At 37.8% G+C, this 44,265-nt stretch carries 43 protein-coding genes, 1 rRNA gene and 1 pseudogene; 33 read left to right on the top strand and 12 right to left on the bottom strand.

Features of this window, described 5'->3' with window-relative positions:
• A partial coding sequence (locus F9U64_RS00220; RefSeq protein ID WP_228275531.1) for an MDR family MFS transporter occupies positions 1-1,349 on the bottom strand: 1,349 nt, incomplete at its 3' end.
• 278 nt (positions 1,350-1,627) lie between these two features.
• Here F9U64_RS00220 and F9U64_RS00215 point away from each other — a divergent pair.
• On the top strand, positions 1,628-1,954 hold the full coding sequence (locus tag F9U64_RS00215) for a helix-turn-helix domain-containing protein (RefSeq protein WP_153400768.1): 327 nt from the start codon (positions 1,628-1,630) through the stop codon (positions 1,952-1,954).
• A 1,107-nt stretch (positions 1,955-3,061) separates the two neighbouring features.
• Entirely contained in the window at positions 3,062-3,211 is a 150-nt protein-coding gene (locus tag F9U64_RS00210; RefSeq protein ID WP_153400767.1) for a hypothetical protein, read from the top strand.
• Positions 3,212-3,410: 199 nt separating this feature from the next.
• Here the strand turns inward: F9U64_RS00210 and F9U64_RS00205 are convergent, their stop codons facing one another.
• Positions 3,411-4,052: a YigZ family protein gene (locus F9U64_RS00205; protein WP_153400766.1), complete on the bottom strand. Its 642-nt coding sequence runs from the start codon at positions 4,050-4,052 to the stop codon at positions 3,411-3,413.
• A 155-nt stretch (positions 4,053-4,207) separates the two neighbouring features.
• Here F9U64_RS00205 and F9U64_RS00200 point away from each other — a divergent pair, with 155 nt between their 5' ends.
• From F9U64_RS00200 to F9U64_RS00190, 3 genes are all read left to right on the top strand, one after another.
• Positions 4,208-5,338, top strand: a complete 1,131-nt coding sequence (locus F9U64_RS00200) for a sensor histidine kinase (protein ID WP_153400765.1) — start codon at positions 4,208-4,210, stop codon at positions 5,336-5,338.
• A 109-nt stretch (positions 5,339-5,447) separates the two neighbouring features.
• Positions 5,448-6,149, top strand: coding sequence for a response regulator transcription factor (locus tag F9U64_RS00195; RefSeq protein WP_153400764.1), 702 nt, complete (start codon positions 5,448-5,450; stop codon positions 6,147-6,149).
• A gap of 679 nt (positions 6,150-6,828) precedes the next feature.
• Positions 6,829-7,671, top strand: a complete 843-nt coding sequence (locus tag F9U64_RS00190; RefSeq protein ID WP_153400763.1) for a DegV family protein — start codon at positions 6,829-6,831, stop codon at positions 7,669-7,671.
• A gap of 133 nt (positions 7,672-7,804) precedes the next feature.
• Here F9U64_RS00190 and F9U64_RS23325 read toward each other — a convergent pair whose 3' ends face one another.
• Entirely contained in the window at positions 7,805-7,927 is a 123-nt protein-coding gene (locus F9U64_RS23325) for a hypothetical protein (RefSeq protein WP_266095236.1), read from the bottom strand.
• A 60-nt stretch (positions 7,928-7,987) separates the two neighbouring features.
• On the opposite strand from F9U64_RS23325, the gene F9U64_RS00185 reads away from it, so the two are divergent.
• The 12 genes from F9U64_RS00185 (at position 7,988) to F9U64_RS00130 (ending at position 18,682) form a co-directional block, all read left to right on the top strand.
• Complete coding sequence (locus tag F9U64_RS00185) at positions 7,988-9,076, top strand: ATP-dependent helicase ComFA (RefSeq protein ID WP_323125806.1); 1,089 nt, start codon at positions 7,988-7,990, stop codon at positions 9,074-9,076.
• Entirely contained in the window at positions 9,073-9,759 is a 687-nt protein-coding gene (locus F9U64_RS00180; protein WP_153400761.1) for a ComF family protein, read from the top strand. The genes F9U64_RS00185 and F9U64_RS00180 overlap by 4 nt, the downstream gene beginning before the upstream one ends.
• Before the next feature lie 75 nt (positions 9,760-9,834).
• Positions 9,835-10,254, top strand: coding sequence for a TIGR03826 family flagellar region protein (locus F9U64_RS00175; RefSeq protein ID WP_153400760.1), 420 nt, complete (start codon positions 9,835-9,837; stop codon positions 10,252-10,254).
• Between the two features lie 137 nt (positions 10,255-10,391).
• Positions 10,392-10,643, top strand: coding sequence for a flagellar biosynthesis anti-sigma factor FlgM (flgM, locus tag F9U64_RS00170; protein ID WP_153400759.1), 252 nt, complete (start codon positions 10,392-10,394; stop codon positions 10,641-10,643).
• Positions 10,644-10,664: 21 nt separating this feature from the next.
• Positions 10,665-11,159, top strand: coding sequence for a flagellar protein FlgN (locus tag F9U64_RS00165; protein ID WP_153400758.1), 495 nt, complete (start codon positions 10,665-10,667; stop codon positions 11,157-11,159).
• 24 nt (positions 11,160-11,183) lie between these two features.
• The gene (gene flgK / locus F9U64_RS00160; RefSeq protein WP_153400757.1) at positions 11,184-12,938 is read left to right on the top strand and encodes a flagellar hook-associated protein FlgK; all 1,755 of its coding nucleotides are present in this window, start codon (positions 11,184-11,186) and stop codon (positions 12,936-12,938) included.
• Positions 12,939-12,947: 9 nt separating this feature from the next.
• The gene (flgL, locus tag F9U64_RS00155) at positions 12,948-13,865 is read left to right on the top strand and encodes a flagellar hook-associated protein FlgL (RefSeq protein ID WP_153400756.1); all 918 of its coding nucleotides are present in this window, start codon (positions 12,948-12,950) and stop codon (positions 13,863-13,865) included.
• A gap of 214 nt (positions 13,866-14,079) precedes the next feature.
• Positions 14,080-14,670 (top strand): DUF6470 family protein, encoded by a 591-nt coding sequence (locus F9U64_RS00150; RefSeq protein ID WP_153400755.1) that lies wholly within the window; start codon positions 14,080-14,082, stop codon positions 14,668-14,670.
• Positions 14,671-14,682: 12 nt separating this feature from the next.
• Entirely contained in the window at positions 14,683-15,129 is a 447-nt protein-coding gene (fliW, locus tag F9U64_RS00145; protein ID WP_153400754.1) for a flagellar assembly protein FliW, read from the top strand.
• A 1-nt stretch (position 15,130) separates the two neighbouring features.
• On the top strand, positions 15,131-15,361 hold the full coding sequence (csrA, locus tag F9U64_RS00140) for a carbon storage regulator CsrA (RefSeq protein WP_153400753.1): 231 nt from the start codon (positions 15,131-15,133) through the stop codon (positions 15,359-15,361).
• A gap of 128 nt (positions 15,362-15,489) precedes the next feature.
• Positions 15,490-18,015 carry a flagellin N-terminal helical domain-containing protein gene (locus tag F9U64_RS23450; RefSeq protein ID WP_153400752.1) on the top strand — a complete coding sequence of 842 codons (2,526 nt, stop codon included), beginning with the start codon at positions 15,490-15,492 and terminating at the stop codon, positions 18,013-18,015.
• Positions 18,016-18,094: 79 nt separating this feature from the next.
• Positions 18,095-18,682, top strand: coding sequence for a hypothetical protein (locus F9U64_RS00130; protein WP_153400751.1), 588 nt, complete (start codon positions 18,095-18,097; stop codon positions 18,680-18,682).
• 342 nt (positions 18,683-19,024) lie between these two features.
• Here the strand turns inward: F9U64_RS00130 and F9U64_RS00125 are convergent.
• Positions 19,025-19,507: pseudogene (locus tag F9U64_RS00125) on the bottom strand (IS91 family transposase); the annotation flags it as partial.
• 782 nt (positions 19,508-20,289) lie between these two features.
• On the opposite strand from F9U64_RS00125, the gene F9U64_RS00115 reads away from it, so the two are divergent.
• Both F9U64_RS00115 and F9U64_RS00110 read left to right on the top strand, forming a co-directional pair.
• Positions 20,290-20,526 carry a hypothetical protein gene (locus tag F9U64_RS00115; protein WP_153400750.1) on the top strand — a complete coding sequence of 79 codons (237 nt, stop codon included), beginning with the start codon at positions 20,290-20,292 and terminating at the stop codon, positions 20,524-20,526.
• 49 nt (positions 20,527-20,575) lie between these two features.
• Entirely contained in the window at positions 20,576-20,944 is a 369-nt protein-coding gene (locus F9U64_RS00110; protein ID WP_153400749.1) for a DUF8042 domain-containing protein, read from the top strand.
• 124 nt (positions 20,945-21,068) lie between these two features.
• Here the strand turns inward: F9U64_RS00110 and F9U64_RS00105 are convergent, their stop codons facing one another.
• From F9U64_RS00105 to F9U64_RS00090, 4 genes are all read right to left on the bottom strand, one after another.
• Positions 21,069-23,000, bottom strand: coding sequence for an SH3 domain-containing protein (locus F9U64_RS00105; protein ID WP_153400748.1), 1,932 nt, complete (start codon positions 22,998-23,000; stop codon positions 21,069-21,071).
• Positions 23,000-23,584, bottom strand: a complete 585-nt coding sequence (locus F9U64_RS00100) for a hypothetical protein (protein ID WP_153400747.1) — start codon at positions 23,582-23,584, stop codon at positions 23,000-23,002. Before F9U64_RS00100 ends, F9U64_RS00105 begins: the two co-directional genes overlap by 1 nt.
• Positions 23,585-24,032: 448 nt before the next feature.
• Positions 24,033-24,341, bottom strand: a complete 309-nt coding sequence (locus F9U64_RS00095) for a hypothetical protein (RefSeq protein WP_153400746.1) — start codon at positions 24,339-24,341, stop codon at positions 24,033-24,035.
• Between the two features lie 14 nt (positions 24,342-24,355).
• Entirely contained in the window at positions 24,356-25,105 is a 750-nt protein-coding gene (locus tag F9U64_RS00090) for a DUF6904 family protein (protein ID WP_153400745.1), read from the bottom strand.
• Positions 25,106-25,321: 216 nt separating this feature from the next.
• Between F9U64_RS00090 and F9U64_RS00085 the strand changes: the two genes are divergently transcribed.
• The 8 genes from F9U64_RS00085 (at position 25,322) to F9U64_RS00055 (ending at position 33,035) form a co-directional block, all read left to right on the top strand.
• On the top strand, positions 25,322-25,699 hold the full coding sequence (locus F9U64_RS00085; RefSeq protein ID WP_228275530.1) for an ABC transporter permease family protein: 378 nt from the start codon (positions 25,322-25,324) through the stop codon (positions 25,697-25,699).
• Between the two features lie 283 nt (positions 25,700-25,982).
• Positions 25,983-27,473: a vWA domain-containing protein gene (locus tag F9U64_RS00080; RefSeq protein ID WP_153400743.1), complete on the top strand. Its 1,491-nt coding sequence runs from the start codon at positions 25,983-25,985 to the stop codon at positions 27,471-27,473.
• Positions 27,474-27,602: 129 nt separating this feature from the next.
• Positions 27,603-29,561, top strand: a complete 1,959-nt coding sequence (locus F9U64_RS00075; RefSeq protein WP_153400742.1) for a PrsW family glutamic-type intramembrane protease — start codon at positions 27,603-27,605, stop codon at positions 29,559-29,561.
• Between the two features lie 15 nt (positions 29,562-29,576).
• The gene (locus F9U64_RS00070; RefSeq protein WP_153400741.1) at positions 29,577-29,798 is read left to right on the top strand and encodes a hypothetical protein; all 222 of its coding nucleotides are present in this window, start codon (positions 29,577-29,579) and stop codon (positions 29,796-29,798) included.
• A gap of 1,079 nt (positions 29,799-30,877) precedes the next feature.
• A complete protein-coding gene (locus F9U64_RS00065; protein WP_153400740.1) occupies positions 30,878-31,045 on the top strand; it encodes a hypothetical protein in 168 nt (55 codons plus the stop codon).
• A 285-nt stretch (positions 31,046-31,330) separates the two neighbouring features.
• Positions 31,331-31,441 (top strand): putative holin-like toxin, encoded by a 111-nt coding sequence (locus tag F9U64_RS22715; RefSeq protein WP_228275529.1) that lies wholly within the window; start codon positions 31,331-31,333, stop codon positions 31,439-31,441.
• Between the two features lie 503 nt (positions 31,442-31,944).
• Positions 31,945-32,382, top strand: coding sequence for a hypothetical protein (locus tag F9U64_RS00060; protein WP_153400739.1), 438 nt, complete (start codon positions 31,945-31,947; stop codon positions 32,380-32,382).
• A 32-nt stretch (positions 32,383-32,414) separates the two neighbouring features.
• Positions 32,415-33,035 carry a hypothetical protein gene (locus F9U64_RS00055; RefSeq protein WP_153400738.1) on the top strand — a complete coding sequence of 207 codons (621 nt, stop codon included), beginning with the start codon at positions 32,415-32,417 and terminating at the stop codon, positions 33,033-33,035.
• A gap of 163 nt (positions 33,036-33,198) precedes the next feature.
• On the opposite strand, the gene glpK is transcribed toward F9U64_RS00055, so the two are convergent.
• Both glpK and F9U64_RS00045 read right to left on the bottom strand, forming a co-directional pair.
• Positions 33,199-34,689 (bottom strand): glycerol kinase GlpK, encoded by a 1,491-nt coding sequence (gene glpK, locus F9U64_RS00050; protein ID WP_153400737.1) that lies wholly within the window; start codon positions 34,687-34,689, stop codon positions 33,199-33,201.
• 23 nt (positions 34,690-34,712) lie between these two features.
• Entirely contained in the window at positions 34,713-35,549 is an 837-nt protein-coding gene (locus F9U64_RS00045; protein ID WP_153400736.1) for an MIP/aquaporin family protein, read from the bottom strand.
• Between the two features lie 619 nt (positions 35,550-36,168).
• Between F9U64_RS00045 and F9U64_RS00040 the strand changes: the two genes are divergently transcribed.
• The 5 genes from F9U64_RS00040 (at position 36,169) to F9U64_RS00020 (ending at position 40,566) form a co-directional block, all read left to right on the top strand.
• On the top strand, positions 36,169-36,501 hold the full coding sequence (locus F9U64_RS00040) for a PadR family transcriptional regulator (protein ID WP_153400735.1): 333 nt from the start codon (positions 36,169-36,171) through the stop codon (positions 36,499-36,501).
• Positions 36,498-37,124 (top strand): HAAS signaling domain-containing protein, encoded by a 627-nt coding sequence (locus tag F9U64_RS00035; protein WP_153400734.1) that lies wholly within the window; start codon positions 36,498-36,500, stop codon positions 37,122-37,124. The genes F9U64_RS00040 and F9U64_RS00035 overlap by 4 nt, the downstream gene beginning before the upstream one ends.
• A gap of 88 nt (positions 37,125-37,212) precedes the next feature.
• Positions 37,213-38,682, top strand: a complete 1,470-nt coding sequence (locus tag F9U64_RS00030; RefSeq protein WP_194287230.1) for a DUF4153 domain-containing protein — start codon at positions 37,213-37,215, stop codon at positions 38,680-38,682.
• Positions 38,683-38,694: 12 nt separating this feature from the next.
• Positions 38,695-39,396 (top strand): isoprenyl transferase, encoded by a 702-nt coding sequence (locus F9U64_RS00025; protein ID WP_153400732.1) that lies wholly within the window; start codon positions 38,695-38,697, stop codon positions 39,394-39,396.
• Between the two features lie 153 nt (positions 39,397-39,549).
• A complete protein-coding gene (locus tag F9U64_RS00020) occupies positions 39,550-40,566 on the top strand; it encodes an S-layer homology domain-containing protein (RefSeq protein WP_153400731.1) in 1,017 nt (338 codons plus the stop codon).
• A gap of 389 nt (positions 40,567-40,955) precedes the next feature.
• On the opposite strand, the gene F9U64_RS00015 is transcribed toward F9U64_RS00020, so the two are convergent.
• On the bottom strand, positions 40,956-41,684 hold the full coding sequence (locus F9U64_RS00015; protein WP_153400730.1) for an SDR family NAD(P)-dependent oxidoreductase: 729 nt from the start codon (positions 41,682-41,684) through the stop codon (positions 40,956-40,958).
• Between the two features lie 327 nt (positions 41,685-42,011).
• Positions 42,012-43,565 carry a plasmid pRiA4b ORF-3 family protein gene (locus F9U64_RS00010; protein ID WP_194287229.1) on the bottom strand — a complete coding sequence of 518 codons (1,554 nt, stop codon included), beginning with the start codon at positions 43,563-43,565 and terminating at the stop codon, positions 42,012-42,014.
• 623 nt (positions 43,566-44,188) lie between these two features.
• Here F9U64_RS00010 and F9U64_RS00005 point away from each other — a divergent pair.
• A 16S ribosomal RNA gene (locus F9U64_RS00005) occupies positions 44,189-44,265 on the top strand; the annotation flags it as partial.

The raw sequence follows: 44,265 nt of genomic DNA, 5'->3' as shown, positions 1-44,265 counted from the left end.
TCATCTGCAGGCATTGTCTGACGCATCGACTCATCAAGCAATATTTCCGTATTGCTGATATCTACATTGACTTCTTTACCCTGAAAATAGCTTTGCATCTGCTGATTCATTAATCCACCAAGAAAGGAAGCACCAACAGCACTGCCGATAATCCGCATAAACATATTTAACGAAGTTGCAGCACCGCGAACGCTCCAGTCTACATGATTCTGGATAGCGACAATGAAGGTTGTGCTTGTCAGTCCCATTCCGACACCAACAACAAATGAACTTATCGCTGCATAGACCGGCCCTTTACTTGGATCAAGGATAGAAAAAAGGAAAGTCCCGATTAATAAAGCAGTTCCACCTAATAAAGCAGTTGCCCGAAAGCCGATTTTCAAAACCAAATGACCGGCAACAGTAGCAAAGATGGGCCATCCAATCGACATCGTGCTTAAAGCAAATCCTGCGACAATAGCCGTTTGCTCCATAACACCTTGAACATATGTAGGAAGAAAGCTCGAGAGCCCTAATATAATCATTCCGGAAAGTAATGTAGCAAGATTGGCAACAATAATTAATCTGTCTTTCCATAAAAATAATGGCATCATTGGCGAAACAGCTTTCGTCTCCTGCCAGATAAAAAGAACCATACAGACGATAAATAAAAGCAGCAGTGACAATGATTCAAAGGAAAGCCATTCCCAGACTGTTCCTGCCTGGACAAATACACTGATTAATGCCGAAATTCCAATCAGAAATAAAGCAGAACCAGCATAATCAATTGATTTTTTCTCTTTACTTACTTCTTCATGGAAGAAGCGGTATACCCCGATAATTCCAAAAATTCCGAGCGGGATGTTCATCCAGAATATCCATGCCCAGTCAACAAACTGGACAATTACTCCACCGAGAAGTGGTCCGATTACTGACGAAATGCCCCATACACTGGCTAGGTAGCCTTGTACCTTGGCGCGCTCCTTCATCGTATACATGTCCCCGACAATGGTAGTGACAATTGGCTGGATCGCACCGGCACCGATTCCCTGAATCAGTCTGAAAACAACAAGTGCTGCCATCGATTCTGCTAATCCACAAAGAATGGAGCCGATAAGAAAGATCATTACACCGAACATAAAAACTGGTTTCCGGCCGAATAAATCAGCTAACTTACCATAGATCATTGTTGTAATGGCTTGCATTAACAGGAAACTGGAAAAAACCCAGCTGTATAATGTAAACCCGCCTAAATCCGCAACAATATTAGGCATGGCAGTAGCAACAATGGTTCCTTCGATAGCTGCCATGAACATGGAAAGAACGAGTGCAATTAATACAAGCGGCCGATTCGTTTGCTTATCTGACATATTTTTTCTCCCTTTAGTTACTAATAAAATATATTGTATCAAAATAATGGAAGAGAATCACATGATAATTTACTTACAGTGTATGCAGGACAAAAACGGACTATTTAATCATTCTGCATTGAGAACTTATATAGTAATAATTAACTATTTTTTCCTCTGAACCGCCCATTTGATCACGGTTTCTTCTTAATTTCGACAAAAAATACAACTTTATATAGAACGATTATTCCTGGATATGCTATAATAAAGGACGTAAATAGAAAAGTAGGTGAATAGTGATGATTGGTCAAAAGATACAGGAACTAAGAAAAAACAAAAGAATGTCACTTTCTGAAGTGGCAGAACAAGCTGGTGTAGCAAAATCATATTTAAGTTCAATTGAACGAGGAATCCAATCCAATCCTAGTATTCAATTTATGGAAAAAATAGGGAAAGTGTTAGGCGTAACAGTAAATGAACTATTATTAAGTCAGGATGACCAGGCTATTCGTGCCCAGCTTGATGAAGACTGGCTGAAATTAGCAGAAGAGGCGATGCGCTCTGGCATCAGTAAGAAAGAATTTCAGGAATTTGTTGAATTTAGCAAATGGAAAAAGAGCCATTAAAACATGCAGGTTTAATGGTGTCAGCTACTAGGTAGAGTGCCTGACTTTTTTCTTATACGTTAGGAAAGCATTCCTGCAACGACGCTTTGATCGACGAAGTAGAAATTCTGAAGTTCCACGTATAAGAAAAACTAATCCATTCGATAAAAGACGAGCGAATGCGATTTTTACTTATGTATGAGAAAGTATCATATCATTAAAGTGATGAAACCTCCAAGCAAGAACCCGACAACCACATCCAGAGGATAACGATGTCCCGCAAACACTCTCGAAACAAGACAAAGCAATGACGATTGTTACAACTTTTACTCAAGGACTAAGCCTAGTGCTTACCATGACAAAAGTGAATACTCCTTTGATTAACGCTTGATAACTAGGAAACGCTGGTGATTCGGCCTTCTCAACAAGTATTTGTATATCATCTTCCATAAATGGTCTTGGCCGATTGATCCATATTATTGATAATCGATTAACACTAAGTGCAGTATTAAATTGACTTCCCCAAATAGCCCTCTGATTCTCGTTTGCTTAATAAGAAACAGTAATGAAAAGAATATATCTATAAGATGAAAACGATAACATATCTTGATCAATAACAGGATTTTTACCGAACGTCCCATGAACAATACGAAAAACGGCTCAATAAACTTTCGGTAAATTCTTGAGTACAGTGCTAATCGTCTGTAATTCCCCGCCTCTAGATTCAATATAATTCGAGGAAAGCAGGTGGGGAATACACCCCCCAATTGACTAAAGTCTTATATAATAAAGTTTGTGAAAAGACATAATTTTTTTTTGCTTTTTTTTGTACAATATTGTAAGCTAGAAAATGATGTGAATAACCAAAACTTGACAATAATGCCTGAATATATAGAATCAGTCGGATTGGATAATGAGGGGTAGTATGAAGTGTCACAACTTAATCTAGCAGACCTCTCTTACATACTAATGCTGACTTTTTCTTTACCTCACATCAGCTGGTCAGATGGCATAAGTTTCATTCACCGGACTTACCAGCTTTTCTGCAATTCTATGAAACAGACATAAAAACACGAATGACGACGAAATACATATGATATAGAAGATGGATACAAAAGAGGTGAAGATTTGTCGGAGCAGGAGATATACCGCAATATTTTAGAAAAAATGTTAAATCAAACAGAAAGTAAACAAATTAATAATTCGGAAGATTTTATTAAAATTTTATCGAAAGAAATAAGGCAATCGAATCTATTACCTGCAAAAGATAATAGATAACTGTATTCCAACCTGTTATTTCCCGGGGAATAGTAAGTGTTCAAACAGGGGATGAGAGGAACGGCATTGCAACCGGGTAAAGGATGCTTCAGTTGCCATGCCGATACTGCTGCTCCCTGTTTTCGCGGCGGCAGAGCCTTCTCTGCCAGTCATTTTATCGCAGACGCTAAGTTCGCTAACACTGAACAAAGGATCCTTTCTAAGGATTAGGAACGTCGATCTCTACATATTTCGAATCACCTTGCATGATCTGTGCTGTCCCGCTGGTAATATCAATGATCCAGTTTTTAAATGGCTCTTCTTCCCCGCTGTTTACATATATTTGAAGTGTCACTTGATCTAAATAATCAATTTGATCCAGAAGATAGTCTGTCTGTCGTACTTCGTTTTCCAATTTGCCTAATAATGTGTAATCTATTGTTACGAGAAACTGGTTCATTTTCTTTCGTTCTACAACACCTGTCGTATTAATTGCTAATGACGTTGTACCTGCATATGCACGAATAAGCCCGCCAGCACCAAGTTTAATTCCGCCAAAATATCGTGTAACAACAACGGCAGTGTCTTTTAACTGTCTTTTTTTTAGGACTTCCAGAATAGGAACACCGGCTGTTCCGCTTGGTTCACCATCATCATTCGCTTTCTGGATCTGATCATTATCACCGATCATATAGGCAGAACAGTTATGTGTCGCATCAGCATGTTTCTTTTTTATTTCCTGGATAAATTGCTGGGCAGCTTCTTCTGTTTCCACCCGTTTCACATAACCAATAAATCGGGATTTCTGAATGATTTGTTCATCAGATCCTTCTAATTTAACAGTATAATATTGATCAAGCATTCTATTCCCCTCCTGGGTATTATTTGTATATTTCTTCAGATTAGGTGTAAAATCAATACATAGAAAATTTTAAAAAATAAAATGCGAAAAGGCCCCCACAAATAGTACTAAGCATTTCGAAATATGTCATTGAAACTAGGTGGTGAGAGGTAAAAATGTTGGAAACAAGTGACCGTGATTTAGATTATATTATACATGAAATGATAGATACAGTAAAAAACAGTAAAGATGAAGTTTTTCATATTGCAGAAGAATCCCGGAAAGAATATGAGCGAATCAGTAAAGAACTGGATGATTTAAAGGAAAAAGTCATTATTGTGATTGAAGAAGGCGATCAGCTCGAGAAAAAATCAAAACTGGCAAGAAATAAATTATCCATCGTCAGCAAGAATTTCTCTGTCTATTCAGAAGATTCGATCAGAGAAGCATATGATAACGCACACCAGATGCAATCAGATTTTATTGTAAAACGTGATAAGGAAAAAGCGCTAAGAGAAAGGCGCGATGATCTTGAAAGAAGATTAAAGTCGATTGAAGTAATGGTCGAACGTGCGGAAGGGTTAATGGGGAAAATCTCCATCGTCCTTAATTACTTAAGTGAAGATTTCATGCAGATATCCAATTTGCTTCAGGATGCACAAGAAAAGCAGGCATTTGGTTTGCAGATTATTGAGGCACAGGAAGAAGAAAGAAGAAAACTGTCACGCGAGATGCATGACGGACCTGCCCAAATGTTAGCGAATATCCTGCTGCGATCAGAAATTGTGGACAGAACGTACCGCAAAGGGGACACAGAAACTGCCTTAAAAGAAATGCAAAGTGTCCGGACACTGATCCGTTCCTCTCTTCAGGAGGTAAGACGGATTATCTACGACTTACGCCCAATGGCACTTGATGACTTGGGATTAGTACCAACAATAAAAAAATATATTGCGACACTGGAAGATCAACATCCGAATATTCATTTCCAATACCGGTCACATCAGGAAAGACTGCCGAGTCAATATGAGGTAGCATTATTCCGGTTAATTCAGGAGTCCATTCAAAATGCAATTAAGCATGCCGAAGCAGAGCGGATTGACGTCATCCTGGAGATTAGAAAAGAACAGGTAATGGCTGTTATCCGCGATAATGGGGTCGGCTTTGACTGTGAAAACAGAAAAGAGAAATCTTTCGGCATCATCGGAATGAATGAGCGACTGGATATGTTAGGTGGAGAATTAAAGATTGATACAAAAGTAGGGGAAGGTACGAAGATATTCATCCAAATCCCTCTGACAGCTTAAAATTCCACAATTCTAAGAGAATGTGTATAATAATAGAGATTAGCAAACTTTCAGACATAATTAACTTTACGGTATAGATGAAAGAAGAAATTTGAGGAGGACTTACTATATGACAACAAATATTATACTAATCGATGACCACAAATTATTCCGAGAGGGAGTTAAACGAATCCTTGAGTTAGAATCAGAGTTTAACGTTCTGGCTGAAGGTGACGATGGCTCAATGGCAATTGAACTAGTAAAAAAACACAAACCTGACGTAGTATTAATGGATATAAACATGCCAAGTGTCAATGGAGTGGAAGCAACTTCTGAATTGCTGAACACCTACCCTGGTGTCAAAGTTATCATTCTTTCGATTCATGATGATGAGAACTATGTCACACATGCTTTAAAATCAGGTGCCCAAGGTTATCTGTTAAAAGAAATGGATTCTGATGCACTGATTGAAGCAATTACAGTAGTCAGCGAAGGCGGTTCTTACCTTCATCCGAAAGTAACCCACAATCTTGTCAAAGAATATCGCCGTCTAATTTCCGAAGAGGATGCATTATACGGATCAGACAATACATTGTCCAAATTGAAGAAAATCGATCACCGCAAACCACTTCACCTTCTTACAAGAAGAGAGTGCCAGGTGCTTCAGCTGCTTGCAGAAGGAAAAAGCAACAAAGGTATTTCCGAATCATTATACATTAGTGAAAAAACAGTGAAGAACCATGTGAGCAGTATTCTGCAGAAAATGAAAGTAAAAGACCGTACCCAGGCAGTCGTTATCGCAATCAAAAAAGGCTGGGTCGAAATATTATAATAGTAAAAATAGCTCTAGCGTTAGAGCTATTTTTTTATTGGGGAGGATTTTTGCAGGCGAATTGAGCAGAAGGTGGAGGGGCATGATGGGAAAATGGTTCAACCTATCAAAAGTCAGTGTGAGTAGAGGAGTTTTGATAGGAAAACTGGTTTAACCTAACAAAAGTCGGCTGGAGTAGAAGAGTTATGATAGGAAAACCGCTTCAACCTATCAAAAGTCAGCGTGAGTAGAGGAGTTATGATAGGAAAACCGCTTCAACCTATCAAAAGTCGGGTGGAGTAGAAGAGTTATGATAGGAAGACAGCTTCAACCTATCAAAAGTCAAAAGAAGAAAAAGAGTTATGATAGGAAAAAATCAAAGTGAACGAAAATCGTTTGAACAGTAAAATGAAGAAGTCGAGATCAACTTCAAACGATTCCCCGCCCGATAGAAACCATAATATAATTCACCAATTGTAACTTTTTACTAGGCATATACCAGATTGTTAGGTAAAATAAAGTGAGACTTTGATCAGTGGGAGTTTTTTGTATCCCTCACTGATTATTAGCGTAACATATCAGGATGCTTAGCTTCTGTTTATCCTCCATTTAATATTTTCGTGAATCTTGAATTGGTGGTATTACAGACGATTGGCGCTGTGATAAAAGTCAAGAAATTTAACAGGAAGGAATCGATTAGATGAAGGTCGCAATTGTTACAGATAGTACTTCATACATACCTGAACAAATAAGAGATGAACATAATATTCATATGGTGCCATTAAGTGTCGTATTCGGTGATAGTACATACCGTGAAGAAATCGACATAACATCAGAAGAATTCTATCAAAAAGTAAAATCAGTTGATCAGCTGCCTAAAACATCCCAGCCATCGATTGGTGTCATTATAGAAACATTGGAACAGCTATCCAAAGAATATGATCAGGCCATTTTTATCACACTATCCAGCGGGATAAGTGGTACATACCAGACAACCGTTACAGCAAAAGAGATGCTGGGAAATATTGAATTGTTCCCATACGATTCCGAACTAAGCTGCATTCCACAGGGATTTTATGTTTTGGAAGCAGCCAAGTTAGCCAAAGAAGGCCAAGATGCTCAAACGATTATCAAACGTCTTAATGAAATCAAACAATCGATGAGAGCCTATTTTATGGTGGCAGATCTATCTCACTTACATCGCGGCGGCAGGCTGAATGGAGCGCAAGCTATTATCGGAAGCATGCTTCAAGTCAAACCAATCCTGCACTTTGAGGATACGAAGATCGTTCCGTTTGAAAAAATCCGAACAGAAAAGAAAGCAATGAAGCGCATCTATCAGCTTTTCGATGAGGATGCAAGTACAGGTAAAGCCATTCAGGCAACCATTATTCATGCCAACAGAGAAGCAGATGCCAACAAAATTAAACAGGAATTAGAAGCACAATATCCAAATGTCGAAGTAACCGTCAGCTATTTCGGTCCGGTTATCGGCACACACCTGGGCGAAGGCGCACTAGGCCTCGGCTGGTATATCGTATAATCAGCAGCGAGATCCCTTCTCGCTGCTCCTATAATAAAGGAGGAATCACTTCACAATGAACCCCAAATCCCTCAAAGGAAAACTTCTGCTTCGAAATGAAATCAACTTATCAGACGAATCAATCCAACAATTATTACAATCCAATCAACTCACAACAATCCCAGCCATCACCAAACATACCTTCCATTACCAATGCAATCGCTGTATGACAACCAAACGCGAACACTTTGCCATGATCCCATGCGCCCGCTGCCATACGACACATCCTTACTGCCGCAATTGCCTCCGAACAGGCAGAGTCCTTTTTTGTGAAAAATTGTACCTTTGGGCAGGACATGACGCAGCCTGGCCGGAACAACTGAATCCCTGTCACTGGGAGGGATCACTGACAAGACATCAGCTGCAAGCAGCCGAAGCGATTCAAAAGGCTGCCACGCTCACAGGACAAGAACTGCTAATCTGGGCTGTCTGCGGCGCCGGTAAAACAGAAATGCTGTTCCCTGGCATCACCACAGCAATTAAAGAAGGAAAAAGCATATGCCTTGCTACACCACGAGCAGATGTTGTCCGCGAGTTATATCCACGCTTCCAAGAGGCTTTTCCCAATACCGAAATCGAAGCACTTTATGGCGGCACAGAAGAGCGAACAGGAACAGGCCAGCTAGTGATTGCCACAACACACCAGCTGATCCGCTATCATCAGGCGTTTGACCTTATGATTATTGACGAGCTTGACGCCTTCCCATACCACACTGATAAAGACCTTCACAAATTATCTCAGCGAGCAAAAAAGTCACATGCAACCACCATCTATCTCACTGCAACTCCCCGGAAAAAAGAACAAAGGAGAATCGAAGCGAATCAGCTTCCTGTAATATTTGTGCCAATCCGATTTCATGGCCATCCACTGCCAGTGCCTAAGCTCCAGCTTGATATTAGTCTCCAAAAAAAGCTTAAGCAGTCCAAACTGCCAGAAAGTATTACGACATTTATACAAAGCAGAGCACCAAAGCGTCAATTCTTGCTTTTTGTTCCAACAGTGGAAATGCTGCCACAGATGGAGGAGATGCTAAAAGGATTTTCGCTGACATTTACGACAGTACATGCGGAAGATCCGGAGCGGAAGGAGAAAGTCAATGCCTACAGAAATCAGGAGTATGATTTGTTGATCACGACGACAATTCTGGAGCGTGGGGTAACCTTTCCTTCGATTGATGTGGTGATTCTGGATGCTGGGCATGAGGTGTTTGATGAAGCGGCGATTGTGCAGATTGCCGGGAGGGCTGGGAGAAGTCCGCAAGATCCAACAGGGGAAGTGCTGCTGATTCATCAGGGCAAGACAAATGCAATTGTCAATGCAGTCAGGCAAATAAAACAAATGAATGAGAAGGGGAGCAAATTATGAAAGAATGCTATGCCTGCCAGAAAGGAATTCAACTTGATATAACTTGGTCGAACTTTTTGCTGCCACCTGTGGAGAGATTTTTGTGTGAGGAATGTGAAGAGAAGCTGGAGTTGATTGGTGAGGGGATTTGTGAGAAGTGTGGCAGGAAAATGGAGGCGGGTGACTTGTGTTCTGATTGTGTGACTTGGGACAAAGATGTCACATATGGGAAAGTGTTATCGAAGAATCGTGCTGTCTTTACATACACTCCATTTATGCAGGAGTTGGTCGCAATGTGGAAGTTCCGAGGTGATTATCAGATGATCGAAGTTTTTCGACCATCTATCGAAAAAGTGTTCAGAAGACATTTTCCAAAAGGGAAGGCGAAAATTGTCCCGATTCCGTTAACAGAGGAAAGATTGTATGAGCGGGCATTTAATCAGGCGGAGGCAATTGCGCAATTATTGGAATTACCGATTGAAAATGCTTTAGCAAGAAAAGCGGCCAGTTCGGAAAAACAATCAAAAAAGACCAGGAAAGAGCGGATTCAATCAGAAAATCCCTTTATTTTGACAAAATCACTAAACAGTCCTGTCATTTTGGTCGATGATATATATACAACCGGAATGACAATCCATCATGCAGCAAAGTTATTAAAAGATGACGGTTGTTCACAAGTTGACAGTTTTACACTGATTCGATAGATAGAACTTAACGTAATAGAATGATAATGGTATAATTTCAACAAGGAAGATTGATGACTAAAGGAGACAGGCAATATGGCAGAAATCGCAAATTGTGAACGATGTGATAAGTTATTCGCAAAAGTCACGCGACCAATATGTGCAGAGTGTGTGAAAGAAGAAGAAAAGAAATATGAAATCGTCTATAAATTTTTGAAAGTCCGTGAAAACAGACAGGCAACGATTCCGGAAATCGTGGAAGGAACAGGTGTGGAACATGATCTGATTTTACATTTTGTAAAAGAGAAACGATTGCGCCAATCGCAATTCCCTAATCTGACGTATCCATGTGAACGCTGTGGGAAACAAATAAGTAAAGGGAAAATATGTGACTCTTGTGTTGGGGAATTTCAATCAGATCTACACCAGCTTGATCAGGAGAACCAAGTAAAACAGCGGAATTTAGAGGAAGAACAAAACAAAGCAAAAACTTACTTTACACGTATTAATAAATAAGCCTCCTTTCTTAAAGGCAGGCCTCATTTTTCTTCTCCTTCCATCCTCTAACCTGAAAAATATATTAAACATTTAAAAAGAACAGCCGATAATAATAATAAGAAACTATGTGCTCGGAAAGAAAGAGGTGAAAGGTCATGAAAATCAATGGACCCAATCAGTCGAAAATTAATGCCTATCACAATCAAAAATATACTCCAAAGCAAGAGGCAAAACAAACACAAAAAGCATCAGACCAATTAGAAATCAGCAGTAAAGCGAAAGAGATGCAATCTAAAGACAGCCGCCAAAGCTATGTAAATGAAATTAAACAACAAGTAGAAAAAGGCGAGTACAAACCAGACTTGCAGCAAACAGCCAAGAAGTTAATGAATTTCTGGAAAGCTTAAACTAAAGGGGCAGACTACCAAATGTCAGTTCAAACAATTATTCAATTTTTAGAAAAAATGACCGAATTACATGCAAGTTTACTGAATCTATCCAAACAGAAAACAGAAGTGCTCAAAGAAGGCAAAACAGATGCATTACGAGCACTTTTAAATAAAGAACAAAGACATGTGCAGGCAATTAATCAAATCGAACAAAAGCGAATTGATGCAGTTGCAAGCTGGGCGAAAGAAAAAGGGGTAGATCCGAACATAACGGTATCTTCGATCATAGAAGAACATGCTACTGGTGATGAGCAAAAAGCATTGGAAGCTGTTACATTAAAATTGGCAGAACTCTTAATGGAATTACGTCGTCAGGAAGACTTAAACCGTCAGCTTACGACACAGTCACTGCAATTTGTTCAGTTATCATTAGATATGGTGCAGCCATCACTAAAGAATTTCAACTATGGCAACCAATCAGGTCAGACACAGCAGCAGCGGCCGAAACGTTCGGTATTTGATTCGAAAGCATAAAGGGTTAGAGCAGGAGGAAAAGAAATGGGTTCAACTTTTAACGGGTTAGAGGTAGCCAAGCGTGCACTGCATGCACAGCAATCGGCTTTATATACAACAGGGCATAATATTGCCAATGCGAATACAGAAGGGTATACGAGACAGCGGGTAAACTTTGTTCAGTCATCACCATATCCGCCGGCAACTAGAAACCGTCCAGAGATTCCCGGGCAGGTTGGATCTGGGGTAGAAGCTGGATCGATTGAGCGTATTCGTGACAGTTTTATTGATAAGCAGTATCGTCAGGAGAATACGAAGGTCGGTTTTTATGAAGCAAGGGCAGATATGTTAGGAAAGCTTGAGACTATTTTAAATGAGCCGACAGACCAAGGTTTATCTCAAACAATGGATTTATTTTGGCAATCATTACAGGATTTAGCGGTTAACCCGGAAGATTCCGGTGCCCGTTCTGTAGTAAAAGAACGTGGAGTGGCAGTTGCAGAAGCTTTTCAATATATTGAAGGTTCATTACAGCAAGTGCGTAACAACTTAAAAGGTGAAATTGGAGTTGACAACACAGCAGTAAACTCACTAATTGATCAGATCAATCAATTAAACGGTCAAATCTCTAAAATCGAGCCGCATGGTTATGTGCCAAATGATCTGTATGATGAAAGAGACCGGTTGATTGATGAATTATCTGCCTATGTTGATATAAAAGTGGATTACAGAAAAAGCTCGGGACAGCCTAGTCCAATAGCACAGGGAATTGCGACAATTACGTTGAATGCAGACACTACTATTCAGAACTCTAAAGATGCTGAAGGTAATGAAGCACCGATTGTTTTAGTTAACGGCAGTGAAGATGTTGTTCTAGGTGAAGATGAGGCAGTCAATCATTTATTCTTTGACTTTAATGATTCTAATAATTTGCAAGGAGTATTTTTTGCACAGCCAGATTCCTCAAAATCGGTTGAAGATCAAGTGGAAGATTTGGTTGCTTCATTAGATGTTGAAGGTAATGAAGCCACATTCATTTATGGAGATGATTTTAATGTCCCAGGTAAATTACAGTCGTTGATTGATGGAGCTGGATACATGGAAGGTTTTGATTATGATAATCCGGACGCAGCAGGAACATCTGCAGGAAAAATAAATGAAATCTTAGATGAATTAGATGTAATGGTTGTTAACTTTGTTGAGGAGTTTAATGCTGTTCATAATGAAGGGTACAGTCTTGATGGTGATACAGGGGTAGATTTCTTTGAAGTTGATCCTGCAACTGGTGATGGAAGAACAGCGGCATCCATTAGTGTGAACCAGGATATTTTAGATGATCCTGATCTAATAGCTGCTGGTATCGGTGAAACAGACGAAGACGGAAATATTAGCGGATCGTCTGGAAATGGAGAGAACGCCATAAATCTAGCAAATGTATACACAAAGCTAGCAGAGGATTTTAATATTTACAGCGATGATACGGCTGATTTAGAAACTACTTATGGTATCTCGGAAGATGCGGAACTAGATGGAAAAACATCGATCAAAAGTTTCTTTGAATCAATAGTCGGCGAATTGGGTGTTATCTCACAAGAGTCACAAAGGATGCAAGGTAACTCAGAAATCTTAAAACAACAAGTATTGGAATCACGCCAGGCGATCAGTTCCGTATCACTGGATGAAGAAATGACAAACTTGATTCAATACCAACATGCGTATAATGCGGCAGCCCGAAATATGACAGTTGTCGATGAAATGCTTGATCGAATTATTAATAATATGGGCTTAGTAGGGAGGTAAGTAATCTAAATGCGTGTAACACAAAGTATGCTGACAAACAATATGCTGCGTAATTTAAGCAGCAGTTATAACAGTTTAGGAAAGTATATGGATCAATTATCAACAGGGAAGAAAATTAATCGACCATCAGATGATCCAGTAGTAGCAATGAAAGGGATGGACTACAGGACTCAGGTAAACCAATTAGAGCAGTATGAACGTAATATGGGCGAAGTACATAATTGGTTAGATAACACCGATTCGGCTTTAGATAAAACCCAAAAAGCATTAGTACGTCTCAGGGAATTAGCTGTACAAGGCGCAAATGGTACCTATGAAGAAGGCCAGCGCGGAAACATTGCTTCAGAGGTTAAACAGTTAAGAGAACATTTAACGGAAATTGCAAATACGAAAGTAAATAATAAATATATTTTCAGTGGAACAAAAACCACGGGTGCAGATGGTGAAAAGCCATTTAAAGTAGAAGGCGGCTATGAAGATTCCGGTGAATTTTCCTACAGTTTTGATGGAAATAATAATGATGTGAAAATAGAGGTTTCCAGTGGATCTGTTATCACTGTCAACACAAAAGCAGATCAAGTATTTAATGAGGACTTCTTCAAAGATTTAACTGAATTTGCTCAGAAGCTGGAAGATCCTGATGTGGAAGATGATGAAATATCAGCTTTTATTACAAAAATTGATACACATATTGACAACAATGTTAACGCAAGAGCAGACCTTGGTGCAAGACAAAACAGGGTTGAATTAATAGAAAACCGTGTACAAGAACAGACCGTTGCAGCAAAGGCAATGATGTCTGAAAATGAAGATGCTGATATAGAAGAAGTTATTATGAACCTGACCTCACAAGAGGCAGTCCATCGAGCTGCTTTAAGTGCAGGTGCTCGTATTATCCAGCCAACTTTATTAGACTTTTTAAGATAAAGTGAGACTTTGATCAGTGGGGTGTGTTGGGGTCCCACTGATCATTAGCGAAACTTATCAGGATGCTTAACGTCTGTTTATCCCCAACTTATTTTCTTCGTGCAACTTGAAACTTGACTTGGGGATATTACAGACGATTAGCGCAGTGATAAAACCAAAAGCCTTACCTTTATATAAAAAAGGTGAGGCTTTTTAACAAGAAGGAGGTTTTATTATGCAATTACCTCAAATTCGAATTCAATCACAAAATGCTATGATTGGACTCAGGACGAATAATGCTCAATTAACGATTGACGCGGCACCTGCCAAACAAACGATTAAACAGCCACAGGCAGATCTGAAAATATCGACAAAACCAGGAAAACTAACTATTGATCAATCGAAAGCATTAGCGGATGTCGGAATTATCTCAACAGAACAATCTGTCAGTAAGATGGCAAATGAAGCAATGCAAACAGCAGTCGAAGGGTCTAAGAAAAAACGGCGACAAGGTGATATGTTAATGAAGATTGAAAATGGGGGAAATCCTTTATCACAAGTGGCAAAACAAAATGGAGAAAGACCAATGAAGCAATTTAATATTGGCTGGATTCCATCAGGGGATGCGGTCAAGTTCCATTATGAGCAAGCAGAGGTAGACATTGAGGCAAGAGCGAATAAACCGCAAATAGATGTACAACCTACTGAAAATAAATTCGATTACCAGCGTGGCGGTGTTGACGTATATCTTGAACAGAAAAACTGGATTGAAATCAATTTTATGAATGTTAAGTTTGTCGGTAATAATTTTGAAATGGAAATATAAGAGGGGTAGTATATGCGAATCGAAACAAAATATTTTGGCGAAGTTGAAGTGAATGAGGCAGAGATTATAACATTTCCTCAAGGTATTCCTGGCTTTCAGGAGGAAAAAGAATTTATATTACAAAGCTTTGAAGAAGGCGGTCTATTTCAGATTCTCCAATCGACCGCTAATATAGATCCAGCCTTTGTTGTGGTTGATCCTTTTTTATTTGTCCAAGATTATGAATTTAAACTGGATGATGCTACCATGAAACAATTGCAAATAAAGCAAAAAGAAGATGTAAGAGTATTAGCAATCGTTACAGTAAAAGAACCACTAACAAAAAGTACTGCCAACTTACAAGCTCCAGTAGTGATGAACCATAGCAATAAATATGCCAAACAATTAATCTCACTAAAATCAAACTATAAAACGAGGGAAGCAATTTTCCAACAAACCTCTACCAAAGAGGAGGAATGACATGTTAGTCCTTACTAGAAAATTTAATGAAACAATTAAAATAGGTGATGAAATAGAAGTAACTGTTCTGGAAATTGAGGGTGAGCAAATTAAGCTTGGCATCTCTGCACCAAAGGATATTGATATTCACCGACAGGAAGTTTATCAAGCAATTCAACAGGAAAATAACGAAGCAGCAAACCTTTCGCAGAATTTATTCAATTTATTGAAAAAAGATTATAAAAATGACTAAACATAATGAACTATATGTCGATAATACTATTAGAAGCTGATGAGAGTGACTGACGGCCGCTTTCACTTTCGTTGGTGGATACCACAAGGATGTGGAAATAACATATATCTCAAGGAGGAAATATACTTATGATTATCAACAATAATATTCCAGCGTTGAATACTTATCGTCAGATGGGAATCAACCAACAAGCAAACTCAAACTCAATGGAGAAATTATCTTCAGGTCTACGTATTAACAAAGCTGGGGACGATGCTGCAGGTCTAGCGATTTCTGAGAAGATGCGTGCGCAAGTTCGTGGTTTAGACCAAGCAAATCGTAACTCACAAGATGGTATCTCTATGATCCAAACTGCTGAGGGTGCATTACAAGAAACTCAAAACATCCTACAACGTATGCGTGAGCTTGCTACACAATCAGCAAACGATACAAACGTAGATGTTGACCGTGAAGAAATTCAAAAGGAAATGAACCAGTTAACTTCTGAAATCAACCGTATCGGTAACACAACTGAATTCAATACCCAGAAGCTACTTAATGGTGGTGGAGAAGTAAAAGAAATTGAAATGAACACATTACAAGAAGGAGCAGCTGCTGGTGCATTTAAAGGTGGTACTGAGTTAACAGCTGTAGCTGCTGAAGCTCCAGTTTGGGATTCAGGTGCTTTAACGCAATTGACTAACGGGGATAGTGGTACTTTCTCATTTAATGGGGTTGAGGTTACTATAAATGCATCAGATATTGATGGTGCAAGTACTGCCCATACTATTGATGGTGATGGAGCGATAACATTAACAGTTGACACTTCCGCTGCTGGTGATGGAGATACTGCAGCTAAACAAGCAACGGCTTTAATTGCAGCAATGAATGATTACAAGAATAATCACAATGGTGGAGAGAATGAACTTAAAGGATTAACTATCGGTGGAGATAACAATGGTATCACTTTTAATGGAACTACATCAATGGGAGATTCGTTAAATAGTAATGGTGGTATTACTGTTTCCGGTGACGTTACTGTGGCACAAACTGGTGCAGCTTCTGTTGATACTGCAGGTATTACTGAGGTAACTGAAGGTTCATCTTCAATTCCTATTACTGCATCAACAGCTAGTACTGCAGCGGTTGCAGCTACATGGGATTCTGGTAACGTTGATCAAATAACAGATGGTGAGTCTGGTACTATCTCTTTCGCAGGAGTTACAATTTCTGTTACAGGTACAAATAATGGTTCTGAAGGTGTTACAGGTACAAATCAAGTTGGAACAAATTTAGTTATTGATTCAGCTTCCACAACTTCAGCAGATGACCAAGCTAAGTTAATTGTCGATGCATTTAACGCAGTAAAAGCGGAACAAGGTGATAGTGGTTCCCTTGCAAATTTTTCTTTCTCATCTGATTCCAGTGGTAATATTACAATTACTGGAACTAAAGAAGATGGAGCAAGTAACAATTCATTTGAATTGACTTCTACAGGGGATGTTCAATCAGGTTCTTCTGCAATTGATAAATCTACAACCACTGAGGGTGTAACTGAAGTTAGAGGCGAGTATAATCTTGAACTTTCAACAGCGTTTGAAAAAGCAGGAGCTACACTTAATATCGGTGGTAGCACATTTACTGCAGTTGATGGAAATGCAGATGCTTCAAAAGGTGAATTCAATATTGGTTCTAGTGAAGAAGAGCAGGCTATTAGTTTAGCTGCAGCGATTAATGCTGATTCATCATTAAATGATCGTTTTGATGCAACAACTGAAGGAGGAAAAATTACCCTTCGTGAAAAAGAAATGCAAGCAACAGGAGCTGCATTGACGAATGGTCTTGTTGTAGGACCTACTAACGATGCAACTCAAGGCAAATTCTCATTTAATGTAGATAGTTCTGTTGAAGTAGGTGGCAAATATTCTGTTGAAGGTGTAAATATTGAAGTAACTGATGATGCTGATCACAAAGGATTAGCTGACGGTACAGCGGTATTATTCTCATCAGATAAAACACAACAAGCTACTAATTTAGCAAATGCGATTGCAGCTAATGAAACACTAAGCCAAAAGTATGATGTTTCAGCTTCTGCAGATCGTATTACACTAGAACAAAAAGCTGGAAAAGAGACAATGGAAGACGCTGAAGCTACATCTAGTTCAAACAAAGAAGACAACTTCCAAGCAAGCTTCCAAGTTGGTGCTAACACTAATCAAAGCATGACAATTGAAATCAATGACATGCGTGCTCAAGCACTAAAAGTTAGTGGTGATGAAACTGGTACTGTAACTGCTAAGAATGGTGCTGAAGCTTCATATGTTAAAACATCTAACGTAACTGATGGAACAAATAATCAAAATGTTGAGTTTGCATTGGATGTATCTTCACATGACAAAGCATCTGCTGCAATCAGCGTAATTAATGATGCTATTGAAACAATTTCATCTCAACGTTCTAACCTTGGTGCATTCCAAAACCGTTTAGAGCATACAATTTCTAACTTAGGAAATGCATCTGAGAACTTATCAGCTGCAGAATCACGTATCCGTGACGTTGATATGGCGAAAGAAATGATGGAAATGACTCGTACAAACATCCTTTCTCAAGCATCTCAATCGATGCTAGCTCAGGCTAACCAAAAGCCACAAGCAGTATTACAATTACTTGGATAATATTTTTATTCAGATTAAGAGGGGCTCTAGCTTATGCTGGAGTCTCTTTTTAAATTAAATATAAGGAGTTAATTTAAAAATGACAACTGGTTCTTTTATTTTGGTATATCTAGATACTAATTTATTGCCAAAACATAGCACTATTGGGTCAAATGAGAAAGTAAATAGATTAACAGAGTGGCACTTAGATCAGAAAATAACACTTAGAACTACACAAGGAACCTTAGATGACATTTTTAAAAATATTAATGATAGAAATATAAATCCAGCAGAACAACGTTATAAAACTGTCTATAGTTATACTGAGCCTGTTGCAGAAATTATTTTTGAGTGTAATGAAGATTTTGACGAAACACACATAGATTTATTTAGAATTATGTTTCCAGATATAAATGTAAATTCTAATAATATTTTTGAGGTGTATAATAAATTAAAAAGTAATGATAGAAACGATTATAGAATTATTAATTCAGTTATTCATGATTCTCATGGCTATGCTTTTTTTCTAACTGATAATAAAAAAGACTTTATTAATAATGGTAAAAGAGAGAACATAAATAAATTTGTACATAATGAATATAGAAAACACTTAACAATTGATACATTGAATGATGAAAGCATGGATCTTATTAAAAAAGCTATAATTGAAGTTTCAAATATGATATAGGGGTAAGCTTTAAAGGGGCAACGCGGGGACGGTTCGTTAAGGGGACAATCGGAAGTTTTGCGGGAAAGAAGGCACGATAAGCGGATGTATTCTGCTCATCGTGCCTTCTTGTCATTTTATTTACCTACTCATGCAAAATTTTTGATTGCCCGAGAAGAATGAAGTCGCGGGGTTAGTGCTTCGCCCTTGGGGATTCAAACTTTCCAATTCTCTTAGATTCTCTGTTTTTTTATTCTTTCACTTTACATCCATGCTTTCTGGTTCAGTGAAAGGCAGTATGTTAGATACACTTTCCCCCTCCCCACTGAAGAGGCTTTTTTAAATATATGAAGTTCTATTTCATCAGGAGGAATCTTTTTCGTCGGGTTCAAGATGTGCTTTTTTACACCCAGGACACAGGGTGACATCTTTTCCTAACAATAAAGACAGAATTTCTGTATTACTAAGACCCTCAAATTGCGGTTTATAGACAGGATTTCTTGTTAGCCTTCGGCAAATAGTAAGCTTTGTTTTTCTATTTCGGTTAGCCAATAATCCGTAATACCTGATTTTCACAAACCCGGCTGGAAGAACATGCATTAAAAATCGGCGAATAAATTCACTGGTCTTCAAAGTTACTTGTTTCTTTTTATTGTTATCTTTATAATCTTTTACACCTATAGTGACTGTATCTGTATCTACAGATAGAATCCTCTAATTAGAGATGGCAATAGGATGGGTGTATCGACCAAGATATTTCATTACTGCTAAAGGACCCCCAAAGGTAGATTTCGTGTAGCTATACCAATCTAGGTTGTAACACTCGTCTATTAAATTCTGAAACTGCGTTGTATTCCCTTGAAGATTCCGGCTTCAAAATATAGTTCTATTTTTTGTTTATATCGCTCCATCATAATTACCTCCTACTATAGATTCAAACTATATGCATTCCTCTATAGAAGGAAGGTGGAGATCGATTTGCCGTATTATGGTGGTGCCTTTTTGTTCGATTCTGTGGTATAATTCTCATAGAAAAGTATGCTCTCTTTCTTGGTTTGTTTGGTTTGGCGATTAAACAATACCATAAAAGGGCATACTTTTCTTCTTTTATTATGAAATAAATGTGAATGTTTTTATCTCATTAGGTTTTTGTGTTTTATCTTTTCAGGTTTTTAGCCATCGCAAAGCGATTTCGTTCTTCGTTCATTTCATAGAAGTGGATAATGTTTGGGTGTCAAAATTTTGATTATGACTATTTAAATTAATTTGAAAGGATTCTTCTGTAGTACTATTTCGACTCATAATTAATTTATTGATTAAGAGATTGAACTACAAAGCATTTAAAATAAAAATGATTTGCATAATTTGCTAAAAACCCTATTATTTCTTTCCATCATCATTTATCTACCAAGTTCCCCCTTCAACAAAAATTAAGAAACTATATATAGACAAAAACCTATTAGAGTAGTTCTGGACTTTAATAGTAGATAAAACAATATGAGGAGTAATTGGATCTTATTAGAAAAAGGAATTTGAATAATTAATCCCACCTTATTTCAAATAATAGTTCATTTTCAATAATGTTGACCGATATATATAACATAAGCCTACATAGAACGGATGATTCCTTGAATAATAATGAAAAGAAGTTATTAGAAGAAAGAATGCAACAAATTGACAAAGAAATGAATTTATTAACACTAATAGAACAGAATCTAAGATTAATGAAAGAATTAGCAATCCAAGCAGAAGATCATAAGTTACCAGCATATAAGCGATCAATGATCAATCAGACTTTCCAGCAATTGCAGGAGGAAGTAAACCATTTATCCGGTCAACTGCACAGAACAGAAACACTGCATTAGTAATTCTTATTTTAAGATTACTTATTACAACAAAGAAAAGGTGATACAGATGGAAAAACAATTAGATGTAATGAAAAACGTATTAGGTTTATCGGAAACAGTTTTAGAAGGAGTACTGCACATTCAATCAGCGCTGAAGGAAAGACAAATGGAAGAAACAATGTACTTATTCGAAGATATCATCCATGCTTTTGCAACAATTGAAAATGCCATTAATGAATTGGATGATGAATATGTTAGCGAAGAAGTAACTAATCACATGAAAAAAGTGCAAAAAGGGTTGGAGGCTGCTGTCCAGCAATATGAAGTGGAAATCAGCGGTAGATTGCAAGAAGTGCTGCAATTCAACTTAGTGCCAGCAACAAAGAATTGGAAAATTGCCTTGGAAAATCAGTTTAATCCTTTGGTGCTTAACTAGGATGTAGGATGACGCTTCTTATGAACTAAGCAAAGAGAAAGAAATAAAAAAACAGCTTATTTGTTTGTATAAATAAGCTGCTTTTATATTGATCAAATATTGAAGGGATTTGTTAACGAATGGTTCAACTATTCCTCTCTGCTACAATGTTACTACTAATCCAACCAATTTCACCATGCTGATTTTCTACCTTATACCAAACCCTGTTTTCCTCATCTATGCTTTGCTGATCTAAGAATTTCAAAGAATCCTCCATAGTTGCCACAAATAAAACATTGCTACTTAAACCAGGAGCAGATCTCACATTGGCAAATTCAGTTGTGATATGATAGGAAATTGATTCTTTGTTCGTTGTTTCATCTGTTGAAGCTTGCGTCTGTTCTTGTCCAAATCCGATTTTATCTTTGGCGAATTGGTAAATTTCCTCAGAGTTAAAATACGCACCGGTTAATAAACCTATACTGATAACAACACCACTTAAAGCCTTTTTGTGAGCACCAATCCAAGTGAACGGAGCATTTCCCCATGGCCAAACCGCAGCTAGCCAGTATTTCTTTTTTAAGAATGTTGTAAAGGCATCTGGTTGATTTAACTCTTTATCATTGATTATTAGTGCTTTCCAATCTCGTTTTGATAATGGATTCTCTTGTTTAACAGAAGGATGTAGATGATCCATCAAGAATAGTCTAGCAGCATATAATCCTCTCATATCCTTAGTCAAGTTATTTGACGTGTTCTCACCTTCATAAAAATGCTGTTTTTCTATTCTATCGATTACTCTACCCATATGATCATGGAAAATGACTAGATCTCCGATTTGGTTTCGACGTACGGATTCTTTAATCATACGGATAATTAGCTTACTGGGACTTGAAAAACCAATCTTCTGCATATCTTGTTCACCAATTAATATAAACATCTCTTGAAATAGGTAATTGGAGGTTTGATAAAAACTGTCAAGATGTCCATTTCTATATTCTTCTAAAAGTGCTTCCTGGTATGCGGTATAATAAAATAAATGCGCGATAAACATACTTGATTGCTGATCATTTATTACCGTTCTTGCCATGACAGGGTTGTTTTTTACGATAGTAAAGAACTTTGCTGCCACTTGAATTGCTTGTCGATACTTTTTCAGCTTTAACAAGTTTTGAATACCATTGGTTGTTTTTACAATCCATTCTCTAGTCTTTTCTTTTTCAGTATTCGTAAGTGTAAGAGAATAAGCAGGTTTCATAAGCTGGAGTTCATCAAATTGAACATTCAAATTTTTAAATTGATGATGTACTTGTAGTAGTGTGCTTCCATATATCGCTATCATCGCAAATTTATATTGTATTTCTAGTTCGTTGATAAACGTATGTATTCTGGCATTAAACAGATCCCAGGATTTGAATACCTTTTGAATCGATTTATTTATTCGTTCTTCACTATTGTCTCCCATTAGTGCACCGACTCCTGCACCGGCAAATGGAACTCCGATCATCAAGCCAAGTAACGATGCTCCCCCTTTAATTAAAGATTTTCCAGCTTGATCACTTTTAACAGAGTCAACAACAATAGCATGCTGGCCAATACTATCCGTGTATTCTTTTAAACTTTCAGCTAGCTTCTGTATATCTAATGTTATACCGCGTCTCATTCCGTCAAAGAAAGAGGAAGGGTATTGATAACGATGAAAAAGCTCTCCATATTCCCCGTTTGCCATTGTGTTAATGAAATCATAATAATCTTGCTCTAATTCTTTAAATGCCAATACTCGTTTAATATCGGCAGCAATATAACTTGGATTGGTAATTCTAAAAAATGACTGATAGTATGCTTGAACATCTTGTGATGTATATTCTTCAGGGATAGAATCTTGCGCTTGTTGTAATTGATTATTTCTTGATTGAAAAATATTCCATATGTTTTGCATAGCTTCATTCGTTTTTACTTGGACAAACGCTAATATTTCATCGGATAGGCCCTGAGGCATTTTAGATCTGATATCATTCTCAATTTGTTCATATTCAAATGCTGCATCTTTGAAGTAATTTTCGATTTTTACTGCCATTAGAATAACCCCAGCATGTCGATTCCATCCATTCCATGGGCAAAACCACCTAGGTCAGCCATAGAGAATTGGGAAGTAACAGCCTCAACCTCACTAAATGAGTTTGCTAAATCAAAATTGGAGCTGGCAGTAGTTGTGTCAAAAAGGGAAGAATTAAAATGAATTTGCTCACCGCCAATAGAACTATTGGTAACCGAAAATAAATTTTGACCATCTGGTGCGGTGAAATTTATCCCGTCTCCCATAAAGTTGGGCTTTAATGTGCCAATATATTCCCCATTTTGGTAGACTGATTCTTGGTCAAAGATAGAAGGTCTTGTTGTTATATCACTTTCTAACCCAACGAAATCAAAGGTTGTGCCCCCTTCTATATTTTCACGGACATGTGCCGTCTCTCCATTAGCAAAATGAATTGTCTCTCCACCTGCAGCACTTGGAACAGTATTGGCGAAAACATTACCATTCATATCGACTATTTTAAAGCCTTGAAATAGATTTTCTTGTATTTCTAAAGTACCTTCTAATGGTGATATAGGAGGATTCTCCTCAGATAAAACATTAATAAAATCAGATTGATAGTACAAATAAATCACACCTTTCTGCAATACTAGTTCTAATTATCTATATTCATTATAATATTGTACGGGAGGTATTGTCATTGAAGTTTTTTGTCAAATAAAGTCGAAGCATTTGGGAATGCGGAGGTAATTATTATATTGGGAATGTGTAATTGTCTATAAAGTAAAAAATCGCTCGAGGTATAATAGATTTGAGACCCTGTATGAAAACAGATTGGTCTTGGAAGTTCCTCTAAAAATAGAGAATAATACTTCATAAAAAAGTTATATAAGGTTGGAAAATTAGAAATTTAAATTAAATCAAAAGGTTTTGACCACACTAATAACTATCCATTAGTAGAGATTTTAGGATGCCATTATTAAGTGTGGTATTACTAGATAAGAATTCAACATTTTTAGTAGTGCTCTTGTCAAAGATATATAATCAGGAGTATACAAAAAATATTATATAAATTTAAAATGGCAAATCCTCCAAATCAATAGGATGATCCGCTTCAATCTCCCTAGCATATCGATTTGCAGCTTTATGCTTTTTACTCCTTTGTTCAGTATTGCTTTCTATAATCCTACCAAATTTCACCTCATATAATTCCCTCACCCAAACTTTCACAGGTGCTTTCCACTGCTGGTTTGGAGCAGGGATATTTTTCAACAAACTTTTAGGAGTCATTCCTAATTCTTTTGCCATTTGTATATCCGCCTGATTCAGCCGACATTTCTTTTTCGCTTCCGCCCAGTTATCATTTTGCTTTCTTTTCCCCATAAATAAATCTCCTTCTACCAATCCATGAATTCAGGATACTCCGTTGCTGTTCTTAATTGTGAAACTGGGCAGTTATATTCTCGTGCCGCTTGTTCCAAAGCTTCTTTCAATTGTTGATAACCTTTACCTTTCTCTGCAATTCGTTTTGCCATAATCGAGATATTCTTCAAACGTTTCTCTGTATCCATTTCAATGAATGCTACATTCAATTCGTCCAAATACTGTGTGACATAATCATCTGTCCAAGTATAATCATTATTCATTAACTTGAAAATTCGATTGATTGATTTTATTGGTATTGTCTCTTCCATGCAATTTGCAACAGCTGCTTGAAACTGGCGGACAGTAGTAATCGAGGAATCCCAAATATTACGAAAATCACTATAGATTCGGTAACTGCCTTTTGCCTGTTTGCTTGCATACAAATTGACAAAGTCATTCAATGCCATCATCACAAAAAGCGCTTCTGGCCAAAGGATCGTGCAGGAAAGGTATATATTTTTATCACTCCCTACAATGGATAAGAATTTCATTTTATCCTCATCCATTCCGTTTTCAACAAACTCTACTTCCCGGTGGCCCATGATCGCATGGCGAAGATCATAGCAAAAGCCCAAGACTCTCAATCTAGCACCATCAAAACGATAATACTCTCCTTCTTCACCGACGATCGTATGCAGCGATTCATATAGCTTTTCAAAATCGTAGAAATCACCTGTTATCTTTATTCCGGCATGATTGGTTGTACTATTAGCATGGATCATATAAAGAGCTCCTTTATTAGTTCTATAACTTATCTTTAATTTTAAAGGAAATTCTCTTGTTACTCAAATGTTGGCTTGCCACCAGTTTGGCCTAATAATCTATTATAGTTAAGCACTCTATTTTAATTGTTGATGAAATAACGTTTGCAAATCAGTAGTCTGATGCGGCAAAATATATGCAGTCGGTACCGAATTCCTTAATTGAAGCGGCAAGAATTGATGGCAGTAGTGGGGGGGATTTTTTTCAAAGTTGTCTTACCTACAATGGTGCCAGCTATTGCAGCTGTATCTATTTTCCTGTTCACCCGTCAGTGGAATAATTTCTTGTGGCCATTAATTACGATAACAACAGAAGATAAGTACACATTGCCTGTCGCATTAGCAACTTTAACAGGCCTGCAATCAATTGATTATGGCGTGCTGATGATGGTGCAGCCATATCTGTATTACCCATTTTCATCGCCTTTTTATTTTTACAAAGATTCTTTATTGCTGGCATCATTGGAAGTTCTGTTAAAGGAATGTTGTTCGTTAGAGATTTACATGGATCACGTGAAGCGGATTACCATACAAAGCATGCACCTGTCATTATGAATGAAGCAATTTCCCCAGATTTTATGAAGTCTGTGGTTAGAATTCCCAAGTAGGACACTGCTTGGGTTTCTTTTTATATTCTAACTACATTTAAGTAATTTGATCGTATTGTTGCCGTTGCAATTCTCACTTAACCTTTCCCATAGTATCTTCACATTTTCACATCTTTAAATAAAGTTAATGTTAATTTCCTATTATTTGGGTAAATTATTGCCCTAGTATGATATGATAAAAAGGATAAAATTTCATAATTTAGAACTTAACTGGATGGAAGGGGATAATCGTGAAGAAAATAAGTCTATTCATACTTTGCCTAATCTTGCTCATGGCATGTTCGGAAGAAAGTTCAGAGAGTGAGGAAACCGAAATTACTCGACAAAAAGAAACTACTGAAGAAAGTGACATAAATGAAGAGGAGGAAAACGAGGAGGTAAATGACGTTTCAGCAGACAATCAAATAGACGATGAAAATACGTATCCGCCAATTCCTACGACTTTTATGGAATCTGTAGAATATCCTATCATCGGTGAATTCTCGGGTACAGAGCTTCCGGAAAATCTTGAAGAACATGATGAATTAATGAATCTTATGGAGCAGTTTCCAATCATTACAGAGGATACACCAGAGGAAGAAATTAATCAGTTTACATTATATTTGTTTTCTTTGTTTAGAGAGGAACTGACGGCTCCTGACATTGCACTCGATCAATGGGAAGCGATGGGTATTACTCCGCCTGATGAGGTGGACGAAGGAGATGGAGAAGCAGCTGTAACGGTTAAACAAAACTACAATATGGCTATATTACTAGATGCGAGTGGCAGTATGGCTAATCTGGAAGGAGACCAGACGAGAATGCAGCTCGCCAAGGATGCAATTGAAAACTTTGTCCAAGACTTGCCGGAAGCAGCCAATGTATCTTTATATGTTTATGGTCATAAAGGCTCCAGTAGCGAAAGCGACCGACCAGCATCTTGTGAAGGAATTGAAGAGGTTTATCCTCTAGGGAATTTTGATCGTAATAATTTTAATAAAGCACTAGACCAATTTAATCCAGCTGGATGGACACCAATGGCAAGTGCGATTGAATATGTGGAAAATGATTGGAAGGAACTGCAAGGAGAAGAAAATATAAATACGATTTATCTTGTAAGTGACGGTATCGAAACATGTGATGGTGACCCTGTTGCGGCAATCCAATCATTAAAAGAATCGAATGTTGCCCCATTGATTAACATTATTGGTTATCAAGTAGATAATGAAGGAGCAGAACAATTAAGAGAAATGGCAGAAGCAGCGGAAGCAAAGTTTATCGATGCGAAAAGTCAGGAAGATTTGGTTGCTGAGTTTGAACTGACCATCGATAATGCGAAGATTTGGAGTGAGTGGGCAAAAGATGAAAGGAAAAATGTCGGGGATTTGAAAATCTATGTACGTGAACAAATTGGTCAATGGAGTGTAGAACAAAAAGATATAAAAAGCAGAGAATTTCATAATCTTGAAAAAGTATTAGAATACATGCAAGATAAAGAAAAAATCGAATTTTTAAAATTTGTAGATATTAAAAGTGAATATCAAGATAACTGGATCCGTATAAGCAGTGAAGTAACAAATGATGCTATAGATTTTTTTCAAAAAAATAGAGAATCATTTGGAGAAAAACTCAATGAAATAAACGAAGAATATGATCAATTTAAAGAAGAAGCAGGTAAAATCCAGGTGGGGAAAATCCTGATTTATTTTTCACTTTGGTTCTTTTTGAACGATGTCAATTGATTCGGCTTTTTGTTACTCAATCAAAGATAAGAATAATAGAATATAGACAATATCTTCATTCCACTCTAGTATAGAATTGTAAATATTACCAAGGAGGTAATTTCCATTCTTCATACGTTTAGAGAAAAAGTGATCCAGCGGCATGAGAAGCAGATAGAGCGAATACATAAGTGGAAAGAAGATCATGCCACATTGTTAAAGCGAATCAGAAAGATTTATATCTGGGTTATTTGGCTGATGTTACCTGTAGCTATATTTTTCTGGTTATTTTTACCCTTAAGTCGTAACACAGTGATGATATGGTTCTGGAGTTATTATGCATTATGGCAAGTATGGATCATATCAAGAAGCAAAACTGTCATGTGGACACATGTCGCCCGTTTTTTTGCAGCAGGTATCTGGTTGGTTGGTCCTTTATGTGCCGGACTGTTATGGTCGATTCACTATCTATTGGCAGATGGTGCAGCTTCCATACAAGAACCCTGGAGTGCGATTATACTTGGACCAATTGTAGAAGAGATATTTAAACTGCTGCCGCTTTTATTATTTTTATTTGTGACAGGAAAGGAACGACAACTAAGTTTAACGGATTATGCCTTGTTTGGCTTTGCATTAGGGACAGGCTTTCAATTTATGGAGGAAGTTCTGAGGTCGTGGGTATCTTCCAGGGAATCATTGCTAGGCATGTTTATTTCTCTCATTTACGACAACACGAAAGAATGGGGTTTTGCAGAACTGTTTCCCGGTTATTTTATCCATGGAGATGTGATAGCGGCAGGTCATCATGTATGGACAGGCTTTGCCGCATTAGGGATTGGCTTTGCAGTTCACTTTCGCCAAAAGCTAGGAAAATGGATCTGGCTTGTTCCCCTTTTCTTATTATCATGGGCGATATTTGACCACGGGGCCTATAACAGCCACGTCAATTTGTTAACATCGGATATCATCATCGAATTCCTGCATTTCTTCACAGGATATGGGCACTGGTATAAGTGGTTATTTGTCTTATCCCTGTTTCTTGCCGTATACTTAGATTATCGAACGTTAAATCAAGAGAAAAAAGCTTTACCACTGTTACCGCATGAAACGCTATTAGAACCTGTAACAGAATCAATAGAACTGATAAAAAGTATCCTGCAAAGTCCGAAGCAATGGGCAGCCACGATGCTTTTCCTAAGAGAACGCCGCGCTTACGGTTTTGCCATGGCATTAAAGGAGAGAGAAAAACCTCGTCAGAAGATTTATCATCATGTCCAACTTGCCTATCATTTGTTAGGGATCAGTGCCCTCCTGTTACTCAGTTTTCTAGCAGTGAACAGTATAGCCGTAGAAAATCCCTACTATTTAGCCGGATTATTTGATGGATTATCAGCATGGTGGGAAAGTCTATCCGCCTTTGAGCAAATAAGCATCATCCTCACGACAACCCTTGTCACCGCTTTACTCATGTTAGCGACAGGCGGTGGCATCATAAGCGCAGGGTTTACAGCAATCGGAACTGGGTTGTTAGCCAAAGATACCCTGGCAAATTCGGAACAGATAGCCAGCATCCTGCGGGACCCGAAATCTTTCTTTAAACAATTACAAGAAGACGCCAAAGAAATGCCGCCTCAAGAACTGATGATGAAATTATTCGGATTAGGTTTAGACTTTGCCTCCCGGCGAATACCAGGTGGAAAAGAAGGGATAGAATGGCTCTCTAACTTACAGTCCAAATCGCAGCAGTTTGGGAAAAAGGCGAAGATGGATGGGGATAGAGGTGGTGGTGGGCGTGAAGGTAATGAGGGTACCGGTAATATTCCTAAGAAAACAGTGACATCCAATAAAGGTAAGACAATTGATGTTACACCTACTGCAAATCATTCAACTACAACATCTGTGCCTAATCCTGCTAAGGGTACACCAAATTCATCAGTAGATATCCTAGACAAGAAAACTGGTGAAATAAAAACCAGGAGATTTTATGGTCCTGACGGAAGGGCTGTGAGAGACGTTGATTATACTAATCACGGTAATGCGAAGACTCATCCTGAATGGCCACACGAACATATTTTTAAATGGAATAGTGATGGTACGTTTAATAGATAATCTAGGAGTGATACTATGGATTATGAAGAATTAAAACAAAGAGTAGCGATGGGAGAGGAGTTTCAATTTTACTATCGAAACCAAAGTTTTTGGATTAGTAGAAATAAAAATGGGTACTATTTAACAAGAGTTAGAGATAGCTATTCCCAATCCTTCAAAACATCAAATGAATTGTTTGTAGATGGACGAATAGATGGAAAAAGTATTCAAGAGTTATGGAAAGAAATTGAGATATAGACAGTATTACCTTGATTGGCTACATGCCTTTCAAGGTTTTTTATGTGTGTCGGGCATGAGCACAAGCTTTAGGGTTAAAGTCCCGAACTGGGAAGGCAGTAGTACCAGTTAGCCAAGGACAAGGGTGTCTAGGGTGACCTGGAATCTGAAGGAAGTCGGAGGCAAATCCCCGCCTTGAGGAACACGAAGTTCATACAAGGCTATGTATACTTGGATGAGATTGCATAACAAATCAAAGTCCATACTGCTGAAGGGTATAGGTAGTAAATAAAGCAAGGATATGGGGAGGAAGTAGGTGCACTTACCCCGGGAGGTCTGACAGAAATGCGGTACACTTGCCGTAACCGAATGTGTGAACATTCGCTGAACTGTCAGAAGTCAGCAGAAACCATAGTCCCTGTTCCTTCTAGAGGAACAGGGAAGGGTGGAATCAGACAAGGAGCAGCGTCACTCAGCATACGTATGATTTGATGACACAGAAACACGAGTTCCTTCCTCATGGAGGAAACGGTGAATCCCGTTGGGGACATGAGAAGGGTGGAAAATCACACCACATAATGAGACAGACACACTGCGCGCAGGAGAGATAAGGAATGTTGGAACAAATTCTGTCACGGGAAAAATTAATGCAGGCGCTTTGGCGCTTCGAAAAGAATAAAGGAAGCCATGGTGTAGACGAAATGCCCGTACAAAACCTACGAGCGCACGAATCGCAAGGACGGTTCGTTTGGTTCATTAAGTTTACAATAAAGAGAAGGAGAGGGTGCTAATTTCGTCGGCTTGGATAATTATATCTGTTTATTTAGTGACCCAATATTTTATGAGCCAATCAGTAATACCTGATTATCCTTGTTTTACAGGTTCCTATCATGTTATCTTGTGCATTAGTTTTAGCTGTGCTAATGCTGAAAATGAAAGATTGCTAGTTTTAATCACTAAACTCTTACCCGGCGATTTTTTTGTCGCAAATCGCCTATCCGTTTGCGATATTCCTGATGCGGCAAAATATGCAGTCCATTCCGGATTCCTAAAAGTGGAATAATTTCTGGTGGCCATTAATTACGATAACAACAGAAGATATGTACACACTGCCTGTTGCATTAGCAACTTTAGCAGGACTGCAATCGATTGATTATGGTGTGCTAATGATGGGTGCAGCCATATCTGTATTACCGATCTTCATTGCCTTTCTATTTTTACAAAGATTCTTTATTTCTGGGATCATTGGAGGTTCTGTGAAAGAGTAAGTTGTTCAGGAGATATGGAGGTCTTTGTATGATAACAAGTGTTATATGTTGATTGGATCATATGAAACGGAAAGGTTATCTTATGAAGCAAGCACCTGAAATAATGAAGGATGCTGTTTCTTTATATTAGCAATGATACAGTGAGCTTGCATTTACAGATCTCACACAAAAATAGCGAATTCAAAGTCTCGCTTTATTTTTATGGTAGAAGTAGTATAATAGAATAGTAGCTACATAGCATGGTGGGCGGTTGGCCATCTCTCCTTATAGAAGGGAGGTGGCAGGATGACAACATATGAAGCATTAAGTTTAGTGGCTCAATTTTGTCTTGCATTATTGGCAACTTTAACTCTTATTGTGACAATCGTTGTTGTTATTTTAAACAAAAAGAAATAGCCGCCCTCAGCAAAGGTCTGCGGCTATTTCTTAGAAAATTTTTTCTGACAAATGGTCAACCGTTCTTTATGCGGTCTGTAGTTACAATTCCCAAGCAGAACGCTGCTTGGGTTTCTTTTTATATTATAAATTCATTTTTGTTTATAGTCAACGATTAATACTTTATTCAGCATTTATACAGGTCGAAGGGTTACCACTTATTGGTGGAATGTTAAAACAAGCGAAATTACAGTGGCTTGTAGAAAGAAATATATTCATTAAAGTGGATTACATAATGCGATTAAATTAACCTTTCCTCAGCTGAAAAATGATAAAATAATAGAGGATATAAGGATATTCCAAGTATATTTAGGGCGTATTAGAAAAAGGAGGAGACGAGCATTAAAATAGAAATCCTTCACGATAATAATGCAGAAATCGATTGGTTTGAAACAACTGGCCATTACGAAAAATATATCATCCAAACAGATGATGAGGATTATACTGAAGCGACAAGTAATCTTATGCAGAAATTTGCAATAAAGCTATTTTCCTTCCCGTTTTACCTTCACTTTGAAGCATATGACGATTCTATTGAAGACATTCTTGAGCATAGAGGATGCTTTTCCATCCATTACAGAGATTCAGGTAGAAAAGTTCTCACATTCTCTGATGGAAAAAGCTATCGTGCTGAAGTTCCAAGTTTTACTATTGAAATCACGGACAGCCGGCAATTAGCAGAAGCTTTTCGGAAATGGTTTGACTTCGCATGTGGAAATAATATGTGGGTATTAACACAGAATGCAGGCATTGATTATATTAACAATTATGCCAGCTTTACTGATCCTTTAATTTTGTACACCAATCATGATGCCTATGGGATAACATTATTAAGTCAAGATCACCGGTTTCAAACAGCCAAACAGGTAGAAGAGTATATCACAAAGTACATAGACTATTAATCTGTTTAAAAATCAAATAATGAGGTGCCTTCATGAGATATATCATTACTTTTTTTCTTAGCTTAATTGCTTTTTTTACCTTGCACTATTTTCAAGTTAACAATATATTTGTTATTGTTCTTGTGATTACTTTTATTCTGATAGCCGTTTTATTTCCGTTGGTTTATACCATTTTTCACGAAACAGATATGAAGAAAATTGAGCGGTTTCTGTTGAAAAATAAAAAGGATCCGAATTTTTATATGACTTATGCTTTAGCAAACAAGCTTGATAAAGAAGTGGAGGAGCTGACGGAAGTACTGCTTCATAAGTTTAAAAAACCATCACGCCAGGCATCCTATCGTGTAGTGAAAGCTTTGTACTTTAAGGATATAGAAGAAGCGAAGCTCTATATCAATCAAATGGCTCCTGTCCAATATCGCCACTATTATCAAACTGTTATTTTGATTGAAGAAGGGAATTTCACCGCTGCACATGACCGGATTGAAAAAATGCCGGAAAATTGGATGAAGTATGCTTTATTGGCAGAAATTGAACGGAAACGAGACAATCTGACAGAAGCTGAGGATCATGCCAGAAGAGCACAATCGTTAGTCAAAGGACTGCAAGCTTACTTATTGCAGAAAACATATGAAAGAGAATTTGGATTTTAAAAGAGGGATAACTCTCTTTCTCATGTGACGATACAGAATGGAATATTATTATACGTTCTCTAGAATTCTTTTCTTAAAAATAGAAAAAGGGTGATGTTTATACCACCCTTTTTAGACGGATATCTGTCTGTGCTTTTCACTAACTTTTTCCTGCCTGGCAGTTTTATTTAAACACCCTAGCAGCCTCAACAGCCTTCTTCCACCCGCTATAAAGCTCATCTCTCTTCTCATCTTTCATCTCACTATCAAACTGCTTATCTTTCTTCCAGCGTTTGGTTATTTCATCACGGCTTTCCCAATATCCTACGGCAAGACCTGCTAGGTATGCAGCACCTAAGGCTGTTGTCTCCGTGACTTCTGGTCGCTCAACAGGCAGATCTAAAATGTCGCTTTGGAATTGCATTAAAAAATTGTTCGCAACAGCACCACCATCTACACGTAATGATTTCACATCGATTCCTGAGTCTTCGACCATGGCATTTAGAACATCCTTCGACTGGTAGGCAATGGATTCTAAAGTCGCCCTGATAAAATGCTCTTTCTGTGTTCCTCTTGTTAAGCCAAACATCGCACCTCTTACATCACTATCCCAATACGGTGTGCCCAGTCCTACGAAAGCTGGAACTAAGTAAACGCCATCTGCAGACTCCACTCTTGTTGCATAGTCTTCGGTCTGTTTAGCATCTTTAAACATGCGCAGGCCATCGCGTAACCATTGTATGGCTGATCCTGCAACAAAGATACTTCCTTCTAATGCATATTCAACTTTTCCATCAACCCCGCAGGCAAGCGTTGTTAATAAACCATGGCGGGATTGAACAGGTTTTTCCCCTGTATGCATTAACATAAAGCAGCCAGTTCCATACGTATTTTTCACCATACCTTTTTCAAAACAGGCTTGGCCGAATAGTGCTGCTTGCTGGTCACCTGCAACTCCCGCAATTGGGACATTCTGGCCAAAGAAATGATAATCTACTGTTTCCCCGTAAACTTCTGATGAAGACTTTACTTTAGGCAGCATGCTTTTCGGAACGCCGAGTATATCAAGTAATTCATCATCCCATTTCAGATCATAAATATTGTACATTAAGGTTCTTGATGCGTTGGAATAGTCGGTTACATGGACTTTCCCGCCAGTCAGTTTATAAATTAACCATGTATCGATCGTGCCAAATAAAAGATCCCCATTTTCCGCTTTATCTCTTGCTCCTTCTACGTGATCAAGGATCCATTTTACTTTTGTACCAGAGAAGTATGGATCGATTAACAACCCTGTTTTGTTGCGGAAAGTATCCTGATAACCTGCTTCCCTGAGCTCACGGCATATTTCTTCTGTCTGCCTTGATTGCCACACAATGGCTTTATAAACAGGTTTATCTGTATTTTTATCCCAAACTACTGCTGTCTCTCGCTGATTAGTAATTCCAATTCCTGCAATCTGGGAGGCGCTGATATCTGCTTTACGCAGTACTTCTGCAATACATGCTAATACGGATGTCCAGATTTCATTCGCGTCATGTTCAACCCAGCCTGACTTAGGGAAAAATTGCTCGAATTCCTTCTGGGCTACTTCAACTAAAGTACCTTCTTGATTAAAAATGATTGCTCTCGAACTTGTTGTGCCTTGATCAATCGATAAAATGTACTTTTTCATCATTTACTCCCCCTTAATGATAATTAAACTGCGCTTTCATTGGTTTTATTACTGGTTATTTTCGTCTCACTTTTTTTAAATTCATGGACAACAGCGGTAATAATAATAATAAAAATAACCACAGACATTACCCAAAATAAGCTTGTCATATTACCTGTAAAGAATGCATTATAAAACGCGGCACCATATACTCCCCCAATAATTGGTCCTAATACAGGAATTGCCGCATAGCCCCAATCTGAACCTCCTTTTCCTTTAATCGGCAATATTGCATGAGCAATTCGTGGTCCCAGGTCTCTTGCCGGGTTAATGGCATAACCAGTTGTTCCGCCTAAAGACATACCAATTGCAATTATTAATAAACCTACTATCGCAGGATTCAACCCGTCTGTAAAATCATTGGCTCCAATAAATAACAGCCCCATTACCAATACAAATGTACCGATAATTTCACTCAATAAGTTTGATGGGGTACTTCTTATAGCTGGATCTGTTGAAAAAACTGATAATTTTGCTGCCTTGTCTTCCGTAACTCCCCAATGTGGCAAATATTGAAGAAAGACGATAATTCCGCCAATAAGCCCACCCAGTAGTTGAGCTGAAATATACATTGGCACTTTACTCCATGGAAATTCTCCTATGGAGGCAAAACCTAAAGTAACTGCTGGATTCACATGAGCATCTGAGAAATTTCCTACAGCATAGACTGCCATTGTAACCGCCAATCCCCATCCAATTGTGATGACTACCCATCCTGCGCCTTCAGCTTTTGTTTTCTTTAACACAACTCCACCAACAACACCTCCGCCAAAGATAACCAGGATCATTGTTCCGATGAGTTCAGCTAAGAATTCAGACATTTTTTTCACCCTTTGCTAGATTAATCACAGCGCTAACCGTTGTAATACCCACTCAAGTCTCAGGTAACACGAAGAAAGTAAGTGGGGGATAACGGACGCTAAGCATCCTGATAAGTTTCGCTAGTGATCAGTGGGGGATCTAAAAAACCCCCATTGATCAAAGTCTCACTTTATAGGGAATAATCAACAAGAAATGCACGTGCATGATCGAAGTGAAAAAAAGCCCACACCAGCAATTTTCATACCTCTTCCTAGGAAAGTATAAATATTGCAGTGTGGACTCCATATCTCCGACACATTAAATAATTAACTTGTTGAGAAAAATTGTAACTTATTTAGAAAACGCTGTCAAATGATTCGGGTAAATAAAATTTCGGAAAGAAACCTATAATTTATTGTTGTGAGCAGACAACAATTGAGAATCGAAGGGAGGAGCTATGTTAGTGAGATGATGATTAGGATGACGGTCATCGTGAATTTCTGGTTGTACAATTAATGGTGCGCTGAATAAGTTACTCGTTACGTTCAGTATTACAAAACTTTTTCCAAATCTCCCCTTTACAACTACCTCGAAATTCTATATACTACACTTACCTAATAAATCTAGGTAGGTGAGAAAATGTTTGATCGTGAATTGGTAAAAGGAAGCACATCACTGCTTGTTCTGCAGTTATTACAGGAACGTGATATGTATGGCTATGAGCTTGTGAAGGAAATGGATCGCCGCAGTGACCATAATTTGCAGCTTAAGGAAGGTACCTTATATCCCGCTCTTCATAAGCTGGAGAAGCAAGAGTATATTGAATGCTATTGGCAAAATCAAGAAAAGGGTCCTGCCCGGAAATATTACCGTATTACCGATGAAGGCACGAGCATACTGGAAGCCAAAACAAAAGAATGGCATCGTTATGTTCAGGTAATGAATAACCTGATCGGGAGAAGTGAGTCGTGACAGCAGGCGATAAACGGTTTTTTCAGGAGCTTGATCAGGCTCTTGGAAAACACCCTGAAAAGCAGCAGATTATGGAAGAGTATCAATCTCATGTATATGAACTTTTGCAGGAAGAGGACATAACAGAAGTCTATGATGAGATTGTCAAAAGGTTAGGAACACCAGAAGAGATCGCAAGCATCTGGAAAGATGAGGCGACAGTAACACCGAAAAAGATGCAGCTGTTGTTTGTTGTATTAAATGTCCTCCTGTTTGCTGGCGGAATTATTTTTACCATTCTCTATAATATATACGAGGTAGAATGGATTGAAGTTTTGTGGAAATGGCTTACAGCTATACCTTCGATCATCATTATCGTGTATATGGGCTTTTGGGGCTTACTTGGATACGAGATTGGGAAAGAATTTGGCAGCGGTGGATTGAAAATACTTCAGAGAACTTTTACATATGCAGTTATACCAAATCTTATTTTAATGTACTTAATTGTGTTTAAACTTGTACCATATGAATGGTTTCAGCCGCTTTTAAATGGTCCTTTTATATTGGTATGTATATTACTGACATTGGTCCTGTACCCGATTAGCTGGATTGGATATCGCTGGGGAAGGAAAGCTTCCGTTTAGCACCTTGCCCTGGAATATCAGAAATAATGTATTTTTTTATCTATATACATAGAAAAGCTATGTATATAGAAAAACTAAATGGTGGTGTATGAATGTGAAACAACGTCAAAAAAGTTTCCTGTTTTTATTTGTTTGTCTAGGTCTTGGTATATTGGCAGAGCTTAGTTTTTTTCATGGTGTTATAGGAATTTCCTATATCATATTTATCGCAGCTTTTTATCTTATTTTGTTTTCCCGGTTGGGGATAAAGTTTTCCCATCGCCGAATTGGATTGTTGCTGATGGTTATGATCTGGGTGTTGGCGGCTTCTTATTTATTTTACGATAATGAAATTTTTTATGATTTGAATATTTTAGTGATCCCTGTGTTGGTATTTATCCATATCGTTTTGATGACAACACCGAATAACATTGACTGGATATCCACCATTTTTGTTAATCAATTAACTCAGAAGTTCACACAAACATTCGGCTATGGCAAAAGATGGGTGAAATTTATTTTAAAAAGAACCCTCTTCAGACGAATGAGTAAAGCTGCTTTACTGACAGTAAAACGAATTGTGATTGGATTACTGCTTGGAGGACCGTTATTGTTAGTGATTGTCGGCCTTTTGGTATCTGCTGATGAAAATTTTGGAAATGTGATCATGGAAGTTCCCAGATTTATTTTAGGAATGAATTTCCTTGAGGGATTCTTCCGGGTGATTGCTGTCATTCTGTTAACTTTATTGTTCTTCTCAGCATTCCAGACACTAAGAAAACGGTATGTGATTCCACTGGGCAGACCAGCCAATGGTCATAAGCCGATAAGCTGGGATGGCGTAATTGCCGGTACTGTTGTCGTGCTGTTAAACAGTATCTATCTATTATTTGCTGTTATTCAATTTAAGTATTTTTTTGGAGAAGCGATTCAAGCCGACTTTACCTTTGCTGAGTATGCGCGCAGAGGATTTTTCGAACTTGTTGTCGTAACTGTGATCAACTGGTCATTATTGTTAATTTGTCTCAAGCTCGTCCGTATAAAGCGAAAGTCTGGCAGTTATTTTATGAAAATCATGTATTCTCTTTTAATTGTTACAAGTGGTGTAATGCTTGCCTCAGCATATTTACGACTAAGTATGTATGAGAATGCATATGGTTTTACGATGGATCGAATTCTTGCCCATGCATTTATGTTGTTTCTTATTGTGATCTTTGCTTACACATTCTTCCGTGTCTGGCTGGAGAAGATTTCACTATCGCATTTTTATCTTATAGCAGCATTACTTTTTTACACTGGTTTAAATGCGGTCAACCTGGAAGAAATGATTGTTAATAATAACCTGGAACGTTATCAACAAACAAAGAAAATGGATATTTATTATTTAAACTCATTATCCTACTCAGGAATTGATGGGTTGATTACATTATATGAAATGGAGCCAGATTACCCAGAGTTACGAAGTCTGTTAACAGACCGCAAACAAATGATAGAAGACCTTGATCTGGATACATGGCAATCTTTTAATTTGAAGAAACAGCAAGTAGTAAAAAGACTTCAGGAACTTGAATTAAAGTAAGGAGGAAGCCGTATGAATACAATTCCGGAACATGTTGCAATCATTATGGATGGAAATGGCCGTTGGGGGAAACTTCATGGCAGAAGCAGGAGTGAAGGTCACTATGCAGGTTCCCAAACGATGGAGGAACTCATTGATGCAAGTGCAGCGCTGGGAATTAGGATTTTAACGCTGTATGCCTTTTCTACAGAGAATTGGAAACGGCCAAAAGAAGAGGTGAATTATTTGATGAGTTTGCCAATTAAATTCTTTAATCAAAAACTGCCAGAGTTTATGAGACGGAATATTAAAATTCTAATCTCTGGCGATATCGAGAACCTGCCTAAAAAGACGAGAGAAGTCGTGTTGAAAGCAATGAAGGAAACAGAGGATAACACAGGACTGATTGTTAATTTTGCCTTGAATTATAGTGGCAGGAGTGAGATTGTCCAGGCAATTTCTCATATTATTAAGGATGTGAAGGATAAGAATCTTTCGATTGACCAAGTAGATGAGCGTGTGTTTGAAGGCTACTTATATACAAAAGATTTGCCTGATCCTGATATTTTGATCAGAACTGGTGGAGAAAAGCGGATAAGTAACTTTCTGATGTGGCAGTCTTCGATGTCTGAACTATGCTTTGTTGATGAATTATTCCCTGATTTTAAGCAGGACTTATATATCAAAGCTTTAGAGAGTGTCTACCATCGCAGGGAATTTTCCCACATATTATAGCGAAAAAGCTGAAGTATACTGTTTTTGATGCAGGTACTTCAGCTTTTTTTCAATCAAACTACAATTTTGTAAAAAATGCGGCAGAAAATTCAGGTTTCATCTATAATATAGGATGGAATAAAAAAAGTATACTATTTTAAAGGAGGAAAGCTTATGAGAATACTAGATAGCAGGAAAAGTATTGCACTATTACTGTTTGCAGTTCTTTTTTTTAGCATGCCATTAACATCCCTTGCTTTTAATGATCTGCAAAAAGTCCCCTGGGCGGAAGATGCGATTAATGAATTACATGAGAAGGATATCATTAATGGTGTAAACAGTGAGGAATTTGCCCCGAACCGGTCCATCACCCGTGCCGAAGTGGCGAAATTGATCGTACTAGCAAATTACAGAGAGATGGTAGGTACGTTTGACAGCACTTTTTCTGATGTGAGTGAGGATTATTTTTATAAAGAGATAATTGATACTGCAGCTGCACTACAAATTGTTAAAGGATATCCGGACATCACCTTTCGACCAACTCATTCCATTACCAGGGCAGAGGCCGCAGTCATTTTCGATAATGCTTATTCTATCAATGCAGGATCAATTGATCGTTCTTTTTCTGATTTAAAAAAAGGACACTGGGCGGAAGAGGCCATCACAAATTTAGCATCCAACCGATTGATGAATGGGTATCCAAATGGAACGATACGTCCGGATGATGAGATCACGAGAGCAGAATTTGCCGTTATGTTAAAAAGAGTAATGGATTATGAGGATGGCATTATGCCAGAAGAAACAGAAAGTACTTATGAGGAAGAAGTAGTCCGTTTAACGAACCAGGAGCGGACAAGCCGTGGCTTGGCACCACTTGAGATTGATGCCGAATTAGCAGAAGTAGCGGAACTCAAATCAGCTGATATGAGGGATAATAACTATTTTGCTCATACTTCTCCAACCTATGGTTCCCCATTTCAGATGATGAGTGAATTTGATATTGACTATTCTACCGCAGCAGAAAATATTGCCTCAGGTCAGCAAACCCCTGAGCAGGTGGTTAATGCATGGATGAATAGTGATGGCCACCGCGCGAATATTTTACGTGAGGGCATTACCCATATAGGGGTTGGCTATGTGGAAGGTGGAAGTTATAACACGTACTGGACACAGATGTTTATCGGGAAATAAATAGAGGAAGGGAAGAAAAAGTTGTGTTCAAAAACCAATGATTAGAGCCTCACTTTATCTAGCATCTACTTAAGCGTTCCCGGTAATAATTTGAGTCTTCATTAGCTGATAGATTTTTTAAAATTAGGAAAAGTGTGCATAAGCAACTATAATGCACACTTTTTTCACTTACATATCATATAATCTCTCAAAGATGAACGTTAGTAAAGCGCCCCTTATTCTCAAGCATCACATAAAACTGAAACAGGGAAATGGGCTTGAATTTTTTCCTGATAGAATCTTTAATCTTTTTATAGGATCTTAGTAGAAGACGAAGAGTTAAAAGATGAAAAAGAATTCATTCGTTGATCAATAACGAATGAATTCCTGCTTCACCATCAATATATTAATTATACGGAAGTTGCTCCTTGAGCACCATCAATTCTGTAATAAGCACCAGAAATAAAGGACGCCTTCTCAGAAGACAGGAATACCATTAAGTCTGCAATTTCTTCTGCAGTCGCATAACGATTCATTCCCGGCATTGCATTGGATTCAATGGAGCGCATCATTTGTGTATCGACACCTGATGGGGCTACCGCATTCACGCGTATGCCGTAATCAGCAGCCTCTAATGCAGCTGTTTTATTTAAACCAATTACCGCATGTTTAGATGCAACATAAGCACTCATCCCCGGAGCGCCTAACAGACCGCCGTTTGAAGCAGTATTAACAATCGCACCACTTTTTTGTTCTTTCATTACCTTCAATACATATTTTAAGCCAAAGAAAGCACCCATAACATTGACACCGAATACAGCTTGATAGTTTTCTGCAGTTTGTTCATCAATGTTTGCAAACTTTCCATTAATACCTGCGTTATTAACAAAAACATCAATTTGTCCAAATTTATTTTTGGTTTCTTCTACATATTGTTTTACATCTTCTTCTTTGGAAACATCTGCCCTAAGCAGTAAAACATCACTTGCATTAATTTCTTTAGCTGCATCCTCTAATGCTTCCTTGGAAAGATCTACTAATGCTAATTTAGCACCTTCCTTTGCATATGCTTTTGCAGCTGCAATTCCAATGCCGCCAGCTGCTCCTGTAATTAATACAACTTTACCTGAAAAGCTCATATATATCTTCTCCTTTAGTTCGAAATATTATTGAATAGATGTCTATTATAAATCTATTTATTTCGTGTGTCGAAATATTTGAATTCAAGATAATTTTGAATCTTGGAATTTTTTATTCGTAATGTTTAAAATAAACGCCTGTCGCTCTACCTTATAGTTTTACAAAACATCAATAATATTCATTAAAGAAAAACAATTTAGGGGTGAAGTTCATTTCTGTCAAGGGATCGAGTTAGGGGAATGGTGAACCATTCCCCTTTACACCCGATTCTTTATATTGTAGGGAGGTTATAAGAGATAAAAAATTAGTGTCAGCATTTATCCAAATTAAAATGGTAAATTATCTTCATTGCGAGGATCCATCATTTCTAATATTTCCTCAATAACTGTGTTTACGTTTTGTAATTGGTCGACTATTTCTAAGTTAATCTGCATCTTAGCGGCAACAGGTGCCAGTTCCTCAGCCAAAAGTAAATCATCCATATAAATGATATTGGGAATGGCTTTCAACTGATTAATTGCACTTGTCAACATAGCTTGTTTTGTAGCAATACTTTCATCCATTCGAATCATCTCTTGATAGAGCACTAATTGTGTCTCAACATCAACAACTAAGAACAGAAATGGAAAGAATGGCCTGGCCTTTGGGTGTTCCTGAACAGGCTCTGGAAAAGGAACGGCTGCCACTTCTAATTCTTGCTTGATTTTCGGCAACTGTTTCTTCAAACGAGTTAAATCCAATTCAGAAACTTCTAATTGACATTCCGGTGATTTGGTTGCTTTTTGGTATTGATTTTCAACAGATACGTTCGAATCAATCCACTTTCCTTCTTGGTCTTTATATAACGCATACCATTCTTCTATGCTTTGAGGAATATTCAAATCACCTTTCGCAACTCTTTTTAACACATTCCATAACTGCGGGTAAATTTCTAATAATAAGCTTACTTCATCCTTGTCTGGTTTCCATAAATAATAACCAGGAACTAAACTGTGAAAAGCAGGCCATTGATTTTTGCCTCGATAGGATCTGCCAATGCTTTTTATCAGTTGATATTCCTCATCTTCTAATTCATTTCGATTAAGTAAATTTAACGTAACAGCACGCTGGTTTAATAATATCGTTAATTGATCAAGTTCTTGTTGATCTATAGTAGATAATAATGAGGTCAAACCTTGTCCGCCGATATAGCAGGTAATGCCATAATGAATCTCCGCATGTCCCATTACGGAACAATAGACATAATCTTGAATGGATTCAGCCCAAATAGCTATTATTTGTCCATCATCTAAGTATCTCCACGGTTTCAGCTGCTTGAATTTATCTACCCAATTATAAAGGTGAACCCATTGCTCCATTGCAGGTTCATTTGTGTCATAATGGAAATACTCCTGCATCTCTACTAATTCGCTATTAATTATTTCCAGCAGTTCCTGTTCTGACAATTCCTCTATTTCTGCAAACAACTCGTCCAATAATCCAGACTCCTCAGGAGCATTTCCTTTAGCTTCTATACAAACAGGATATGTGTGAGGAGAACTTGACAAGATCCTCTCTAAAACTATTTCATGTCTCCATTCTTTTTCCAGATCATAAATGTAATGCAATTTATCATTAGGCTGATGAAAAACTGATCCTAGCTGAATATCATCACTATCTGTTCCAGCCATATCTGCTAATTCATCAATAGCGGGTTTGATTATTAGCGGTTCACCAGAATCATCCCTTGCCTGGAAGATATGCCAAGAGACATTATCCCAATCAAATAATACTTGGATGACATCATGTAATTGTTCGAATGTGATGGATTCATCAATGAGAATTCTTCTCCAAACAGGTGGATTTTCGTTCTCTAACATTATCTTCATCTGAAATGCCATAGAAAAACTCCTTAAAAATATTCTTTCTATCATTATATTTCAATTGGAATTGAAACGAAAATCATTTCATGTATTATTTGCTGATTCCATTGAATTGGTGTAAGAGCACGATATATGAAAAGACGAATATAAGTTAGTGTGCGTGAAATATGGTGGAGAGATACAAAAAAAGAAGACAGTTATTAATATTGGTTATGAAAAAGATAATGGAGTGAAAATGAGGCTAAGGAATTCTCTGCTTCATTATTGTCGTTATTATAGAAATAAGTATATTGCAGAATTCAAAACAGAATGGAAATAGTTATTTGTATTAATTCCCAGTTGTTTTCTTTTTGTAGTTGTGATATTCTATTCAAGTCGCGTTAGTGAGACACGACTTCTTAAAAAGAAAGAAAATGTTTTTCGAAAAAAAGTATTGACTTAGATTTTGAAAAATGTTATATTTAGGAGGTCGCTTTTGAGAGACGGCGATAAACATTGATCATTGAAAACTGAACAAAACAACCAGTATGAATGAATATTTAAGAAACAAGCTAGCTTTTAGAAGCGAGCAGATCAAATGAGGTCGATTAAGTTCGCAACGTCCTGTTGCAACATCGACATCAGCACATCCATGTGCAAGTTTTATTGAGAGTTTGATCTTGGCTCAGGACGAACGCTGGCGGCGTGCCTAATACATGCAAGTCGAGCGCGGGAAGCT

The sequence above is a fragment of the Gracilibacillus oryzae genome, from assembly GCF_009498735.1.
Lineage (GTDB): Bacteria > Bacillota > Bacilli > Bacillales > Amphibacillaceae > Gracilibacillus > Gracilibacillus oryzae.
Note: the sequence above shows the minus strand (reverse complement) of the source record. Positions and strands in the feature narration are given on the sequence as shown.

What these genes read in the sequence shown, in the direction of transcription:
- F9U64_RS00215 (WP_153400768.1), top strand. Translation starts at nt 1,628, where the DNA reads ATGATTGGTCAAAAGATACAGGAACTAAGAAAAAACAAAAGAATGTCA.
- F9U64_RS00205 (WP_153400766.1), bottom strand. Translation starts at nt 4,052, where the DNA reads ATGCTTGATCAATATTATACTGTTAAATTAGAAGGATCTGATGAACAA.
- F9U64_RS00200 (WP_153400765.1), top strand. Translation starts at nt 4,208, where the DNA reads ATGTTGGAAACAAGTGACCGTGATTTAGATTATATTATACATGAAATG.
- F9U64_RS00195 (WP_153400764.1), top strand. Translation starts at nt 5,448, where the DNA reads ATGACAACAAATATTATACTAATCGATGACCACAAATTATTCCGAGAG.
- F9U64_RS00190 (WP_153400763.1), top strand. Translation starts at nt 6,829, where the DNA reads ATGAAGGTCGCAATTGTTACAGATAGTACTTCATACATACCTGAACAA.
- F9U64_RS23325 (WP_266095236.1), bottom strand. Translation starts at nt 7,927, where the DNA reads ATGGCAGCGGGCGCATGGGATCATGGCAAAGTGTTCGCGTTTGGTTGT.
- F9U64_RS00180 (WP_153400761.1), top strand. Translation starts at nt 9,073, where the DNA reads ATGAAAGAATGCTATGCCTGCCAGAAAGGAATTCAACTTGATATAACT.
- F9U64_RS00175 (WP_153400760.1), top strand. Translation starts at nt 9,835, where the DNA reads ATGGCAGAAATCGCAAATTGTGAACGATGTGATAAGTTATTCGCAAAA.
- flgM (WP_153400759.1), top strand. Translation starts at nt 10,392, where the DNA reads ATGAAAATCAATGGACCCAATCAGTCGAAAATTAATGCCTATCACAAT.
- F9U64_RS00165 (WP_153400758.1), top strand. Translation starts at nt 10,665, where the DNA reads ATGTCAGTTCAAACAATTATTCAATTTTTAGAAAAAATGACCGAATTA.
- flgK (WP_153400757.1), top strand. Translation starts at nt 11,184, where the DNA reads ATGGGTTCAACTTTTAACGGGTTAGAGGTAGCCAAGCGTGCACTGCAT.
- flgL (WP_153400756.1), top strand. Translation starts at nt 12,948, where the DNA reads ATGCGTGTAACACAAAGTATGCTGACAAACAATATGCTGCGTAATTTA.
- F9U64_RS00150 (WP_153400755.1), top strand. Translation starts at nt 14,080, where the DNA reads ATGCAATTACCTCAAATTCGAATTCAATCACAAAATGCTATGATTGGA.
- fliW (WP_153400754.1), top strand. Translation starts at nt 14,683, where the DNA reads ATGCGAATCGAAACAAAATATTTTGGCGAAGTTGAAGTGAATGAGGCA.
- csrA (WP_153400753.1), top strand. Translation starts at nt 15,131, where the DNA reads ATGTTAGTCCTTACTAGAAAATTTAATGAAACAATTAAAATAGGTGAT.
- F9U64_RS23450 (WP_153400752.1), top strand. Translation starts at nt 15,490, where the DNA reads ATGATTATCAACAATAATATTCCAGCGTTGAATACTTATCGTCAGATG.
- F9U64_RS00130 (WP_153400751.1), top strand. Translation starts at nt 18,095, where the DNA reads ATGACAACTGGTTCTTTTATTTTGGTATATCTAGATACTAATTTATTG.
- F9U64_RS00110 (WP_153400749.1), top strand. Translation starts at nt 20,576, where the DNA reads ATGGAAAAACAATTAGATGTAATGAAAAACGTATTAGGTTTATCGGAA.
- F9U64_RS00105 (WP_153400748.1), bottom strand. Translation starts at nt 23,000, where the DNA reads ATGGCAGTAAAAATCGAAAATTACTTCAAAGATGCAGCATTTGAATAT.
- F9U64_RS00095 (WP_153400746.1), bottom strand. Translation starts at nt 24,341, where the DNA reads ATGGGGAAAAGAAAGCAAAATGATAACTGGGCGGAAGCGAAAAAGAAA.
- F9U64_RS00090 (WP_153400745.1), bottom strand. Translation starts at nt 25,105, where the DNA reads ATGATCCATGCTAATAGTACAACCAATCATGCCGGAATAAAGATAACA.
- F9U64_RS00070 (WP_153400741.1), top strand. Translation starts at nt 29,577, where the DNA reads ATGGATTATGAAGAATTAAAACAAAGAGTAGCGATGGGAGAGGAGTTT.
- F9U64_RS00065 (WP_153400740.1), top strand. Translation starts at nt 30,878, where the DNA reads ATGTACACACTGCCTGTTGCATTAGCAACTTTAGCAGGACTGCAATCG.
- F9U64_RS22715 (WP_228275529.1), top strand. Translation starts at nt 31,331, where the DNA reads ATGACAACATATGAAGCATTAAGTTTAGTGGCTCAATTTTGTCTTGCA.
- F9U64_RS00060 (WP_153400739.1), top strand. Translation starts at nt 31,945, where the DNA reads ATGCAGAAATTTGCAATAAAGCTATTTTCCTTCCCGTTTTACCTTCAC.
- F9U64_RS00055 (WP_153400738.1), top strand. Translation starts at nt 32,415, where the DNA reads ATGAGATATATCATTACTTTTTTTCTTAGCTTAATTGCTTTTTTTACC.
- glpK (WP_153400737.1), bottom strand. Translation starts at nt 34,689, where the DNA reads ATGAAAAAGTACATTTTATCGATTGATCAAGGCACAACAAGTTCGAGA.
- F9U64_RS00045 (WP_153400736.1), bottom strand. Translation starts at nt 35,549, where the DNA reads ATGTCTGAATTCTTAGCTGAACTCATCGGAACAATGATCCTGGTTATC.
- F9U64_RS00040 (WP_153400735.1), top strand. Translation starts at nt 36,169, where the DNA reads ATGTTTGATCGTGAATTGGTAAAAGGAAGCACATCACTGCTTGTTCTG.
- F9U64_RS00030 (WP_194287230.1), top strand. Translation starts at nt 37,213, where the DNA reads ATGAATGTGAAACAACGTCAAAAAAGTTTCCTGTTTTTATTTGTTTGT.
- F9U64_RS00025 (WP_153400732.1), top strand. Translation starts at nt 38,695, where the DNA reads ATGAATACAATTCCGGAACATGTTGCAATCATTATGGATGGAAATGGC.
- F9U64_RS00020 (WP_153400731.1), top strand. Translation starts at nt 39,550, where the DNA reads ATGAGAATACTAGATAGCAGGAAAAGTATTGCACTATTACTGTTTGCA.
- F9U64_RS00015 (WP_153400730.1), bottom strand. Translation starts at nt 41,684, where the DNA reads ATGAGCTTTTCAGGTAAAGTTGTATTAATTACAGGAGCAGCTGGCGGC.
- F9U64_RS00010 (WP_194287229.1), bottom strand. Translation starts at nt 43,565, where the DNA reads ATGGCATTTCAGATGAAGATAATGTTAGAGAACGAAAATCCACCTGTT.